This window comes from Arthrobacter sp. Soil_C_60 (assembly GCF_057656375.1).
On record NZ_JBDGKM010000009.1, the window covers coordinates 1 to 54,951 of the forward strand.

The 54,951-nt window shown below is 65.0% G+C and carries 54 protein-coding genes, 2 pseudogenes and 2 riboswitches (1 of these 58 only partly in view); of the genes and pseudogenes, 31 read left to right on the plus strand and 25 right to left on the minus strand.

The window, feature by feature from the left end:
* Nucleotides 1–118: 118 nt before the first annotated feature.
* On the plus strand, nt 119–1,276 hold the full coding sequence (locus AC3A4M_RS16740) for an FAD-dependent monooxygenase (RefSeq protein WP_498737085.1): 1,158 nt from the start codon (nt 119–121) through the stop codon (nt 1,274–1,276).
* 60 nt (nt 1,277–1,336) lie between these two features.
* The gene (locus tag AC3A4M_RS16745) at nt 1,337–2,014 is read left to right on the plus strand and encodes a hypothetical protein (RefSeq protein ID WP_498737087.1); all 678 of its coding nucleotides are present in this window, start codon (nt 1,337–1,339) and stop codon (nt 2,012–2,014) included.
* On the opposite strand, the gene AC3A4M_RS16750 is transcribed toward AC3A4M_RS16745, so the two are convergent.
* Both AC3A4M_RS16750 and purD read right to left on the minus strand, forming a co-directional pair.
* Entirely contained in the window at nt 1,992–2,948 is a 957-nt protein-coding gene (locus AC3A4M_RS16750; protein WP_498737089.1) for a phosphoribosylaminoimidazolesuccinocarboxamide synthase, read from the minus strand. The two genes, AC3A4M_RS16745 and AC3A4M_RS16750, sit on opposite strands and share 23 nt — an antisense overlap.
* Entirely contained in the window at nt 2,945–4,255 is a 1,311-nt protein-coding gene (gene purD, locus AC3A4M_RS16755) for a phosphoribosylamine--glycine ligase (protein ID WP_498737091.1), read from the minus strand. Before purD ends, AC3A4M_RS16750 begins: the two co-directional genes overlap by 4 nt.
* 78 nt (nt 4,256–4,333) lie before the next feature.
* Between purD and AC3A4M_RS16760 the strand changes: the two genes are divergently transcribed.
* The 6 genes from AC3A4M_RS16760 (at nt 4,334) to AC3A4M_RS16785 (ending at nt 9,478) form a co-directional block, all read left to right on the plus strand.
* The gene (locus AC3A4M_RS16760; protein WP_498737093.1) at nt 4,334–5,338 is read left to right on the plus strand and encodes an asparaginase; all 1,005 of its coding nucleotides are present in this window, start codon (nt 4,334–4,336) and stop codon (nt 5,336–5,338) included.
* 22 nt (nt 5,339–5,360) lie between these two features.
* A complete protein-coding gene (locus tag AC3A4M_RS16765) occupies nt 5,361–5,747 on the plus strand; it encodes a sterol carrier family protein (protein ID WP_498737095.1) in 387 nt (128 codons plus the stop codon).
* Nucleotides 5,748–5,756: 9 nt separating this feature from the next.
* Complete coding sequence (locus AC3A4M_RS16770) at nt 5,757–6,113, plus strand: hypothetical protein (protein WP_498737096.1); 357 nt, start codon at nt 5,757–5,759, stop codon at nt 6,111–6,113.
* Nucleotides 6,114–6,267: 154 nt separating this feature from the next.
* Nucleotides 6,268–7,824 (plus strand): amidophosphoribosyltransferase, encoded by a 1,557-nt coding sequence (gene purF, locus AC3A4M_RS16775; RefSeq protein ID WP_498732097.1) that lies wholly within the window; start codon nt 6,268–6,270, stop codon nt 7,822–7,824.
* Complete coding sequence (gene purM / locus AC3A4M_RS16780) at nt 7,821–8,942, plus strand: phosphoribosylformylglycinamidine cyclo-ligase (RefSeq protein ID WP_139004538.1); 1,122 nt, start codon at nt 7,821–7,823, stop codon at nt 8,940–8,942. The genes purF and purM overlap by 4 nt, the downstream gene beginning before the upstream one ends.
* 32 nt (nt 8,943–8,974) lie before the next feature.
* Nucleotides 8,975–9,478: a 2'-5' RNA ligase family protein gene (locus AC3A4M_RS16785; protein WP_498737099.1), complete on the plus strand. Its 504-nt coding sequence runs from the start codon at nt 8,975–8,977 to the stop codon at nt 9,476–9,478.
* Nucleotides 9,479–9,547: 69 nt separating this feature from the next.
* Here AC3A4M_RS16785 and AC3A4M_RS16790 read toward each other — a convergent pair whose 3' ends face one another.
* Complete coding sequence (locus AC3A4M_RS16790) at nt 9,548–9,775, minus strand: DUF3073 domain-containing protein (RefSeq protein ID WP_074701078.1); 228 nt, start codon at nt 9,773–9,775, stop codon at nt 9,548–9,550.
* A 273-nt stretch (nt 9,776–10,048) separates the two neighbouring features.
* Here AC3A4M_RS16790 and AC3A4M_RS16795 point away from each other — a divergent pair, with 273 nt between their 5' ends.
* On the plus strand, nt 10,049–11,278 hold the full coding sequence (locus AC3A4M_RS16795; protein WP_498737101.1) for a septum formation family protein: 1,230 nt from the start codon (nt 10,049–10,051) through the stop codon (nt 11,276–11,278).
* Between the two features lie 95 nt (nt 11,279–11,373).
* On the opposite strand, the gene clpB is transcribed toward AC3A4M_RS16795, so the two are convergent.
* Nucleotides 11,374–13,974: an ATP-dependent chaperone ClpB gene (gene clpB, locus AC3A4M_RS16800; protein WP_498737367.1), complete on the minus strand. Its 2,601-nt coding sequence runs from the start codon at nt 13,972–13,974 to the stop codon at nt 11,374–11,376.
* A 236-nt stretch (nt 13,975–14,210) separates the two neighbouring features.
* On the opposite strand from clpB, the gene AC3A4M_RS16805 reads away from it, so the two are divergent.
* On the plus strand, nt 14,211–14,738 hold the full coding sequence (locus tag AC3A4M_RS16805) for a GNAT family N-acetyltransferase (protein WP_498737102.1): 528 nt from the start codon (nt 14,211–14,213) through the stop codon (nt 14,736–14,738).
* A 13-nt stretch (nt 14,739–14,751) separates the two neighbouring features.
* Nucleotides 14,752–15,354 carry a HutD/Ves family protein gene (locus AC3A4M_RS16810; protein ID WP_498737104.1) on the plus strand — a complete coding sequence of 201 codons (603 nt, stop codon included), beginning with the start codon at nt 14,752–14,754 and terminating at the stop codon, nt 15,352–15,354.
* A 14-nt stretch (nt 15,355–15,368) separates the two neighbouring features.
* On the opposite strand, the gene AC3A4M_RS16815 is transcribed toward AC3A4M_RS16810, so the two are convergent.
* Nucleotides 15,369–15,941 (minus strand): YceI family protein, encoded by a 573-nt coding sequence (locus AC3A4M_RS16815; RefSeq protein ID WP_498737105.1) that lies wholly within the window; start codon nt 15,939–15,941, stop codon nt 15,369–15,371.
* Nucleotides 15,942–16,181: 240 nt separating this feature from the next.
* Here AC3A4M_RS16815 and AC3A4M_RS16820 point away from each other — a divergent pair, with 240 nt between their 5' ends.
* Nucleotides 16,182–16,652, plus strand: a complete 471-nt coding sequence (locus tag AC3A4M_RS16820; protein ID WP_498737107.1) for a pyridoxamine 5'-phosphate oxidase family protein — start codon at nt 16,182–16,184, stop codon at nt 16,650–16,652.
* 5 nt (nt 16,653–16,657) lie between these two features.
* Here AC3A4M_RS16820 and AC3A4M_RS16825 read toward each other — a convergent pair whose 3' ends face one another.
* Nucleotides 16,658–17,107 carry a YccF domain-containing protein gene (locus tag AC3A4M_RS16825; RefSeq protein ID WP_264670126.1) on the minus strand — a complete coding sequence of 150 codons (450 nt, stop codon included), beginning with the start codon at nt 17,105–17,107 and terminating at the stop codon, nt 16,658–16,660.
* Nucleotides 17,108–17,220: 113 nt separating this feature from the next.
* Entirely contained in the window at nt 17,221–18,864 is a 1,644-nt protein-coding gene (locus AC3A4M_RS16830) for a DEAD/DEAH box helicase (protein ID WP_498737109.1), read from the minus strand.
* Nucleotides 18,865–19,116: 252 nt separating this feature from the next.
* Between AC3A4M_RS16830 and trmB the strand changes: the two genes are divergently transcribed.
* A complete protein-coding gene (trmB, locus tag AC3A4M_RS16835) occupies nt 19,117–20,058 on the plus strand; it encodes a tRNA (guanosine(46)-N7)-methyltransferase TrmB (protein ID WP_498737111.1) in 942 nt (313 codons plus the stop codon).
* A gap of 24 nt (nt 20,059–20,082) precedes the next feature.
* On the opposite strand, the gene AC3A4M_RS16840 is transcribed toward trmB, so the two are convergent.
* Nucleotides 20,083–20,742: a zf-HC2 domain-containing protein gene (locus tag AC3A4M_RS16840; protein WP_498737113.1), complete on the minus strand. Its 660-nt coding sequence runs from the start codon at nt 20,740–20,742 to the stop codon at nt 20,083–20,085.
* The gene (locus tag AC3A4M_RS16845; protein ID WP_498737115.1) at nt 20,739–21,230 is read right to left on the minus strand and encodes a sigma-70 family RNA polymerase sigma factor; all 492 of its coding nucleotides are present in this window, start codon (nt 21,228–21,230) and stop codon (nt 20,739–20,741) included. Before AC3A4M_RS16845 ends, AC3A4M_RS16840 begins: the two co-directional genes overlap by 4 nt.
* A gap of 208 nt (nt 21,231–21,438) precedes the next feature.
* On the opposite strand from AC3A4M_RS16845, the gene AC3A4M_RS16850 reads away from it, so the two are divergent.
* The gene (locus AC3A4M_RS16850; protein ID WP_139004525.1) at nt 21,439–21,984 is read left to right on the plus strand and encodes a COG4315 family predicted lipoprotein; all 546 of its coding nucleotides are present in this window, start codon (nt 21,439–21,441) and stop codon (nt 21,982–21,984) included.
* Between the two features lie 336 nt (nt 21,985–22,320).
* Nucleotides 22,321–22,695: a UPF0758 domain-containing protein gene (locus AC3A4M_RS16855; RefSeq protein WP_498737118.1), complete on the plus strand. Its 375-nt coding sequence runs from the start codon at nt 22,321–22,323 to the stop codon at nt 22,693–22,695.
* Here AC3A4M_RS16855 and AC3A4M_RS16860 read toward each other — a convergent pair.
* The 5 genes from AC3A4M_RS16860 to AC3A4M_RS16880 all read right to left on the minus strand — a co-directional run bounded on the left by AC3A4M_RS16860 (nt 22,625) and on the right by AC3A4M_RS16880 (nt 29,085).
* The gene (locus tag AC3A4M_RS16860) at nt 22,625–23,050 is read right to left on the minus strand and encodes a heat shock protein transcriptional repressor HspR (RefSeq protein ID WP_498732114.1); all 426 of its coding nucleotides are present in this window, start codon (nt 23,048–23,050) and stop codon (nt 22,625–22,627) included. The two genes, AC3A4M_RS16855 and AC3A4M_RS16860, sit on opposite strands and share 71 nt — an antisense overlap.
* A gap of 21 nt (nt 23,051–23,071) precedes the next feature.
* A complete protein-coding gene (locus AC3A4M_RS16865) occupies nt 23,072–24,049 on the minus strand; it encodes a DnaJ C-terminal domain-containing protein (RefSeq protein ID WP_498737119.1) in 978 nt (325 codons plus the stop codon).
* Nucleotides 24,050–24,145: 96 nt separating this feature from the next.
* A complete protein-coding gene (locus tag AC3A4M_RS16870; protein WP_498737121.1) occupies nt 24,146–24,817 on the minus strand; it encodes a nucleotide exchange factor GrpE in 672 nt (223 codons plus the stop codon).
* Between the two features lie 2 nt (nt 24,818–24,819).
* Nucleotides 24,820–26,697 (minus strand): molecular chaperone DnaK, encoded by a 1,878-nt coding sequence (gene dnaK / locus AC3A4M_RS16875; protein ID WP_498737122.1) that lies wholly within the window; start codon nt 26,695–26,697, stop codon nt 24,820–24,822.
* Between the two features lie 255 nt (nt 26,698–26,952).
* Nucleotides 26,953–29,085 (minus strand): MMPL family transporter, encoded by a 2,133-nt coding sequence (locus AC3A4M_RS16880; RefSeq protein ID WP_498737123.1) that lies wholly within the window; start codon nt 29,083–29,085, stop codon nt 26,953–26,955.
* Nucleotides 29,086–29,209: 124 nt separating this feature from the next.
* Between AC3A4M_RS16880 and AC3A4M_RS16885 the strand changes: the two genes are divergently transcribed.
* The 9 genes and pseudogenes from AC3A4M_RS16885 to AC3A4M_RS16925 all read left to right on the plus strand — a co-directional run bounded on the left by AC3A4M_RS16885 (nt 29,210) and on the right by AC3A4M_RS16925 (nt 37,575).
* Nucleotides 29,210–29,779 (plus strand): DapH/DapD/GlmU-related protein, encoded by a 570-nt coding sequence (locus tag AC3A4M_RS16885; protein WP_498737124.1) that lies wholly within the window; start codon nt 29,210–29,212, stop codon nt 29,777–29,779.
* Between the two features lie 82 nt (nt 29,780–29,861).
* On the plus strand, nt 29,862–30,668 hold the full coding sequence (locus AC3A4M_RS16890) for a class I SAM-dependent methyltransferase (protein ID WP_498737125.1): 807 nt from the start codon (nt 29,862–29,864) through the stop codon (nt 30,666–30,668).
* 12 nt (nt 30,669–30,680) lie between these two features.
* Nucleotides 30,681–32,261, plus strand: a complete 1,581-nt coding sequence (locus AC3A4M_RS16895) for a phytoene desaturase family protein (RefSeq protein ID WP_498737127.1) — start codon at nt 30,681–30,683, stop codon at nt 32,259–32,261.
* A pseudogene (locus AC3A4M_RS16900) lies at nt 32,177–32,434 on the plus strand (PIN domain-containing protein); the annotation flags it as partial. The gene AC3A4M_RS16895 and the pseudogene AC3A4M_RS16900, both read left to right, overlap by 85 nt.
* A 70-nt stretch (nt 32,435–32,504) precedes the next feature.
* Nucleotides 32,505–33,125 (plus strand): LysE family transporter, encoded by a 621-nt coding sequence (locus tag AC3A4M_RS16905; protein WP_498737128.1) that lies wholly within the window; start codon nt 32,505–32,507, stop codon nt 33,123–33,125.
* Nucleotides 33,126–33,139: 14 nt separating this feature from the next.
* On the plus strand, nt 33,140–33,637 hold the full coding sequence (locus tag AC3A4M_RS16910; RefSeq protein WP_498737130.1) for a low molecular weight protein-tyrosine-phosphatase: 498 nt from the start codon (nt 33,140–33,142) through the stop codon (nt 33,635–33,637).
* Nucleotides 33,609–35,657 carry an aminodeoxychorismate synthase component I gene (gene pabB / locus AC3A4M_RS16915; RefSeq protein WP_498737132.1) on the plus strand — a complete coding sequence of 683 codons (2,049 nt, stop codon included), beginning with the start codon at nt 33,609–33,611 and terminating at the stop codon, nt 35,655–35,657. The genes AC3A4M_RS16910 and pabB overlap by 29 nt, the downstream gene beginning before the upstream one ends.
* A gap of 146 nt (nt 35,658–35,803) precedes the next feature.
* On the plus strand, nt 35,804–36,403 hold the full coding sequence (locus AC3A4M_RS16920; protein WP_498737133.1) for a TetR/AcrR family transcriptional regulator: 600 nt from the start codon (nt 35,804–35,806) through the stop codon (nt 36,401–36,403).
* Entirely contained in the window at nt 36,400–37,575 is a 1,176-nt protein-coding gene (locus tag AC3A4M_RS16925) for an FAD-dependent oxidoreductase (RefSeq protein WP_498737135.1), read from the plus strand. Before AC3A4M_RS16920 ends, AC3A4M_RS16925 begins: the two co-directional genes overlap by 4 nt.
* Before the next feature lie 30 nt (nt 37,576–37,605).
* Here the strand turns inward: AC3A4M_RS16925 and cls are convergent, their stop codons facing one another.
* A complete protein-coding gene (gene cls, locus AC3A4M_RS16930) occupies nt 37,606–39,015 on the minus strand; it encodes a cardiolipin synthase (RefSeq protein ID WP_498737368.1) in 1,410 nt (469 codons plus the stop codon).
* Between the two features lie 155 nt (nt 39,016–39,170).
* On the opposite strand from cls, the gene AC3A4M_RS16935 reads away from it, so the two are divergent.
* The 4 genes from AC3A4M_RS16935 (at nt 39,171) to AC3A4M_RS16950 (ending at nt 42,132) form a co-directional block, all read left to right on the plus strand.
* Nucleotides 39,171–40,043, plus strand: a complete 873-nt coding sequence (locus AC3A4M_RS16935; protein WP_498737137.1) for an aminodeoxychorismate lyase — start codon at nt 39,171–39,173, stop codon at nt 40,041–40,043.
* A gap of 132 nt (nt 40,044–40,175) precedes the next feature.
* A riboswitch (SAM riboswitch) is annotated at nt 40,176–40,290 on the plus strand.
* Between the two features lie 10 nt (nt 40,291–40,300).
* Nucleotides 40,301–40,522 (plus strand): DUF1737 domain-containing protein, encoded by a 222-nt coding sequence (locus tag AC3A4M_RS16940; RefSeq protein WP_498737138.1) that lies wholly within the window; start codon nt 40,301–40,303, stop codon nt 40,520–40,522.
* On the plus strand, nt 40,519–40,884 hold the full coding sequence (locus AC3A4M_RS16945; protein WP_498737139.1) for a rhodanese-like domain-containing protein: 366 nt from the start codon (nt 40,519–40,521) through the stop codon (nt 40,882–40,884). Before AC3A4M_RS16940 ends, AC3A4M_RS16945 begins: the two co-directional genes overlap by 4 nt.
* Nucleotides 40,885–40,887: 3 nt before the next feature.
* Entirely contained in the window at nt 40,888–42,132 is a 1,245-nt protein-coding gene (locus AC3A4M_RS16950) for an O-succinylhomoserine sulfhydrylase (RefSeq protein ID WP_498737140.1), read from the plus strand.
* A 122-nt stretch (nt 42,133–42,254) separates the two neighbouring features.
* Here the strand turns inward: AC3A4M_RS16950 and AC3A4M_RS16955 are convergent, their stop codons facing one another.
* From AC3A4M_RS16955 to AC3A4M_RS16965, 3 genes are read right to left on the minus strand one after another with little or no spacing between them, the layout of a single operon-like run.
* Nucleotides 42,255–43,052: an energy-coupling factor transporter transmembrane component T family protein gene (locus AC3A4M_RS16955; RefSeq protein WP_498737142.1), complete on the minus strand. Its 798-nt coding sequence runs from the start codon at nt 43,050–43,052 to the stop codon at nt 42,255–42,257.
* Nucleotides 43,049–44,611, minus strand: a complete 1,563-nt coding sequence (locus AC3A4M_RS16960) for an ABC transporter ATP-binding protein (protein ID WP_498737144.1) — start codon at nt 44,609–44,611, stop codon at nt 43,049–43,051. Before AC3A4M_RS16960 ends, AC3A4M_RS16955 begins: the two co-directional genes overlap by 4 nt.
* A gap of 3 nt (nt 44,612–44,614) precedes the next feature.
* Nucleotides 44,615–45,229 carry an ECF transporter S component gene (locus AC3A4M_RS16965; RefSeq protein ID WP_498737146.1) on the minus strand — a complete coding sequence of 205 codons (615 nt, stop codon included), beginning with the start codon at nt 45,227–45,229 and terminating at the stop codon, nt 44,615–44,617.
* 52 nt (nt 45,230–45,281) lie between these two features.
* Nucleotides 45,282–45,420: riboswitch (TPP riboswitch) on the minus strand.
* Between the two features lie 111 nt (nt 45,421–45,531).
* Between AC3A4M_RS16965 and AC3A4M_RS16970 the strand changes: the two genes are divergently transcribed.
* Complete coding sequence (locus AC3A4M_RS16970) at nt 45,532–45,792, plus strand: DUF4235 domain-containing protein (RefSeq protein ID WP_139004505.1); 261 nt, start codon at nt 45,532–45,534, stop codon at nt 45,790–45,792.
* Nucleotides 45,793–45,974: 182 nt separating this feature from the next.
* On the opposite strand, the pseudogene mnhG reads toward AC3A4M_RS16970, so the two are convergent.
* From mnhG to AC3A4M_RS17000, 6 genes and pseudogenes are all read right to left on the minus strand, one after another.
* Nucleotides 45,975–46,352: pseudogene (mnhG, locus tag AC3A4M_RS16975) on the minus strand (monovalent cation/H(+) antiporter subunit G); the annotation flags it as partial.
* Nucleotides 46,342–46,611: an MrpF/PhaF family protein gene (locus tag AC3A4M_RS16980; protein ID WP_074703262.1), complete on the minus strand. Its 270-nt coding sequence runs from the start codon at nt 46,609–46,611 to the stop codon at nt 46,342–46,344. The gene AC3A4M_RS16980 and the pseudogene mnhG, both read right to left, overlap by 11 nt.
* Nucleotides 46,612–46,622: 11 nt before the next feature.
* Nucleotides 46,623–47,189, minus strand: coding sequence for a Na+/H+ antiporter subunit E (locus AC3A4M_RS16985; protein ID WP_498737147.1), 567 nt, complete (start codon nt 47,187–47,189; stop codon nt 46,623–46,625).
* Complete coding sequence (locus AC3A4M_RS16990; protein WP_498732141.1) at nt 47,186–48,808, minus strand: Na+/H+ antiporter subunit D; 1,623 nt, start codon at nt 48,806–48,808, stop codon at nt 47,186–47,188. Before AC3A4M_RS16990 ends, AC3A4M_RS16985 begins: the two co-directional genes overlap by 4 nt.
* Complete coding sequence (locus AC3A4M_RS16995; protein WP_498737150.1) at nt 48,805–49,278, minus strand: Na(+)/H(+) antiporter subunit C; 474 nt, start codon at nt 49,276–49,278, stop codon at nt 48,805–48,807. Before AC3A4M_RS16995 ends, AC3A4M_RS16990 begins: the two co-directional genes overlap by 4 nt.
* Nucleotides 49,275–52,277, minus strand: a complete 3,003-nt coding sequence (locus AC3A4M_RS17000; protein WP_498737152.1) for a Na+/H+ antiporter subunit A — start codon at nt 52,275–52,277, stop codon at nt 49,275–49,277. Before AC3A4M_RS17000 ends, AC3A4M_RS16995 begins: the two co-directional genes overlap by 4 nt.
* 206 nt (nt 52,278–52,483) lie before the next feature.
* On the opposite strand from AC3A4M_RS17000, the gene AC3A4M_RS17005 reads away from it, so the two are divergent.
* The gene (locus AC3A4M_RS17005; RefSeq protein WP_498737153.1) at nt 52,484–53,863 is read left to right on the plus strand and encodes an MFS transporter; all 1,380 of its coding nucleotides are present in this window, start codon (nt 52,484–52,486) and stop codon (nt 53,861–53,863) included.
* Here the strand turns inward: AC3A4M_RS17005 and dcd are convergent, their stop codons facing one another.
* Entirely contained in the window at nt 53,864–54,445 is a 582-nt protein-coding gene (gene dcd, locus AC3A4M_RS17010; RefSeq protein WP_498634585.1) for a dCTP deaminase, read from the minus strand.
* Nucleotides 54,446–54,587: 142 nt separating this feature from the next.
* On the opposite strand from dcd, the gene AC3A4M_RS17015 reads away from it, so the two are divergent.
* A protein-coding gene (locus tag AC3A4M_RS17015; protein ID WP_498737155.1) for a M15 family metallopeptidase crosses the window boundary here: on the plus strand, nt 54,588–54,951 show its 5' end (the start). It continues 1,043 nt past the right edge of the window; 364 of the gene's 1,407 nt are visible here — the first part of the coding sequence; its start codon is at nt 54,588–54,590; its stop codon lies beyond the right edge, outside the window.

The following is a 54,951-nucleotide window of genomic DNA, read 5'->3' on the forward strand; positions in this document are numbered from 1 at the left end:
CAGACACACCGCTACGCGGGCATTATCCAATGATTCTTCGATAGCAGCTACGCGGGCATCTTTGATGAGTCAACGCGCCAGCTTGATCTTTCGGCCAAATACACAAAGTATTGGTTGCATGGGTGCAACTGAGCGCAAGGCAATCATCATCGGAGCCGGAATCGGCGGGCTGGCCACGGCCCTGGCCTTGCAGAACACGGACTGGAAGGTCCACGTACTGGAACGCTCCGGCACCCTGTCTCCTTCGGGCACCGGCCTGTCACTCTGGCCCAACGCTCTGGCCGCCTTGGAACGGCTCGGCGTCCTGGACGAGGTGCTGGCGGCCGCCGTTCCGGTCCGCGGCGACGTGCTGGATATGGACGGCAACCCGATCATGCTGCTGGAGCAGCTGGATGTCCGGCGCCGCTACGGTCTGCCTATCCAGATGATCCACCGCGCGGACCTCACCGCCATTCTGGCCAAGCCCCTGGAGATCAACACGGTGCACCTGGGCCTCAACGCCGTCGGCTTCCAACCCGGCTTTCCCCGAAGTACAGTCGAACTCGACAACGGCGGCCGGCAGAGCGCCGAACTGGTGGTCGGCGCGGAGGGGCTCTACTCGGTGGTCCGCCCCGCCTTAATCGGCCGGGATAAACCGCGCAGCTCGGGGACCACGGCCTTCCGCGGCGTGTGCGACGCGGCGGGGCTGGACCTCGACTCCGTCCCGTGGGGCGAAATGTGGGGAGACGGCGGCGTTTTCGGTGCCACTCCTCTCTCCGGGAACCGCATCTACTGGTATGCCACCGCGCCCAACGAAGAGCTGGCAGACGCCGGTCACGACGGGTGGAAGATGACGGCGATCGAGAACTTCGCCCATTGGCACCCGGGCATCGAGTCCGTTCTGGTGAAGACCGAGGAAAGCGCCATCATCGCGCACGAGCTCTTTGACCGGAAGCCGGAGCCGGTCTGGTCCGGGCGGTCGGCCACGTTGGTCGGCGACGCGGCCCATCCCATGCTCCCCTTCCTGGGACAGGGCGCCTGCCAGGCGCTGGAAGACGCCGTCGCACTGGCAGACGCGCTGGCGGGCAAAGATTCCATTGCGGACGGTTTGGTGGAATACGAATCGATCCGGGCGCCGCGCGCCAACGAAATAGTGGAACGCTCACGCACCATGGCGCGCCTGGCCCAGCTGGACTCCGCGCCGCTGCGCAAGGCACGCAATACCACCATGCGGCTGCTGCCCAAGGCACTGCGGCTCCGCCGTCTCGACGCCGTGGTGGGCTACGAGGGGCATTGACTTACGTGCCGGTCCGTACTGCAATGGCTTAAAGGGCTGTGCAGTTAGGAGGTCCCGGCCATGAACCTCACGGATTACGGTCAGCTGCTGCTCGCCGGCCTGGCCGTCGTCGCCATTATCGCGGCGACTACCTGGGCTGCCGGGCGGGGAATCGACCGTCCGGATGACCTGGACAATACCTTCTGGTACGCCTTTGCCGGCCTCTCCTGCGCCCTGACGCTCGTCTTCCTGGCATCGGCCCTCAGTGCCACCGCGGCATCGGTCCTGATGGCCCTGCTGCTGCTGACAGTGGTTCCGGCAGGCCTGCATCTACGCCGCCGGTGGCTTGCGTGCAGCCAGGCCGCGGGTACGAATGCTGCAGCGCCCCTGGCAGCGCACCATGATGCGCTGATCAAACGGTGGCTGCAGTACGAGCTGGATCCAGCCGCCGCGGCCGCTGCCCCGGCCCTGAGCGACGCGGCCAACCCTGCAACCGCTGCCATGCTGCGCGGGATGCGGCGCGCCGAACTGTTGCGGCCTGGCCCAGGGCAGCACGGAACGGGCGGATACAGCCGAGGCAGCGAGGGACTGGCGGCCTATGCCGGAGCCGTTACCGAATTCGGGCGGCTGCTCGCCGCCGCCGAACGGGAGGCAGGAGTGGCGGCTGACGAGGCGGGATACTTAGTTGCCCGCCCCATCAGCGAACCTGGCTCTGCAAGCCGCGTTATGCCTGCGGTCAGGAGAACTGCCGGCCGGTGAGCCGCTCGTACGCCTCAATATAACGGGCCCGGGTCTTCTCCACGATGTCCTCCGGCAGGGCCGGCGGCGGCGTGTCCGACGCCTTGTCCCAGCCGGATTCTTCCGAGGTGAGCCAGTCCCGGACAAACTGCTTGTCGAAGGACGGCTGGGCCTGTCCCGGGGCATAAGTGGCCGCGTCCCAGAAGCGGGACGAATCCGGTGTCAGGACCTCGTCGCCCAGGGTGATTTCCCCGGTTTCCGGATCCATCCCGAACTCCACCTTGGTATCGGCCAGGATGATGCCCCGTTTACGGGCGATCTCCTCGGCGCGGCGGTAGATCTCCAGCGTCTTCTTGCTCAGCTGCGCGGCAATATCGTCGCCCACCATGGACACCACGGCGTCGTACGTAATGTTCTCGTCGTGTTCGCCCACTTCGGCCTTCGCCGAGGGCGAGAAGATGGCGGGCTCCAGGCGGGAACCGTCTACCAGTCCTTCGGGCAGCGGGATGGCGCAGACCGTGCGGGACTCGCGGTACTCCGCCAGGCCGGAGCCGGTGAGGTAGCCGCGGGCGATGCATTCCACCGGGAACATGTCCAGCTTCTTGCAGACCATCGCGCGGCCGGCAACAGCCTCGGGGACATCGGTGGACACTACGTGGTTGGCCACGCCCTCAAGCTGCTCGAACCACCACAGGCTCAGCTGGGTCAGGACCCGTCCCTTGTCCGGAATCGGCGTACTCAGCACATGGTCGTACGCACTGATCCGGTCGCTGGCCACTACCAGCACCGTCTGCGCATCATCCATCGGATCCGGCAGCCGGTGCCGCGCCGCAGATTTGTTGTTGGACTGTGCGGAGGCCTCGGCCGATTGCGCCGGAATATATAGGTCGCGCACCTTGCCGGAGTACACGTGGGTCCAGCCGGGCAGCTCCAGGTGTTCGGGGTTGAAGTTCATGCCAGATCCTTTGCTGCTGTTTCGTTTCGCTGGCCGGGCAGGACGATCTCGCCGTTGGCCGCCTTAAGTCCGATGTCCGTGCGGTGCTGCGAACCGTCCAGATGGATCAGTTCCACAGCGTCGTAGGCTTTTTCCCTCGCCTCCACCAGGTCTTCACCCAGGGCGACGACGGCGAGCACGCGCCCGCCGGCGCTGATCACCTTGCGGTGCTCATCCAGCGCGGTGCCTGCGTGGATTACGTGTACGTCCTCGAGGGCGTTGGCCTTCTTCAAGCCGCGGATCCGGTCACCCGTCCGGGGTTTGCCTGGGTAGTTCTCCGAAGCGACAACCACGGTCACAGCGCTGCGACTGGACCAGTTCAGCTGTTCGGACGGGTCCAGCTCGCCCTTGGCCGCGGCGAGCAGCAGCCCGCCCAGCGGAGTGCGCAGCCGCGCGAGCACCGCCTGGGTCTCGGGGTCACCGAAGCGTGCGTTGAATTCGATCACGCGCAGGCCGCGGCTGGTCACGGCCAGACCGCAGAACAGGACGCCGACAAAGGGCGTGCCGCGGTTGGCCATCTCGGTGATCGTCGGCATCGCCACGCGCGCCATGACCTCGTCAACGAAGCCCCGCGGCAGCCACTCCAGCGGCGTGTAGGCGCCCATGCCGCCCGTGTTCGGGCCTTCGTCGCCGTCGTAAATCCGTTTGAAGTCCTGCGCCGGCACCAGCGGAACGGCCCGCTCGCCGTCGGAAATCACAAAGAGGGAGACCTCCGGGCCATCCAGGTATTCCTCGATCACCACTTCCCCGCCGGCGTCGAAGCAGGACTGTGCGTGGGCCAGCGCCTCGTCGCGGTCCTCGGTGACCACCACGCCCTTGCCCGCGGCCAGTCCATCATCCTTAACCACGTAGGGGGCGCCGAAGGTGTCCAGCGCCGCGGCGGCTTCCTCCGCGTTGACGGCCACCCTGGCCATCGCCGTGGGCACGTTGGCCGCGGCCATGATCTGTTTGGCGAAGGCCTTGGAGCCTTCAAGCCGGGCCGCTTCCTTACTCGGCCCGAAGACCGCGATGCCCGCTTCGCGCAGCGGATCCGCCACGCCCGCCGCCAGCGGGGCCTCCGGTCCGATGACCACCAGATCCGACTCCAGCCGCTGCGCGAGCGCCAGCACTGCTGCCGCGTCGTTGGCGTCAATGTCATAGGTGGGCACTATCTGCGCGATGCCTGCGTTTCCGGGCGCTGCATGCACCTCGGTCACATAGGGGTCGGTCAGCAGGGCTCGGACAATTGCGTGCTCGCGGCCGCCGGGGCCAATCACAAGTACCTTCACAACGTCTAAGCGTACTGGGCAGGAGCGCGCTGCCCGAAGTTGTTTCAGCCACCCCAGCCGCCACCTACACTTAGGGGCATGCCCGAAACCTTTAAAGCTGCCGACGCCGTCGAACTGGCAGTCGTGGAACGCAATGGCTTCATCGAGTCCCGCCACCTGGGCTCGGCCGTCGTGATGGCTGCGGACGGTTCCGTGGTCACCGAACTCGGCGACATCAACGCGCCGATCTTCCCGCGCTCCGCGCTCAAGCCGTTCCAGGCCCTCGCCTCGATGCAGTCCGGCGTCCCGCTGCGCGGCGTCCAGGTCGCCCTGGCATGCGCCAGCCACACCGGCTCGCTGGAACACATGGATGTGGTCAACGGCATGCTGAAGGCCGCCGACCTCACCGACGAAGACCTGCAGTGCCCCGCGGCCTGGCCGCAGGACGAGACGGCGCGAGGCTGGCTGGTGCGCACCGACCGCGGGCGGCAGCGAGTGGCGTTCAACTGCTCCGGCAAGCACGCCGGATTCCTGTGGGCCTGTGCGGAAAACGGCTGGGATACCAAGACGTACCTGGATCCGAACCACCCGCTGCAGCGCCGCGTGATGGAGATTATCGAGGAGTACACCGGCGAGCGGATCTCCCATCTGGCCACGGACGGCTGCGGCGCCCCGGTGCCCGCCGTGTCGCTAACCGGGCTGGCGCGCGCCGTCGGCAAGCTGGCCAAGGCCCCTTCGGACAAGAACGCGGACGCCCGCGCGGCCACGATCGCCACCGCGATGGTGGACTACCCCTGGGCGGTCCAGGGCCACGGCCAGGAAAACACCGTGGTCATGGAGGACCTGGAGATCATCGCCAAGCTCGGCGCCGAAGGCGTAATAGTGATGGGCACCGACACGGGTGTCTCCGTTGCCGTGAAGATTCTCGACGGCGGCGCCCGGGCGGCGTCGTTGGTGGGACTCACGCTGCTGGCTGCCGCCGGCGCCCTCGACGCGGAGAAGGTCGGCCCGGTCCTGGAAAAAGTGGTCAAACCCGTGCTCGGCGGCGGCGAACCGGTGGGCCGGATCCGGCTCGCTGCTCCGGTGATGGCGCTGCTGGACTGACCGGCCGGGGGGCGAAGAAAACATGGGAGTACGACGGCGGATCACGGCTGCCGACGGCCACGCCGCCCTGGGCGCGTGGCTGGGCGGGGCGACGGACCGCAAAACCACCGCTACGTCCGTGCGGTTTTCGCTCGAGGAACTCGCGGAGCGCGCGCCGGGCAACAGCGTGGAAGTGCGGGTACCGCCGTTCGGCGTCACCCAGTGCATCGAGGGCCCGCGGCACACCCGCGGCACACCTCCCAACGTGGTGGAATGCGACGGCGCCACCTGGCTGGCGCTGGTGACGGGCACCGAAAACTGGAGCACCGCCGTCGAAAGTGGAAAAGTCTCCGCCTCGGGGCTGCGGGCTGAACTGGCGGATCTGCTGCCGCTTTTCGCTCCGGACCACGGCGCCACCGGCAGCCGGTAGGCTTGAAGCATGAGTTCCGAGCACGTTCCCGCTGAACCAGCCGAGCCCCGCGAGCCGGCCGGACCAGGTACCCCCAACCGTCGCGAAGTGCGGTTGCGCCGCGCACCCAAATTCGGTCCGTTCATGGGCCTTGGAATTGTCCTCGGTATCATCGTGGCCGCCATCTCCGCCTACACAGGCCCGGAAAACGCGGAGTTCACCCGCAGCTCCATTTTCGGTTTCCTGGCCGTGCTTTTCGGCATCGCCGGCATGCTCCTCGGCGCCCTGGTGGTCCTGATCCTGGACCGGATCAGCATCAAGCGCAGCGAGAAAATGATGGCTGTGGAAACCCCGGAACAGACCGACCCGGAACAAGAAGAGCGCTGAGCCGGATTTAGCAGGCTGCCGGCCGCATCCACGATTCATCCGCAGTGCCGTTGCTCACGCCCACCCCCTCCGGCCCCATGGACGGCGCGCCCGGCTGGTCTTAGTTGCCGTAATCCGTTGCCCGGGTCCGTTATTAGCGTGAGACAATACTGAGGTGGCACGCGGTGACGGAAAACTTTCCCATGATCTTCTCCCCGGCGAAAAGGGACCCCAGGATGCCTGTGGCGTCTTCGGAGTCTGGGCCCCAGGCGAAGAAGTAGCAAAACTTACCTACTACGGACTGTACGCTCTGCAGCACCGCGGACAAGAGTCCGCGGGTATCGCCACGAGCGACGGCAAGCGTATCAATGTCTACAAAGACATGGGGCTGGTGTCCCAGGTCTTCGACGAGACGACGCTGAACACGCTGAACGGCCATATCGCCGTCGGCCATTGCCGCTACTCCACTACGGGCGGCTCAACCTGGGCAAACGCGCAGCCGACGCTCGGCGCAACCGCTACGGGCACCGTAGCGCTGGCGCACAACGGCAACCTGACCAACTCCGCGGACCTCTACGACAAGGTCATCGAGAAATTCGGCAAGCCGGATCGCGGCGAGCTGGCGCAGGGCAACACCACGGACACGGCCCTCGTGACGGCGCTGATGGCGGGCGAGCCCGGCCAAAGCCTCGAAGAGCGCTCCATGGAGCTGCTGCCGAAACTGCGCGGCGCCTTCTGCTTCACCTACATGGACGAAGGAACCCTCTACGCGGCACGGGATGAGTCCGGTGTCCGCCCGCTGGTCCTCGGCCGGCTGGAACGTGGCTGGGTTGTCGCGTCCGAAACCGCTGCCCTCGACATTGTCGGTGCCTCGTTTGTGCGCGAAGTCGAGCCCGGCGAGTTCATCGCCATCGATGAGAACGGCCTGCGCTCACAGCGCTTCGCGGAGAAGAAGCCCGCTGGCTGCGTCTTCGAATACGTCTATCTGGCCCGCCCGGACACCTCCATCAACGGCCGCAGCATCCACGCCGCGCGCGTCGAGATGGGCCGCCGTCTGGCCAAGGAACACCCCGTTGACGCTGACTTGGTCATTCCGACGCCGGAATCAGGCACGCCGGCGGCCATCGGCTATGCCGAGGAATCCGGCATTCCCTACGGACAGGGCCTGGTCAAGAACGCCTACGTCGGCCGGACCTTCATCCAGCCGAGCCAGACCATCCGCCAGCTGGGCATCCGGCTGAAGCTGAACCCGCTCCGCAGCGTGGTGCAGGGCAAGCGCCTGGTCGTCATCGACGACTCGATTGTCCGCGGAAACACCCAGCGGGCGCTGGTTCGCATGCTCCGCGAAGCCGGCGCGGCGGAGGTCCACGTCCGGATCTCCTCGCCGCCCATCAAATGGCCGTGCTTTTACGGCATCGACTTCGCCAGCCGCGCCGAACTGATCGCCAACGGAATCGGTGTGGCCGAAGTCCGCGCCTCGCTGGGCGCCGACTCGCTGGGCTACATCTCCGAAAACGGCATGATCGAAGCCACCGAGCAGCCGCGCGAGAAGCTGTGCACCGCCTGCTTCACCGGCGAGTACCCGATCGAGCTGCCGGATGCCAGCCGCCGCGGCAAGAACCTGCTGGAACGGCCGAATGCCGACGAACAGGAGCATGGCTCCTGCGACCCGGGCCCGGACTCGGATTTGGAAAACCTCCTGACTGACGATGACAAGAAAGAGCGAGTATGACCTCCCCTGACCTGGGCGCCAGCCAGATCACCTATGCCAGCGCCGGCGTTGACGTTGAAGCCGGCGACAAAGCCGTTGAGCTGATGAAGGGTGCTATCAAGGCCACCCACAACTCCAACGTCATCGGTGGGGTCGGCGGGTTCGCCGGGCTCTACGATGTCTCCGCGCTCCTGAAGTACCGCAAGCCTCTGCTGGCCACCTCCACTGACGGCGTCGGCACCAAGGTCGCCATCGCGCAGGCCATGGACATCCATGACACGATCGGTTTCGACCTGGTCGGCATGGTCGTCGACGACATCGTCGTAGTCGGAGCCGAGCCGCTGTTCATGACGGACTACATCGCCTGCGGCAAGGTTGTCCCCGAGCGCATCGCCGACATCGTCCGCGGCATCGCGGCGGCCTGCGAGGTCGCCGGTACCGCACTGGTCGGCGGCGAAACGGCCGAGCACCCTGGCCTGCTTGGTGAACACGAGTACGACGTCGCGGGCGCAGCCACCGGCGTGGTGGAAGCCGACAACCTGCTGGGCCCGGACCGGGTCAAGGACGGGGACGTGGTCATCGCCATGGCTTCCTCGGGCATCCATTCCAATGGCTATTCGCTGGTCCGCCGCGTGATCAACCACGCCGGCTGGGCCCTCGACCGCCAGGTCTCCGAACTCGGCCGGACGCTTGGCGAAGAGCTTCTCGAACCGACCAAGGTCTACGCAGCGGACTGCCTCGATCTGGCACGGTACGAGGCGGCCGGCGTACACGGCTTCAGCCACGTGACCGGCGGCGGTCTCGCTGCGAATCTGGCGCGCGTGCTCCCGCAGGGTCTGATGGCCACCGTGGACCGTTCCACCTGGGAACTGCCCGCCATCTTCAAGCTTGTCGCCCAACTCGGCAATGTCCCGCAGGCAGACCTGGAACGCACCCTGAACCTCGGGGTAGGCATGGTTGCCATCGTGGACGCTGCCGGCGCCGATGCCGCACTGGCACGGCTGAACGAGCGCGGTATGACCGCGTGGGCCATGGGCACCGTCGGTGCTGTTGATGGTTCGCTGTCCGGGCCGGACTTCGTCCAGGGTGCCAAGGGTGTCGACGGCGGAGCCGTGCACCTTGTCGGCAACTACGCATAGCCTCACCGTGCCCCGGGTGCCAGACTGGGCACATGGGAGCATTCGTCGTCGTTGTTTTTGTGCAGCCGGTTGCTGCCGGTCTCACGTTCGAGCGTTCACAATGGCCGCTGCATATAACCTTGGCGCGCTTTGACACCAAAGAAAGCGCCGACGTCGTCATGGGCCGCCTCGGTCCGGCGCTGACCCGACACCTGGGCTTCCGAGTGCGGGTCGGCGGGGACGACTATTTCGGCCGCAACGGCACAGTGCACGTCTCGCTGGTGGAACCGGTGCCCCGCCTGCAGCGCCTGCATGAGGAATGCCTTGCTGCTATTGGCCCCGATGCTCATGTCCTGAGCCCGCACCATACTGGCAAACATTTCCGGCCACATGTCAGCCATACCGTGGGCCGGCTTCAGCCCGGCGACGAGATCTCGGTGCGGCAGGGGGCACTGGTGGACATGCGCCCGGACTCGGACAGCCGGTTCCGCAGGGTCCTCGGCGTGTGGGATGGCAATGCGGAGGCAGATGTCAGCCTGCCGTTAAACGCCTCTTAGCGGCGTGCCAGGCACACCGCTAAGAGATGAGATTCAATGCTGAAAGTGCCGGCAACTGCCCGGCGATGCTCAGCCGATGCGGCGAGTTTCCTCGTCCTCATCGTCGAATTGATCTGCGTACTTGTCCTCATACGCCGAATAGTCCGGCTCAGCCGGTTCCTCCGGATACCGGCTGGAGGCACTACTCTTAGACGCTGCCAGCTCACGCTGTAGCGCCGTGTAGTCAGTGTTCGGGGTGAAGTACTTCATCTCCCGAGCCTGCTTGGTTGCTTTTGCCTTTTGACGGCCGCGCCCCATGGCGTGACCCCCTTTATCGCCTCGATCCGGAGGTGGTCGCTCGGGCGACGAGCGAGGCCCCGGAATGTTTGATCAATTCTGTCGTATATCTAGGGTACATGCTTTCTTCGGGTCCTGTTGCCGCAGCACAAGCACCGAACTTCGCAAAATCCGGTCTGTCACAGCCCGGTCCGGTCGCGATATCCTGCATTGGCGCCTGATAGTTGGCTAAAGTCGGGAGTAAAGGACATTTCCGCAAAGCGCGGGGCAGGTATCAGGAAGGCAATTTTCCCCATGAGCGAACAAGGCAAAAAGCCAGACGACGCCGCCCCGGCGGCCGAACCGGAGGCTGATGCCGTGCCCGTCGCAGAGCCGGAGCTGGAGACGAACCCCGAAGAGTTGAAATTTTCGGAGCCCAAGCTCGACCAGGCCCGGATCGGCAACGATGCCGCGCAAGAAGCCGAGCTTGATGCCGTTGCCGCCGAAACCGAGGCTGCGGCCAAAGAAGCCGAAGCGGCCGGTCAGCAACTCGGCCGCGGCCAAAGCACAGATGTTCCGGCGACTGCGGCAGGCACCGCACCTGCCGGCGCGGCGGCCGGCGATACCGCGGCTGCGTCCGGCGACGAAACCAATGCGGGACTCAGCCTGGAGGCGGCGTTGCCAGAGCCGCAATGGGCTGCGGAGGCCACCGATGACAGACAGTGGGACCGGATCTTCGACGCGGTCCAGGTTTCTGCCGCGGCGGAACACGTAGAGCGCGGCGCCCCTGCCTCCGAGGTGGCAGCCGCCGATGCCGGCCCGCCTGTCCGGACAGAAGGCAAGGCCGAGCCGCAGCCCCGCGCAACCACTCCCCCGCCCGCCGAAGATCCCGGCACCGTACCGCCGTCGCAATGGACTCCGGGACCGCAGAATTCCGACGGTGAGACAGCCCCGAACACGTGGTATTCGGTCGGCCAGCCGCCTTCCGGAAGGAAACCGGCAGCAGCCGCTGGTCCCGCAGACAGGCCCCGAGGCAAAGCCTTGCTGTTCATTGCCCTCGGCATTGTCGCCGCCATTGTGATTATCGTGGTGATCATCATCAGCCTCCTCAACAGGGGCGGCGAACCAACAGGCACCGCCACGAGTTCCTCGCCGGCCGTTGCGGACTCGCCCGGCGCGGACGGGATCATCGCGGAGGACGTTTCCCCATTCGATTTCGAAGAGGGCCAGTGCTTCATCGACTTCGAAGCGGCCACCCAGAATGCCACCGTCGTCAGCTGCGAGACCCCGCATGCTGCCCAGCTCGTCGGCACGTACTTCTATGAGGAGACCGACGAATTCCCGGGCAAGGACCAACTCAACGTACAGGCCGAGGAGTTCTGTTCAGCCATCGAGCTGAACGCCAATGCCGACGAGTACGAGAACCTGCGCAACTCCTATGGCATGCCGTCAGAAGGCACTTGGCAGGAAGGTGACCGCCGCATCGACTGCTTTGTCATCTCCGACGAAGGCAACAACATCTCGGCGTCCCTCATCGGCGAATAAGTACAACGGCGCCGGCGCCGAAGACAACTCCAAAGAAGCAGCAGAGCCTGCCCCATAACCGGGGGCAGGCTCTGCTGCTTTGCGTAGGGCGGGTGCTACTTCGCCCGGACGGTCAGGCCTTCGGCGCCGTCATCGAGAGAGACCTCGGCGACGTCCACCAGAACCGTGTCACCATCCGAGATCTCACCGGAGAGCAATCCGCGGGCCAACCGGTCGCCGATCTCCCGCTGCACCAGGCGGCGCAGTGGACGGGCACCGTACGCCGGATCAAAGCCAGTCAACGCGAGCCACTCACGGGCGGCGTCTGTCACCTCCAGCGTGAGCCGGCGCTCATTGAGCCGGGCCGCGAGCGACTGTACCTGCAGATCCACGATGCGGGACAGCTCTTCGATGCTCAGCGGATCAAACATGATCACGTCATCCAGCCGGTTCAGGAATTCCGGCTTAAAGCTCGCGTTGACCACCTTCATGACTGCTTCGCGCTTCTGCCCATCGTCCAGCATCGGGTCAACCAGGAACTGGGAACCTAGGTTGGAGGTCAGCACCAGGATCACGTTGCGGAAGTCCACCGTGCGGCCTTGCCCGTCGGTGAGCCGTCCGTCGTCGAGCACCTGGAGCAGGATGTCGAACACTTCCGGATGTGCCTTCTCGACCTCGTCCAGCAGCACGACCGAGTACGGCCGGCGGCGAACCGCTTCGGTCAACTGGCCGCCTTCTTCGTAACCGACATAGCCCGGAGGGGCACCCACCAGGCGGGACACGGAATGCTTCTCCGAGTACTCACTCATGTCGATCCGGACCATCGCGCGCTCGTCGTCGAACAGGAAGTCCGCCAGCGCCTTGGCCAACTCGGTCTTACCTACACCCGTGGGCCCAAGGAACAGGAAGGATCCCGTGGGCCGGTCCGGATCGCTGATCCCGGCCCGCGCCCGCCGGACAGCGTCGGACACAGACGCTACCGCCTTGGACTGGCCGATCAGGCGGCCCCCGATGAACTGTTCCATCTGCAGCAGCTTCTGCGACTCCCCCTGCAGCATGCGCCCGGCAGGAATTCCGGTCCACGCCGAAATGACCTCGGCGATGTCGTCGGCACCAACCTCCTCAGACACCATGAGTTCAGGTGCTTCCGTCTGGGTTTCGGCCGCTTGTGCCGCATCCAGATCCTTCTGCAGAGCAGGGATTTCGCCATAGAGGATACGGGAGGCCTCGGCCAGGTCGCCGTCGCGCTGGGCCTTGTCCGCCAGGCTGCGCAGCTCATCGAGTTTGGCCTTCAGATCACCCACCCGGTTCAAGCCGGCCTTCTCCGCTTCCCAGCGGGCATTGAGGGCAGCCAACTGCTCCTTCTTATCAGCCATGTCAGCGCGCAAAGCCTCGAGCCGCTCCTGCGATGCCACATCCGTTTCGTCGGCGAGGGCCAGTTCCTCCATGGTCAGCCGGTCAACGGCACGGCGGAGCTGGTCGATCTCCTCGGGAGCCGAATCGATTTCCATCCGCAGCCGGGAGGCGGCTTCGTCAACGAGATCAATCGCCTTGTCCGGCAGCTGCCGGCCAGCGATGTAGCGGTTGGACAAGGTAGCCGCGGCGACCAAAGCCGAGTCGGCAATGGAAACTTTATGGTGCGCTTCGTAGCGTTCCTTCAGACCGCGCAGAATGCCGATGGTGTCATCCACGCTGGGCTCCCCTACATACACCTGCTGGAAACGGCGCTCCAAGGCAGGATCCTTCTCCACGTTCTCACGGTATTCATCCAGCGTGGTGGCGCCGATCAGCCGCAGCTCACCGCGGGCCAGCATCGGTTTGAGCATGTTGCCCGCATCCATGGATCCTTCGGAGGCGCCGGCGCCGACAACGGTGTGGAGTTCGTCGATAAAGGTAACGATCTGTCCGTCCGAGTTCTTGATTTCCTCCAGCACGGCTTTGAGCCGTTCCTCGAACTCACCGCGGTATTTGGCGCCGGCCACCATGGAGCCGAGGTCGAGGCTGATCAGGGTCTTGCCCCGCAGGGACTCCGGGACATCCCCGGCAACCATGCGCTGCGCCAACCCCTCCACAACAGCGGTCTTGCCGACGCCTGGCTCACCGATCAGTACGGGATTGTTCTTGGTCCGGCGGGAGAGAACCTGGACAACGCGCCGGATCTCGGAGTCGCGCCCGATGACCGGATCCAGCTTGCCGGAGCGTGCGATGGCGGTCAGATCTACACCAAATTTCTCCAGCGCTTGAAAGGTGTTTTCCGGATCCGCACTGTCCACCCTGCGGTCACCGCGCACGCCGGGCAACGCCGCCCGCAGAGCTTCATGTGAAGCGCCGGCGTCCCGCAGGATTTTCCCGGTGGCAGCCGAGTCAGCCGCCAGCCCCAGCAGCAGGTGTTCGGTGGATACGTAGGAGTCACCGAGCTTCTCGGCCTCCTGCTGAGCCACATTGATGACCTGCAGAATGGCGCGCGAGTACTGCGCCTGGGCCACCGAAGACCCGGACGATGCGGGCAGGGCCTTGATGGCCGAACTGGCCTGAACACTGACCGTATTCGGATCAGAACCCGTGGCTTTCAAAAGTGCGACGGCGACACCTTCGCGCTGGTCCATCAGCGCCTTGAGCAGGTGCGCCGGCTCGATCTGGGGGTTACCCGCCGTCGAGGCGTTCATGGCAGCGGAGGAGAGAGCCTCCTGGCTCTTGGTAGTGAATTTGGCGTCCAACACGAGCTCCCTTCCATCGGCTGTTGTGCATGACTTCAACGCAACTAAGTTGAGTGTACTACGCTCAACTTTGGAAGTAAAGTTATCCACACCCTTCCGGCGCCGGCCACTCCTATCGTGGCATCGCAAAACAGGTACGTGAAGAGAACTTGCTGGATAGCGAGTACGGCACCTCGCGTGACGCGACTACGCTGGTGTCATGGCAGCAATTCCGGGATGGCCACGGCAGGCAGGCGATGGAAACAACACTGCAGACTGAGCGCCTGATCCTCAACCGGCCGCGGGGTGAGGACGTAGACGCCATGTTCCGGATCCTCTCCGACCGGCGGACTACCCGGCACAATCCCGGCGACGCGCTGGGCTGGCGCGAAGAAGCAGAGGGCCTGTTCGCGCATTGGGAGGACCAGTGGGACCGTCACGGCGTGGGCTACTTTGCCATCCGGTTGCCTGACCGGACTGACCCGATCGGTTTTGCCGGCGTCAAACATGTTCTGCTCGACGACCGGCCCGTCCTTAATCTGTACTACCGGCTGGATCACCGCTCGTGGGGAAAGGGTTACGGGACGGAAGCAGTCCGCGCCGTCGTCGTGCATATAAACGAACTGTTGGAGTTGCCGCCCATCATGGCCCGGGTCAAGCCTCGCAATATCGCCTCCGCAAAAATTGTTGCGGGTCTGGGTTTCATACGGGCACCCGGCTTGGATTTGTCGGCCGATGACGAGCATGAGGACGTCTATGTGCTGAACTGGGACCGACAACTCTGACCGATAGGAAATCATGCGCATCATTGAATTCGCGTCGTTGAAGGTGGAGCCCTGGCGCAATGGCGGCGGCGTTACGCGTGAGATTGCGCTGGGTGGCACAGCAACGGAACCGGCGTGGCGGCTGAGCATCGCCGACGTCACGGCGGCCGGCGCCTTCTCCGCATTCCCCGGGATGGAGCGTACCTTCACCGTGATCGAGGGGGACGTTGTTGAGCTGACGGTCGACGGCGTTCCACGCAGGCTGGAGCGGTTCCGCCCTTATAGGTTCGACGGCGGCAGCACCACCTCATGTGCGCTTCCCACCGGCGCCTGCCGTGCCCTGAACGTCATGACACGCAAGGATTCCTTCGGTGCCGGCGTCCTCATTGCAGAGTTATCCAAGAAGCAGCCGCTGCCCGTCCAGCCGGACCAGTTTCTTGTGCTGCTGCAGGGACAGGCTCAGGTTCTGGATGGAACCGTTGCTCAGGCCCTGTCGCCCTTCGACACCGTCGCCGGCAGCGCTCCGCAGGATCAAGCAACCACTGGGGTACCGGGCGAGCCGCAAGACGATGTTCCACGCCTGCCCGAAATCAGCGGCCGAGGTTTCGCCGCCCTGGTGTCGGTCTTCACCCTGTAGCGTGGCCAAGCAACCTATCCGCCGTCGTCCGCACTGTTTTCAACTTTTACCGCGGAGACCTCGAATTCGAGCACAATCCGGTCGGACACAAGCACCCCGCCGGAGTCCATCGCGGTGTTCCATTTAACGCCGAAATCCTGACGGTTGATCCGGCGCGTGCCTTCGAAACCGGCGCGCAGTTGCCCGCCCGGGTCCCGTTCGACGCCGACGAACTCGATGGGAATGGAAATCTGCTTGGTCATGCCGCGGATGGTGAGGTCCCCGTTGACGATGAAATTGCGCTCGTCCACCTGGTCGATCTGTGTGCTGACGAAAGTGATCTCCGGGTAATTCGGTGCGTCGAAAAAGTCGTTGGTCCGCAGATGTCCGTCCCGCTGTTCGCTGCGCGTATCAATGCTGGCTACTTTGATGGTGAGCTTGACGGACGAATTGGACGGATTTTCCACATCCGCATGGATGACCCCGTCAAACTCGTTGAACGCACCCCGTACTTTGGTGACCATAGCGTGCCGGGTGGAAAATCCGATTCGGGTATGCGCCGGATCAAACCGCCATTCTCCGGACAAGTCGGCCGTGAGCTCAGACATTGCTGCCTCCTGAATATAGGGCACAGGCACTGCCTCCCCAGGCAGATGGATGTGTCCGGCCCATGAGTAAATAGCCTGAACGGCTATGCAGGTAATTCCAGCACATCCACAGGGAGATTGCACCTGTTTTCCACGATGAATGATGCTTCCGAGGGCACTGCTGCTGCACCCTGCGAAGGCTGGCAAGGTGGCGCTGACCGGGGCTATCTTCCTGACCTCCAGCTCAAATAGACTGTGGTCATGACGGCACTAGAGGCATCTCAGGGCATTGAGAACCTTTCCTCCAGCCAGTGCTGGGAAATGTTCCGCAGTACCGATTTCGGCCGGCTCGCAGTGGTTGTGGAAGGGCATCCGGAGATTTTTCCCATCAACTACGTCGTCGATCATGGCTCCATCGTTTTCCGGACCGCGCGGGGCACGAAACTGGATGGTGCGCTCTCCGACGTCAACGTCGCGTTTGAGACGGACGGCTACAACACGGCAACCAATATGGCCTGGAGCGTGGTCCTCAAGGGCCCCGCCGAGCGCCTGAGCAGCATTGAAGACGTCTTGGCCTCGTCCATGCTGCCCCTGTTTCCCTGGCAGGGCGGCGAGAAGAACAACTTTGTCCGGGTTGTCCCCTCGGACATCACCGGTCGGCGCTTCCGAGTGCAGTCCGTCGCTCGCCGCATTCCCGGGGTTAGCGATGTACGCCGGCTCAACGTCGAATAATCGCTCTAGCGTCCGTACCCCGGGTACTGCCGGTCGTAACCGATGACCGGGTACTGCTTGTCATAGCCGATGAACGGACGGTCCGTGGGCACAATTTCCTTGCCCAGCGGCGTCAGGGATACCGGAATCATTTTCAGGTTGGCGATCGCCATGGGTATGCCGATGATCGTCACCGCCTGCGCGATGGCCGTAGCCACGTGCCCGATGGCGATCCAGATCCCGGCCACCAGGATCCAGATGATGTTGCCGAGCGTCGACATGACATAGGTGCGGCCGCCTTTGTCCACCACCTTCCTGCCGAACGGCCACAGCGCGTACCCCGCAATCCGGAAGGACGCGATGCCGAAGGGAATGGTGATGATCAGCGCGCAGCAAATGATGCCGGCCAGGAAATACCCCGCCGCCAACCAGATGCCGCCCAGCAGCAGCCAGATGATATTCAGTATTGCCCTCATACACCCATTCTGGCCGCTGCGACCAATATGCGCCATCAGGTAAGGCCCTGACCAACCCTCATATGGAGTCGGTCAGGGCCTTGGCCAGCGGGCTCGTTGAGCCCCGGGCAGAACTAGCGGCTGCGGCGGGCGTTGCTGGCCGGCGCCGAGGCGCGGCGGTTACCGCGGCGCGGGGCGGACGACGAGGGCGCCTGACCGACGCCGCGTCCCTCCCCACGTGCGTTGGATGACTGCTGTCCGCCAGCAGACCCTGCCGTACGCTGCCCGGTGGCCCGCTGTCCTGTGGCAGGACGGCGCGAACGGCCGGGCTGAGCTACATCGGCGTCAGCACGACGGCCACCCGGGGCAGCGGTATTGCGCGCTGCGGGTCCGCGGCCGGCACCGTCTGCCGCAGTTGCGCGGCTTGTTCCACCAGCGGATGCACCGGCAGTGCGGCCGCGGCCACCCTGGGACCGGGCAGCGCGCTTGCGCTGGGCATTGGCTCCGGTGGACTTGCCCTGCTTAGGGGCAGCACCACGGTGGGCAGCCTTGGCATCCATTGCCGCACGGCGGGCTACCGGGTCTACCGGGGCCGCGACGTCCCCGACAAGTTTGGCCACCAGCGGAGAGGAAGCGGTCACGGATTCAAAGGCTACGTCAACGCCGGCAGCCTTCATCAGCTTGCCGACTTCGAGCTTCTGGTCCGGGATCACGATGGTGACAACCGTGCCGTCGGTGCCCGCACGAGCGGTACGGCCGGAACGGTGCAGGTAAGCCTTGTGTTCCGTGGGCGGGTCAACATGCACGACGAGTTCGATCTCATCGACATGCACGCCGCGGGCGGCCACATCGGTGGCCACCAGGACGCGGACGTCGCCCGAGGAGAACTCGGCCAGGTTCCGGTCGCGGGCATTCTGCGAAAGGTTTCCGTGCAGATCCACCGCGGGAATGCCTGAATCGGTCAGGGTCTTGGCCAGCTTGCGCGCGTGGTGCTTAGTGCGGGTGAACAGAATACGGCGGCCGGCGCCGGACGCCAGCGCCTTCACGAGCTGCTTCTTCACGGTCTGGTCCGGTGAGACCAGCACATGGTGTTCCATAGTGCTTACGGCGGCCTGCGGATTGTCCACGGAGTGGGTCAGCGGGTTGGACAGGTAGCGCTTGACGAGTTTGTCCACGCCGTTGTCCAAGGTGGCGGAAAACAACATGCGCTGGCCCTGGCTGGGAGTGGTATCGAGCAGACGCTGGACCACGGGAAGGAAGCCCAGGTCCGCCATGTGGTCCGCTTCGTCGAGGACGGTGATTTCCACCGACTCCAGCGTGAGGATCTTCTGCTTCATCAGGTCCTCGAGACGCCCGGGGCAGGCAACCACAATGTCGACGCCGGCGCGCAGCGCCTTTTCCTGCCGCTGCTGCGAGACGCCGCCGTAGATCACCGTGGTGTTCAGGCCCATTTCGCGGGCCAGCGGCTCGATGGTCGCGTTGATCTGCGTAGCCAGCTCGCGGGTGGGAGCGAGCACCAAGCCCAGCGGGCGGCCCGGCTTACGGCGGTAGGCTGCTTCCTGCTCGGCCAGCCGGGAAACCAGCGGCAGGGCAAAGGCGAGCGTCTTTCCGGATCCGGTGCGGCCGCGGCCCAGGACGTCGCGTCCGGCCAGCGTGTCCGGGAGGGTTTCCACCTGGATCGGGAACGGTTCGGTGATGCCGCTGCCGGTCAACGAGGTGACGAGCGGCGAGGGAACTCCGAGCTGCTTAAAAGAGCGCACGGCAGTAGAGGTAGTCATGAGAGTAATCAGGTACTTTCGGTCAGTGTCCCCGGCACCGGCATGGCCCAGGGTTTCGCCGAAGAAAATCATCAGACAGAGTCAACCGCTCGGCTTCTTACCTGTTGGTCAGGACTTCTGGAGAAGCGATGGAACTGCGGGAGAAATGTGAAAGCGTTCATCGACGCAGGGAACGTACACCAATGCACGCTCCAAGTAGGTCAAGTTTACCAGCCCCACGGCATCGTCCCGACCACGGCTATTCTGAAGGAGATGACTCACGAGACCAGTTCTTCCCACACACCTTCTTCCGGCGGCACCGGCAACGCTGACGGCGACACCGAAACCGCGCATGCAGCGGAGCCATTCCTGACCCGTACGGTCAGCTTTGTCCGCCGCGGCAACCGGCTGCAGGGACGCCGGCAGCAGGCCTGGAACGACTATGCGGAAAAGTACGTGATCGACGTTCCCCGGGACAAAACCGACACGTCCGTGCATCCGGACTTCGTCCTCAACGCGGACGCCGCTTTCGAACGCGAAGCACCGCTCGTCGTCGAAATCGGTTCCGGCCTGGGCGAAGCCGTCTGCCATGCCGCCGAGCAGGACCCCGCCCGCAACTTCCTGGCGCTGGAGGTTTACAAGCCCGGCCTGGCGCAAACGCTGCTGCGCGTGGGGCAAAAGGGTTTGCGCAACGTCCGGGTGGTCCAAGCCAACGCGCCGGAGGTGCTCGCCACCATGCTCCCGGCCGGTTCGGTCAGCGAATTGTGGGTCTTTTTCCCGGACCCGTGGCACAAGACGCGCCACCACAAGCGCCGACTCGTGCAGGAAAGCTTTGCCGGTTTGGCGGCGCGCGTGTTGGAACCCGGGGGCTTGTGGCGGCTGGCCACGGACTGGTCTTCCTATGCCATCCAGATGCGCGACGTGGGCGAGGCCTCGGAGGACTTTGACAATGTCCATGCCGGCGAACGTTCAGGCGCGGACAGTCCGCTGACCAAAGTCTGGGAAAGCGGCGTCGAAAAAGTGGTCGGCGGTGCCCCGGTCCGCGAGGGCAAACTGCCGGTCAGCACCGGCAACGCTAGCGAGGGTGAAGGCATGGACGACATCGGCGGCTGGGCGCCACGTTTCGAGGGCCGGGCGCTGACCAGCTTCGAGCAGAAGGCGCATGAGGCAGGCCGGGAGATTTTCGATCTGACGTACCGCCGCAGGCAGCCGTAGCCGCTGGCCGCAGGCCCCGGGCCTTCAGTCCCGCGTGACTACCGAGGCGACCGGGACGGCGGCGTCATTCTTGATCTCGACCCTGACGATCTCTTCAGTTCCGACGTCGGTAGCTGCCGTGAGCCGGGCTCGGCCTGCGGGCGTTGCCTTCCACGTGGCCACCTGGCGGGCCTTGCCCGTGGAGTCGGTGACCCAGAGGGACAATACACCGCTGTCGGGCAGCTGTTCGCCGTCCACAGCCAGCTCGGTGCCCCACCGCTTGTACACCAGGTCCAGATCCACCTGCAGGCCGCGGGAGGAAGCCATCGTATAGCTGTCCATCTCCTGCTCCGGCGCCGTGACCATCGGTCCGACAACCGCACCGATGATCAGCGATGCCGCGGCGACGGCGGCAACCAAGCCAGCCACCCGGCGTCGTGCTTTGCGACGGCGCACCGCCAGTTCGTTCAGCAACCGCTTGGTATTCTGCTGGATTTCTTCAATGGGCGGTTCCGCCAACTCCAGCGCTTCGTCCCGCGGCACGGCGTCAAGCATGCCTGGAAGGCTCTCCAGTTCCGCGGCCTCCTGGCGGCAGACCGGGCAATCGTTGAGATGAGCTTCGAAGGCCCTGGCCTCATCCCGCCGGAGACCACCGAGGATGTAAAGCCCGAGCAGTTCGCGCAACTGCTCATGGTCGGCCTTCATCGCTTGACTCCCATTTCATCGAGCACGGACCGTAGAGCCTTCACACCGTAAAAGGCACGCGACTTGACCGTCCCCAGCGGCACGTGAAGTTCCTCGGCCGCCTCGGCGGCGGTGAGCCGCTGGTAATGCAACGCCAAAATGACGTTCCTGTGGTCCACGCTGAGCCTTGTCAGGGCTTCCTCCATAATCACTTTGAGCAAGAGCCGGTCCACTTGGTCGGCCGTTGCCAACTCTTCTTCCGGCATGTTTGTTTCCTGGGCCCTGCTGCTGCGGCGCCGGTGATTGTCGATAATGACGTGCCGCGCGGTCCGGTACAGGTAACCGCGCATGTTCTCGACCTCCGGGCCCAGTTTCCAGACGCGCAGGATCGTCTCCTGCACTACGTCTTCGGCCTGGTCCGGGTCTGAAGTGGCGGCCAGCACGAACCGCCTAAGTGCCGCCGCATGGTCGCGGTACAACTGCGCGACCGCTTCTTCTTCCATCGACATCGACGTTCCTCCTGACCGGACAGCCCGGGTTCCGGAGCCCTCCGCAATCAGGAAGACGTGCCCAACAACGGAATGGTTCACCGGTAGGGAAGAAGAACATCCCCCAGGCGTTGAACCATTTTCGCCCGGCACTACGTCTTTGCCAATAGCGGCCTGCAACGGGCGGGCCGGGACCGAGCGCAGCCCGGTTGATCGTTAGGAATTCCTCATGAAAATCAAACTCAGTGGTGCTGCTGCCCTTATGACCGCAGCCCTTCTCGGCCTCACAGGATGCGGAGGCGGCGACGAATCAGGCACGGAAGCCCCGCCGCCGGCCGAGGAAACGACCGCCATGCCCGAGACCACCGAATCGGCACCGGGCGGGGCAAGTGCCCCGGCCTCCGGTGAAGCCGGTGCGATGGCTGGTTCCCAGCTCATGACTGCCGAAACCGATCTCGGTGAGATTGTGGTCGATGGCGAGGGAATGACCGTCTACTACTTCACCAAGGACGAAAAGGATTCCGGTGTCAGCAACTGCACCGGCGACTGCCTGGTCGCGTGGCCGCCTGTCCTGACGGAAGGCGATGCCCCGGAAGTTGAAGGCATCACGGCGGAAGTCGGAACTATTGACACCCCTGATGGCAAGAAGCAGGTGACCATTGACGGCATGCCGATCTACTACTGGCAGAATGACAAGGCCCCGGGAGACGTCGACGGCCAGGGCGTCAACGACGTCTGGTATGTAGTGGCCCCGGATGGCGAAATGATCCGCTGAAAGAACGCAGATTAGTCTTGGTTCCCGATTGAAACCAAGACGTGGCAGGGCATGATCGATACAACCGAGGCCCTGCTCCTTCGTCAGACAGGCGGAGGGTCCGACGCGTGGGTGGACGAGGCCAACAGGGCCGGAGTATCCACCCGGGCGGGACTCTCCGCCTGTCTGACGTCCCAGGACATGACTGGTTACAGCGCCATGACTGCAGTGAACGCGCTGCCGGGTGGTTCATTACGGCCGGGCCCCATCTCCACAGGGGCCCTTACACACCTGCCCTGTCCACATGGCTTCGGCGCGGCCTTCGGATCAGGCGTGCCTGCGCCTAGCGTCGACCGTATGAGCACAACCGAAAAGAACCATCTCGCAATTGCGCAGATGCAGGCGGAAGACCGGCCCAGGGAGCGCATGGCCCGGATGGGCATCCGCAGGCTGAGGGACGCGGAGGTGCTGGCGCTGGTCATCGGATCCGGGACGCGGGATGCCAGCAGTCTGGAACTGGCGCAGTCGGTCCTCAAAAGGCTCGGCGGTCCGGCCGGGCTGCAGCTCGCCGACCCCGGGGAACTTCAGGAAGTGCCCGGTGTCGGCGCTGCTCTGGCCGCACGGATCGCCGGCGCCATGGAGTTATCGCGGCGGGCAGCTCTCAGGAGTGCGGGCGCCAGACCACCAAGGCCTGGCTCCGTGGCCGCGGACGCTTCCCGCGGGCCAGAGTAACAACGTCTCCGGCCAGCCCGGCGGCGAATACCCGGCTCGCTTCCGTTCCACTCTGCCGCCGCGTGCTTTCGAGCTCGGCGGTCAGTTCCTGCACCCGGGAGCGCAGCGCGTTCACCTGGTTCTCCAGCTCCAGGATCCGCTTGATGCCCTCAAGCGACACGCCTTCCTGCGACAACCGCTGGACCTCCCGCAGGGTGTCCACGTCGCGTTGCGAATAGCGACGCTGGCGGCCACGCTGCCGGGACGGTGAGACCAGGCCCAGCCTGTCGTACTGGCGCAGGGTTTGCGGATGCATCTCCGCGAGCTCTGCAGCTACGGAGATCACAAAGATAGGCGCGTTGCGGTCAATACCCATTGCTCTCTCCATATCTGTCGGCTAAAGCCTGGCTTTGGCTGCCAGGTTCGCGCGGGGATTCGCATCCCCTGTGGCCGCGGCGAATGCCTTGACGGCTTCTTCCGCTTCCTTGTTCAGGTTTTGTGGAACAACGACGTCGATGGTTACCAGCAGATCCCCGGTCGCCTTGGCCGTCTTCACACCGCGTCCCTTGACCCGCAGGGTCCGTCCCGAAGGCGTGCCGGCCGGCACCTTCACTTTCACCGCTTCGCCGTTCATGGTGGGAACTTCAATCTGCGCCCCCAACGCCGCCTCGTCGAAGGTCACCGGGACATGGATCCGAAGGTTGTCAGCGTCGCGCGTGTAGAAGCTATGCGGCTGGACATTCACGGTCACCATCAGGTCGCCGTTGCCGGCCGGACCGGGCTGGCCTTTGCCGCGGACGCGGACTTTTTGACCGTCCTTAATACCGGCGGGAATACGGACGTCAATGACTTCACCGGAAGGCTCACGCAGCCCGATGGTGGTTCCCTTGATGGAACCGGCAAAGGAAATGCTGGTGGAGGCGGTCCGGTCCGCACCCTTGCGCGGGGGCGCCTGCGGCGGCTGGAACCCGCCCCCGAATCCGCCGCCGAACAGGTCGGCGAACTCGGGCGGAATATTCCCGTTGCCGAATCCGCCGGCGGAACGGCTGCGGGTACCCTGGCCGAACATATTGCCGAAGATGTCCTCAAACCCGCCGCCGCCCGGCGCGCCCGCTCCGCCAGCGGTAAAGCGGGCTCCGCTGCCCATCGCCCGGATGGCGTCGTACTGCTGGCGCTCCTCTGGATCGGAGAGCACCGAATATGCTTCGGAGACGTCCTTGAACATCTTTTCAGCCGTGGCGTCAGAGGAGTTCGTGTCCGGATGGTACTTCCGGGCAAGCTTGCGGTATGCCTTCTTGATGTCGGCATCCGACGCGTCCTTGGAGACACCAAGGATCTTGTAGAAGTCCTTCTCGACCCAATCCTGGCTAGCCATTCAGGCGCCTCCTTTCGTGTAGTTCAAAGTCTATGGTGGCCCGAGAGCCGATGAGAGCCGGGGACGTCCCTACGACGTCCCCGGCCTCGTTCGGAGCTACTCGGCCGGTACAGCCACAATCACCTGGGCAGCACGCAGGACGCGCTCCCCGGATTTGTACCCGGTCCGCAGGATCTGGCTGACCGAATCAACCTGGACATCCGCGCTTTGCTGCTGCATCAGCGCTTCGTGGATATTCGGATCGAACTCCACGTCCGTCTCGGAGATCGGTTCCAGGCCGTAGACCTTCAGGACGTTTTCCAGCTTGGCCGCGATTGCGGCGAAGGGTCCGTCCTCGAGGTCGCCATGCTGGCGTGCGGCATCGATGTCGTCAAGTACCGGAAGCAGTGAGTTGAGAACGCCGATGATGGCCATCTGGCCGGCCACCGCGCGGTCCCGTTCCACCCGCTTGCGGTAATTGACATACTCCGCTTGAAGACGCAGCAGGTCATTCCTCAGCTCTGCTGCTTGTTCCGAGTCCGCGCCCTGGGCTACCGACTCCCCCGCGGGAACGTCGGTGCTGTTCAGGATTGCCTCGGCCTGGGACAGAGCGTCACCCTCAACATCCTCGGTCGCGGGAGCCTCCGCGGCGGCAGCCTCCTCGGCTGCCTCCGCATCGGCAGGTGCTTCCTGGCCACGGACCTTGCCCGTCTCCGGGTCAATCTTACGGTTGTCGCGGAAGCTCACCGGCTCTGACTCGTGCTCGTGCTCGTTACCGTGGTGGGGCATAGTTACTTCTTCTCTTCTTCCTCGTCGACAACCTCGGCGTCGACGATGTCCTCGTCAGCGTTGGCAGAGCCCTGTCCGGCGGTGCCGTCTGCTCCCGGTGCACCCTCGCCGGCTGCGCCGGAGGCCTGGGCCTGCGAGTAGATGGCCTCGCCGAGCTTCGTCTGGGAAGCCTGCAGCTTCTCGAACGCGGACTTCACCTCGTCGTCGTTGTCCTGCTTCTCCAGTGCGGATTTCAGGGCATCAACGTCGGCCTTGACCTCGGTCTTGACCGCTTCGGGCAGCTTGTCGTCATTGTCGGCGAGCAGCTTGTCCACGGAGTAGGCCAGCTGCTCGGCGGAATTGCGGACATCGGCGGCCTCGCGGCGCTTCTTGTCCTCGGCTGCGTGCTCCTCGGCCTCGCGGACCATGCGGTCGATGTCATCCTTGGACAGTGCGGTACCGCCCGTGATGGTCATGGACTGCTCGGCGCCGGTGCCCTTGTCCTTGGCGGAAACGTGCACAATGCCATTGGCGTCGATGTCGAAGGTGACCTCGACCTGGGGCACGCCGCGCGGAGCCGGCGCGATGCCGGTCAGCTCGAAGGTGCCCAGCGGCTTGTTGTCCCGCGTGAACTCGCGCTCGCCCTGGAAGACCTGGATGGCCACCGACGGCTGGTTATCGTCCGCCGTCGTGAAGGTCTCGCTCCGTTTGGTCGGGATCGCGGTGTTGCGCTCGATCAGGTGCGTCATGATGCCGCCCTTGGTCTCGATGCCGAGGGACAGCGGGGTGACATCGATGAGCAGCACGTCCTTGCGCTCACCCTTCAGCACGCCGGCCTGCAGGGCAGCACCCACGGCGACGACCTCGTCCGGGTTTACGCCCTTGTTCGGCTCCTTGCCACCGGCCATTTCCTTGACCAGGTCGACCACGGCGGGCATGCGGGTGGAACCGCCGACCAGAACGATGTGGTCAATGTCGGAAACCTTGATGCCGGCTTCCTTGATGACGTCGTGGAACGGCTTCTTGGTCCGGTCCAGCAGGTCCTTGGTCAGTTCCTGGAACTTGGCACGGCTGAGGTGCTCGTCCAGGTGGACCGGACCCTCCGGGGTCACCGAGAGGTACTGCAGCGAGATATTGGTGGAGGAAGCCGAGGACAGTTCCTTCTTGGCCTGCTCGGCAGCTTCCTTCAGACGCTGCAGGGCAATCTTGTCCTTGGACAGGTCCGCACCCTTGGACTTGGCCTGCTGGAGCAGGAAGTCCACAACGCGCTGGTCCCAGTCGTCGCCGCCGAGGCGGTTGTCACCCGACGTGGAACGGACCTGGATGGTGGAGAAATCATCTTCGTCCTTGCCAACTTCCAGCAGCGAGACGTCGAAGGTACCGCCGCCGAGGTCGAAGACCAAGATGAGTTCATCTTCCTTGCCCTTGTCGAGGCCGTAGGCCAGTGCGGCAGCCGTCGGCTCGTTGACAATACGCAGGACGTTCAGGCCCGCAATTTCGCCGGCTTCCTTGGTGGACTGGCGCTCGGCATCGTTGAAGTATGCCGGAACGGTGATCACAGCGTCGGTGACCTTCTCACCCAGATAGGACTCGGCGTCGTGCTTGAGCTTCTGCAGCACGCGGGCGGAGATTTCCTGTGCGGTGTAGTTCTTGCCGTCGACCTCGACCTTCCAGTCCGTGCCCATGTGGCGCTTGACCGAAGCGATGGTGCGCTCGATGTTGTTGACGGCCTGGCGCTTGGCGATTTCGCCGACGAGGACCTCGCCGGACTTGGAGAATGCCACGACCGACGGGGTGGTGCGGCCACCCTCGGCGTTGGCGATAACGGTGGGCTCGCCACCTTCCAGCACGGAAACCACGGAGTTGGTGGTACCGAGGTCAATACCTACTGCACGAGACATACGCTTGTCCTTTCTTGATGAACCGAAGACCGGCCCGAAATAGTGGTCCCGCCGCCGGCTGGACCCCTGAGGACCGAACCGGCGGAGCCCTGGCATTGCAGGGCCTGAACCATATTGAGCGTTCTGCACTCAAGTTTACTCAGACTCGAAACGATGTCAATTCAACTTGAGCCAAGTCGACTCAAGTTTGACGCAGAGGGTCAAGCCGGCGAGTTCGCGACGAAGACCGCCAGCGCGCGGTTTGCGGCCTGAAACTCAGGCATTGACATCCACCGGATGCACCGCGGATTCAGCGCTCGGCGAAGTCCGAGAGAGCTTGCTCGGCCACCAGATGCGCCGCCCCAGATCGTACGAGAGCGCGGGTACGAGCAGCGAGCGCACCAGCACGGCATCCAGCAGGACCCCGAAGGCCACGATGAAGGCCAGTTGCCCCAGGAACAGGATGGGGATGACGCCCAGCGCGGCGAAAGTGGCTGCCAGGACAATGCCGGCCGAGGTGATGACTCCGCCGGTGGCTCCCAGCCCGCGCAGGATTCCCGGGCGCGTGCCGATTTTCAGGGATTCTTCGCGCACGCGGGTCATGAGGAAAATGTTGTAGTCCACGCCGAGAGCCACCAGGAAGACAAAGCCATAGAGGGGCACGGAAGGATCGGCGCCGGGGAAACGGAAGATATGGTTGAACACCAGCGCAGCGACGCCGAGTGCCGTCAGATAGGACAGGGCAACACTCAGGATCAGCAGCACCGGCGCCACCACGGCGCGCAGGAGCAGCATCAGGATCGCCAGGATGACCAGCAGCACGATGGGCGTGATCTTGAGCAGGTCGGCCTGGGCGGTCATGTTGGTATCCAGTGCGACGGCGCTGACGCCGCCTACCAGCGCGGTTTCATCCACGGCGTCCAGTTCCGCACGGAGATAGGCGACAACGTTCTCCGCGCCTTCCGAATCGGCGGCCTTCTCCAGCGTGGCGTTGATCATAACGCGCCCGTCCAGCTCAAGAACTTCGCCGTCTTCGCTGAAGAAATCGGCTTCAGCCACGCCGTCATGTTCCCGCACGGCGTTGAGCACATCGTGACGCACCGAGCTCTCGGCCACGATCACGGCCGGAGAGCCCGATCCGGCGTCGAAATGGCGGGCCAGCGCCTCCTGCCCGTCCGCCGAATCCGTCTGCACCATCACGAGTTCGGACTGCGGAACGCCGTGCGCCTGCAGCTGCAGGACGCCCAGGGATCCCGCCACGAGGACCAGCAGCGAGACGAGCCAGGTGGCGCGCGGACGTTTGGCAATGAGTCTGGCTACCAGGCGCCAGGTACCACGCAGACCCTCCGCGCCAGCCGGCACCTTTCCGGTTTCCGCACGGTGTGCGTGCTGTCCGGGACGCGGAACAATGGGCCAAAAGGCAGCGCGGCCGAAGATCAGCAGCAGGGCCGGCAGCAGGGAGAGCGCGGCAAGGACGGAGAAAACAATCCCGATGGCGGCGATGGGGCCGAGGCTGCGGTTGGAATTGAGGTCCGAAAACAACAGGCACAGCAGTGCCAGGACCACCGTGGCGCCGGACGCTGCAATCGGCTCCAGCGAGCCCCGGTACGCCGTCTTCATCGCAGCCCACTTGGAGCCCCGCTCCCCCAGCGCTTCGCGGAAACGGGAAACCAACAGGAGCGCATAATCCGTCGCGGCGCCGATCACCAGGATGAACAGGATGCCTTGGCTCTGCCCGCTCAGCTGGATCCAACCCATCAGCGCGAACCAATAAATCACCAGGATGGCGGCACATAGTGCGAAGACGGAAGTCAGCAGGACCAGGAAGGGCAGCAGCAGCGCCCGGTAGACAATCAGGAGAATCACAAAGACCGCCAGCAGCGCCACTCCGAGCAGCAAGCCGTCGATCCCGGCGAAGGCCTCAACCAGATCGGCGATGAATCCTGCCGGTCCGGTGACGTAAGCGGTGGCCTCCGCAGGCAGTTCAGCCTGGAGCACTGTCCGCAGTTCCTCAACCGCATCCCCCGCGTCCCCCGCGATCGGGACGACGAACTCGATCGCTTCGAAATTTTCTGCCGGAATCGGGCCGGCAACCTGGCTCTCCGACCCCGCGGTCACGCCTGCCGCCTCGGCAAGCTTGTCAGCCAGCGGGACATAGCTCCGCAGCTCCTGAGGCTCGATCGCCTCGTCGAACTCAATAACGACGACGGCGGGCACGGCGTCGGAATCGAGGAACTTTTCCTGCCACTCGCCGGCCTCTGTGGACTCAGCGCTTTGCGGCAGGAACCCGGCCTGGTCATTGGTTGAGACGTCCGAAAGCTTGCCGAATGTAGGCCCGCCAGCGCCCGCCGCAGCGAGCCACACGAGGACGATCAACACAGGGAACAAGGTTCTAAGCCAGCGCTTCATGCGTTCCTTTGAGGGGAGAAAAAGCTCTCTCCACTATAAACTATTTCCATGATCGAGATAGTTGATTCTTCCCTATCTCGATCACCAGCGGAGCTTGCGGCCGAGCTTTGATAGAAAGGAGGGCATGGAACTCAACGACCTCCTTGAGGCACTGAACGCGGGACGGACCATCACCGGGGATTCGCCGTTCCATCAGGTGATGCACCAGACCAGCCAGGATGCCCTGCGCATCACCGGTGAACTCAACGGCAGCTACCAGGAGCCGGCACACGTACGGGAACTGTTGGCCCAGCTGACCGGCAAGCCAGTTCACGAATCTGTGACGGTTTTCCCTCCCCTCTACTCCGACTTCGGGAAGAACATCACCCTCGGCGAGCGGATCTTCATCAATTCCGGGTGTAAGTTCCAGGACCAGGGCGGTGTGGCCATCGGGGACGACTGCCTGATCGGGCACAACACGGTGTTTGCCACGCTCAACCACGACCTCGCGCCGAGCCACCGCGCAGACATGCACCCGGCCCCCATTGTCATCGGCCGCAATGTTTGGATCGGCTCCAACGCCACCATTCTGCCGGGCGTCACCATCGGTGATGATGCCGTCGTAGCGGCCGCATCCGTGGTTACGAAAGACGTACCGGCAAAGTCCATTGTTGTGGGCTCGCCTGCACGCGTGGTGCGCTCAGTTCCCGGCTGAACCGCGGGACCGGCGACACCTTGCGCAACAGAACGGGCACGTCGCTGTCTCGAGGAGGCCGATTCAGAGTAGTCTGCCCACTATGAAGGATGAGGTGTACTCCCACGGCCACCACCAGAGCGTTGTCAACGCACACGCAGTCCGCACTGCCGAGGACTGCGCAGCCTACCTGCTGCCCCATCTCAAGCCCGGCCTGAAACTGCTCGACGTCGGCTGCGGCCCGGGCAGTATCACCGCGGACCTGGCCGAGCTGGTGGCCCCGGGCGAGGTCATCGGGCTTGACCGCTCGGATGATGTGCTCACACAGGCTGCCGAGCTGGCGGCGCTGCGGGGGCTGGAGAACGTCACCTTCGTCAGCGGCAACATCTACGACCTTGATTACGACGACGACACGTTCGATGTGGTCCACGCCCATCAAGTCCTCCAGCACCTGACGGATCCGGTTGCCGCCCTGTACGAGATGCGCCGCGTCACCAAACCCGGCGGCCTCGTGGCCGTGCGGGACGCGGACTTCCACGGCATGAGCTGGTTCCCGCAGCTGCCCGAGCTGGATGACTGGATGGACACCTATCAGCAGATCGCGCGCGGCAACCACGCGGAGCCGAACGCCGGCAGGCACCTGATTTCCTGGGCCATGGCCGCCGGGTTCCGCGACATCACGCCGTCCTCGTCCAACTGGCTGTACGCTACGGACGAGCAGCGAGCCTGGCAGGGCAACGTCTGGTCGGAGCGCGTGCTGCATTCGGCCTACGCGGAACAAGCGCTCGATCGCGGCATCACCGACCAGGCAGGTTTGGACCGCATTGCGCAGGGCTGGCGCGAATGGGCGATGGCCGCGGACGGCTGGTTCCTGATTCCCAACGGCGAAATCCTGGCCCGTAAACCGTAAGGGGGCAGCCACGTGGCCGGGCAGTCCTTGCAGCACGAGCATTTCGACGTCGTGATCGTCGGCGGCGGCCACAACGGACTGGTCGCCGCAGCCTACCTGGCCAAGGCAGGCCGGTCCGTGCTGGTCCTTGAGCGCCAGGACCATCTGGGCGGCGCGGCCGTGTCCAAGGAGGTCTTCGCTGGCACCGGTGCCCTCCTCTCGCGCTATTCCTATCTGGTTAGCCTGTTTCCGCGGCAGATCATCCAGGATCTGGGTCTGGACCTGCAGCTGATCCGCCGCCGTTACTCCTCCTACACCCCCGTGCCGGATACGGACCGCGGACTACTGGTGGACAACCAGGACGGTCAGGCCACACGGGAGTCTTTTGAGTCCGTAGGGGCCGCTGTGGATTTTTCCGCTTTCGGCAACTTCTACCGCCGCACCGGGCAGTTGGCACGGACTTTGTGGCCCACGGTGACGCAACCGCTGCGCCGCCGGAGCGAGATCCGGCGGCTCGTTGCGGACAACCAGCTCTGGTCGGATGTCTTTGAACGTCCCATCGGCGAGGTTATCGAACGCACTTTTTCTTCCGACCTGGTACGCGGCACTGTACTGACCGACGCGCTGATCAGCACCTTCGCCGGCGCGCACGACGCGAACCTGCAGCAAAACAAGTGCTTCCTCTACCACGTCATCGGCGGCGGCACCGGCGACTGGGACGTTCCGCGCGGAGGTATGGGTGCGGTCTCCGGAGCCTTGGAGCAAGCGGCGCGTGCCGCCGGGGCGCAGTTCCGCACGTCGTGCGAAGTCACGTCCGTCAGTCCCGAGGCAGTGGTGAGGTACGACGGCGGCGGGCGGACCGGCGTCGTCGTCTCCGGTAACTTTGTGCTCGCCAACGTTGCGCCGGCGGTGCTGCACCGGCTGCTTGGCGAAGAGCCGGACGCTCCGGGCACCGTACCTGAAGGTGCGCAGGCCAAGGTCAACCTGCTGCTGGCCCGGCTGCCAAAGCTGCTCGCCCCGCAGCTTGCACCGGAGGCGGCGTTCGGCGGGACCTTCCACATCAATGAGCTGTATTCGCAGCTCGAGGCTGCCCGCGCGGCGGCCGCCGCAGGTAGCGTCCCCGACCCGCTGCCGGCCGAAATCTACTGCCACACGCTCTCGGATCCGTCCATCCTGCCGGAGCAGCTGCGCGCTTCCGGCGCACACACCCTGACCGTGTTCACTCTGCAGACCCCGCACCGGCTGCTTACCGCGGGGAACAGCAGAATGCGCCAGCAGTTACAGGACGCGGTCCTGGCCTCGCTCAACTCCGTCCTCGCCGAACCGATCGAGGACTGCCTGCTCCGCGACGCCGACGGCCGGCTGTGCATCGAAACCAAGACCACCATGGATCTGGAAGCCACCTTGAACATGCCCGGTGGCAACATCTTCCACGGGCCCTTATCCTGGCCTTTCGCCGAAGACGATGACCCGCTGGAAACCCCTGCCCGCCGCTGGGGCGTGGGCACTGCTCATTCCCGCATTCTGCTCTGTGGTGCCGGCGCCCGCAGGGGCGGCGGCGTCAGCGGGCTCGGCGGCCACAACGCGGCCATGGCCGTACTCGAAGAGGGCTAAGGTCCAGCTACTACCGCAGACACGTTCTTGAACTGGTGAGCGAGGAAATTCCGCTCAGCGGCCTGCATGCGTTGGAAGCAGCACAGCTCGAAAGGCCTCATCGTGACCCGTTCGACCGGATGATCGCGGCACAGGCCATCGTGGAGGGATTCACGGTCATCACCGCGGATACGGCGTTGCACGATTTCGAGCTGCTTTTAGACAGTATGGTGAAGCGGTGCCTGCGGCGCGTAATATCATCTGGTGCAGATTTCCCTGTGGCTGGCGCTGGTAGGCGCCGGCACCGTCATCAGTTTCACCCCGGGCGCGGGTGCCATCAACACCATGAGCAATGCCCTCAACGCAGGCTTCCGCCGTTCCCTGTGGGGCATCCTCGGGCAGCAGGCGGCACTGATCATCCACATCCTCATTGTGGCCCTCGGCGTTGGCCTGCTGGTGGCCAGTTCCCCAACAGCTTTCTACGTCATCAAGTATGCGGGCGCGGCCTACCTCGTCTACCTGGGCATCCGGCAGCTGCTGGCCAAACCCTCGGCCAGCCAGGAACTCATCCAGGCCCAACGAAACGAGCCCGCATGGTCGATGTTCCGGCGCGGCCTGTGGGTCAATCTGCTCAATCCGAAGGCCATCGTGTTCTTTCTGGCCTTCATGCCCGGCTTCATCCGTCCCGAGCAGCCGCTGGCCCCGCAGTACGTTGTCCTGGCCGGCACCATTGTCATCATCGACATCCTGGTCATGTGGTTCTTCTTTGCCGCAGCGGCGCGCTCCTTCCACCGGTTCACCAGAACCGAACGCGGCCAGCGGATGCTCGGTTACGTTTTTGGTGTCCTGTTCATCGGTGTCGGCCTGCTGCTGGCGTTCTTCTAGTTAGACTCTTGGCTATGTACCGGATAATTACTGTCTGCACAGGCAATATCTGCCGCTCCCCTATGGCCCAGTACATCCTGACCAAGGCCTTCGAAGATGCCGGCCTGTCCGACGAGGTGTCCGTCGACTCGGCAGGCACTACCGGGTGGGAGACCGGCCGTCCCATCGATGAACGCGCCGCCGCCCGTCTCAAACAAGCCGACCTGCTCACCGCCGACCATCGTGCCCGGCAATTCGAGCCTGCCTGGTACGCAGACCGGGATCTGATCCTGGCCCTGGACGTGGACCACTATGAACAGCTGCGTGGCGACGCTCCGGACGATGGCGCCCGGAACAAGGTCCGCATGCTCCGCTCCTTTGATCCCAAAGTCGCGGACCACGGTCCCGCCGAACAGGGAATCTACGACCCGTGGTTCGGCGACGAAGCCGACTTCGATGTCAGCTGGAACCTGATCAGTGCAGCGGTGCCGGGCATTGTGGAACATGTCAGGGCGCAGCTTGCCACCCACTGACAAACCGGTCATCATCGCCGTGGACGGACGCTCCGGGGCGGGGAAGACCACTTTGGCGGTGGAACTGGCCGCCCTCCTGCGGGAGCACCACACCGTTTCGCTGTTCCATCTGGAAGACATCTATCCGGGCTGGCACGGCCTGGCCGACGGGCAGCAGCGCTACCTGGAAACGGTGCTGCAGCCGCTTGCCCGCGGCGAGCGCGCAACCTGGACGGCATGGGACTGGGAGCAGAACGACGACGGCGAGCGCCGCTCCACGGAACCTGCCGAGATCGTGGTGGTGGAAGGAGTTGGTGCCGCCCACGCCACCGCTCGCGAATTCACCGATGTCGTTATCTGGATCCAGGCCGAAGCGGTGGACCGCCGGGTCCGGGCTATTGCCCGCGACGGTGCCGGCTACGAGCCGTTCTGGGATGTGTGGGCGGCGCAGGAAGAAGCCTGGCTCGACGGCGACGACGTTCCCCGCGCCGCGGACCTGCTGGTCCACGGGCAAACCGGTGCCACGGTGGCCGCCGGTGTGCTGAAGGCCCTGGCCTCGCTCCCGCAACTGGACGCGCTGCTCTCGGTGGAGCGTTCCCATGGTGTTGCCCCGCAACTGCTGACCGAGCGGATTGATGCCCTGCCCGACGGGGCCGCGCTCTTCCGCGCCCTCTATGCCGCTTCGGACCGCGCGGTCTGGCTGGACAGCTCCAATGCCGGGGCCACTGCAGTGCCGGACCGCAACGAATACAGCATCATGGCCGACGACGCCGGGACCTTCGGCCGCTCTGCCGAACATCGCTCGGGCATCACTTCGGTTGCCGACGGGGCTGTCACCACCCGCATCCGCTCGCCCTTCTTCCGCTGGCTGGATGGAGTGTGGGGCACTCCCGCTGTTACCGGCCCGGTGGAGGTTCCCGGCGGATTCGCCTTGGGCTGGCTGGGGTACATGGGCTATGAGCTCAAGCGCGAGTGCGGTGGCAGCGACGTAGCGGCCGCCACTCCCGATGCGGCCTTGATCTTTGCCGGCCGCGGCATCGTGCTTGACCACGCCCGCCGGTGCACCTATCTTCTGGCCTTGGCCAGCGACGCATCCAGAGACGAAGTCCGTGAGTGGTTGGTCCGGACCCGGACCGCCATCGAATCGGTGGCGGAGGCTGGCCCCGAAGCCGCTGGCTCTGTTCAGGCGGCATCCGGTGGCCCGGCCTTCAAAGTGCGGGACAACAAGGACCAGTACCTGCTCAAGGTCCGCCAGGCGCAGGCGGAAATCCACGACGGCAACTCCTACGAAATCTGCCTGACCACGGAGCTGTCCGCCACCGCTGCCGCAGGGACGGATCCGCTGGAAACATACCTGTCCCTGCGCCGTCGTAATCCCGCGCCGTTCGCCAACTACCTGCGCTTCGGCAGTTTGACCGTCGCAAGTACCTCGCCGGAGAGGTTCATGAGTTTGGCCGCCGATGGTGCCCTGCGCGCCGAACCGATCAAGGGTACCCGGCGTCGAGTCGCGGATCCGGCGGCGGACGCGGCTCTGAAGGCCGAGCTGGCAACCAGCATCAAGGACCGTGCCGAAAACATCATGATCGTGGACCTGCTGCGCAATGACCTAAGCCATTTTGCTGTGCCCGGTTCGCTGCGGGTCAGCCGCTTATGCGCGATCGAAAGCTACGCCACGGTGCATCAGATGGTTTCAACGATTGATGCGAGCCTGCGTCCGGACGCGTCCCGTGCAGAGGCCATTGCTGCGGCCTTCCCCGCTGGTTCAATGACCGGAGCCCCGAAAATCAGCACGATGGACATCCTGGACCGGTTGGAGTCCGGCGCACGCGGCGTCTATTCGGGGGCGGTGGGTTACTTCTCGCTCAACGGTGCCGCTGACCTGTCCGTGGTGATCCGGACCCTGGTCCGGCAGGGAGACCAGCTGACGCTGGGCGTCGGCGGTGCCATCACTGCCGATTCCGATCCGGAAGCCGAATGGGACGAGGTCCGGGCCAAGGCCTTCGGCGTGCTCTCGGCACTCGGCAGCATTTTTCCCGACTAAAGCCGGCACACCGCTCCGCCGCTCCAGTCGTCCGTTCCCTGCTGCAGGTAAAAACCTGCTGCAGGGCTGTTTTTTGGACAGGGGTGCGTGGTAGACCGGAAATCGAAAGATTTGGACGGACGTCCAAAAGATTCGAGGTCACTGCTATGACAACCCACCATGCCAAAACGGCCAAGGGCACCCGGACCCGGGACCGGATGCTGGAGTCCGCCGTCGTTTTGATCCCGCAGCTGGGCTGGTCCGCGGTCACGGCCCGGACTCTCGCCGGGCACGCCGGCGTGCGGCCGGGCATTATCCACTACCATTTCGATTCCCTGGAAGCCCTGCTCGCCGAAGCGGCCGTGGGCGCCGTTCGTGAGGCGCTTGAATATCCGAGCCGCCAACTGGAGTCCGGCATCGGTCTTGACGAAGGGCTGTGCATGTTCCTCGCCGCGCTGGACGAGTTCGCGCCGGACGAACCCGTCAATCTGCTGTTCGTCGAAACATTCCTGGCGGCAGCGCGCGGCGGGGTGCTGCGGGGCGAACTGGCGCACGTGCTCCTGGATTTCCGCACCCGCACGGCCCGCTGGCTGGAGCGAGTGGGTTTCGACGGCGATGCCGACGCAACGGCCGCCGTTCTGGCCGCTGCGGTCGATGGGCTGATGCTGCACCGGGCGCTTGACCCCGGGCTCACTGCCGGCGTCGCGTTCCCGGTACTGCGCAGGACCTTGGGCCCCACTGCCGCAAAAGAAGGAACTACACGATGAAAGCCATTATCTGCGGTGCCGGTATCACCGGTTTGTCCGCCGCCAATTTCCTCAGCGCCAAAGGCTGGGATGTCACCCTCGTGGAACGGTCGGCCGGGCCGCGGCCAGAAGGCTACATGATCGATTTCTTCGGCTCCGGCTGGCAGGCGGCAACCCACATGGGCGTTATCGGCAGAACCCGTGAACTGGGATACGACGTCAACCGGATCGACTACGTGGACGCCCGCGGCCGAAGCACGGCCCATCTGGGCTATGAGAGCTTTACCAAGGTGGTCGGCGACCGGCTGCGCAGCATACTGCGCCCCGAGCTGGAACAGGCCATCCGCGAAGTGCTGCCGGACTCGGTGGAACTGCTCTATTCCACCACGATCAGCTCGATCCATGACCCGTCCGCCGCAGCGGCCGTGTCCGGCGGGAAGGTGGACGTGGAACTCTCGGACGGCCGGCGACTCACCGCCGACCTGCTGATCGGGGCCGATGGGATCCACTCGGACATCCGCGGCATGGTCTTCGGGCCCGAGTCCGACTACTTCAAATTCCTGGGGTTCCACGTCGGCGCATATTCCTTCCGCGACAACCGGGTAAAGGACATTCTGGCCAACCGGTACGTCAGTACGGACACCTGCAGCCAGGCCATGTTCTTCTACCGGCTGCGGGACGGCAGTATTTCGGCGCTGGGCGTCCACCGCACCGACAAGCAGCAGCGCCCGTGCGATATCCAGCAGGAAGTCCGCGAGCGCTACCGGTTCCTGGGCTGGCTGTGTCCGCTGGCGTTGGAGCATTGTCCCGAATCCTTCTACTACGACCAGGTGGCGCAGATCCGGATGCCCCGCTGGCACCGCGGCAGGGTAGTCCTGCTGGGAGATGCCGCCGCGGCAGTCTCGCTGCTGGCCGGCCAGGGCGCGTCGCTGGGCATGGCCGGCGCCTACGTGCTCGCCGACGAACTGGCCAAACATGATCAGGTGCCGGATGCCCTCGCCGCCTTCGAGGCACGGTGGCGCCCGCACGTCGCCGAGCAGCAGAAGGCCGGGGTGTCCGCCGCCAAGTGGTTCGTTCCAGCAGACCGCCGCGCCCTGCTGATGCGGCGGCTCTCGATGCGGCTGATCAAGGTACCGGGCGTCAGCAGGCTGGTCAGCGGCGCCGTCGTCGGTAAAATCGGGGCCGCGATCTGAGCATCCCGCCGGGCTCCGGTGGTGCCGGACCTACTGAAGGGTCGCCGTCAGACGGGCCACGTTGTCGACGTAGCGCTCCCACCGGGTGCGCTGGCCCCACTCGTCCAGGGTGATCTCCCGGGAAACCTCGCGGTAGCTTTGCTGGATTTCGCGCATCTTGCCGACGATGTCGCCGCCGAGATGCATGACCGACACTTCCAGGTTCAACGAGAAGGAGCGCATGTCCATATTGCTGGAACCCAGGACGCCGACCTCGTCGTCCACGGTGAAGTGCTTCGCGTGCAGCACCAGCGGCTTCGGATACAGGTAGATGCGCACACCGGCTTCCAGCAGAGCCTGGTAATAGGAACGCTGGGCATGGTGGACCAGGAACTGATCCCCCTGTTCCGAGACGAAAAGTTCGACGTCGACACCGCGCTGCGCCGCCGTCGTAATCGCATAGAGCAGCGAATCATCCGGCACGAAGTACGGGCTGCAGATGGACAGCCGCTCCACTGCCGCGTAGATCAAGGTGTTGAACAAGCGCAGGTTGTTCTCCGTGGCGAAGCCCGGGCCGCTGGGAACCACCTGGCACGTCGTGGGGCCCGGCTCGCGGACCGGTGCCGGCGTGAACAGCTCGCTGCCGAGGGTGTCGTCCGTTTCGCTGGACCAGTCGGTAGCGAACACCACGTTGAGCGCGGTGACGATGGGACCTTCATAGCGGGCCATCAGCTCCACCCACTGCCGGCCGGTGCGCTCGCTGGAGGCGCGGTGGTAGCCAGGCTCGATCAGGTTCTGCGACCCGGTGAAGGCCACCCGTCCGTCCACTACGAGGATTTTGCGGTGGTTGCGCAGATCGATACGGCGCCATTGGCCCCGCACGGGCAGCAGCGGGAGCATGCGTTGCCACTCGATCCCGCTGCCCTGCAGCCAGCGTCGGAACTTCCGGTAGCCCTTGATCCGCATGGTGCCGAGATGGTCGAAGAGCAGTCGGACCCGGACACCGCGGGCCGCGGCCTCCTGCAGGGCCACGAAGAGCTCGTCGGTGACCTCGTCCTTGGCCATGATGTAGAACTGGATGTTGACGAATTCCTCCGCCTTGCGGACGGCGGCGGACATCGCGGCGATGGACCCCTCGTAGTCCGGATAGAGCTCCACGTGGTTGCTGTCCACCATCGGGAAAGAGCCGAGCGAGCGGTTCAGTTCGGCGGCCGAATGGACCCAGGCGGGTGCTTCGCGTTCGCTGCGCGGTTCTTCCATGTCCTGCGTAGCAGCCCAGACTTTCCGGTTGATCTCGGTCTGTTTGGCGATCCTGCGGTCCGAAAGCCGGAAACTGCCGAACATGAAGAACAGGGCCAGGCCGACCAGCGGAATGAAGAAGATGGCCAGCAGCCAAGCCATGGCGGTGGTGGGGCGGCGGTTGCCCGGCACAATGCCCAGCGCAGCGATCCGGATTCCCATGTCCAGTATCGAAGCCACCACGACAACCCAGTCCGGGAACGTGCCCAGACCCGCAAGCGACCACAACACGGCAGCGAACTCCTCCCTTTCCCGCCGGTCCACGGCGCTGTCCTTGTACAGCCTAATGTGCCCGCGCGGCAATCTATGCTGATCCCATGACAGTTTTGGTGTTTCTCGACCCTGCCCTGGAGAACGGGCGCATCGCCGACGCCACAAAGCCGCAGCTGATGGCGACCGATCTGGGCGCCACCCGCGGCGACGGCATTTTCGAATCCCTCCTGGCGGTGGACGGTATTCCCCGCAAGGTGCAGGCGCACCTGGACCGGCTCGCGTCCTCGGCCCGCATCATGGACCTGGACATCCCGCCGGCCGATGCCTGGGAGCGGGCCATCGCCACCGCCGTCGCCGAACATGCTCCCGTCGAAGAACTGGTGCTCAAACTGCTGGTCACGCGCGGCGAGGAGGGCGCGGGCCGCCCCACCGCGTGGGTGCAGGCCTCACTTCCCGGCTCCACCGGCAGGGACCAGCGGCAGGAGGGCCTCGACGTGCTGCTGCTGGACCGCGGCTACGACAGCAACATCGCCGAGCGCGCACCGTGGCTGCTGCTGGGCGCCAAGACCCTCTCCTACGCCGTGAACATGGCCGCCCTGCGCTACGCCAAGGCCAACGGCGCGGACGATGTCATCTTCACCTCCACCGACGGCCTGGTGCTGGAGGGCCCCACCTCTACCGTGCTGATGGCGACCGTGCGCGACGGCGTCCGGAAGCTCACCACGCCGCTGCTCGAAAACGGCATCCTGCCCGGCACCTCCCAGGGCGCCCTGTTCAACGCGGCCGCGGATGCCGGCTGGCAGTTGGGCTATGGGCCGCTGGAACCGCACCATCTGCTGGCGGCCGACGCGGTGTGGCTGGTCTCCAGCATCCGGCTGCTGGCACCGGTCAAGTCCATCGACGGCCAGGCCATCCCGGTGTCGCACGAGATGACGGAGGAACTGACGGCGCTGCTGGCCAAGGGCAGCCGGGACTAGGCCAAACGTTTCCGCGGCGGCGAGGGCTGCGGCCTTCCGTCGTCGTAAACCTACGTAACGGTTACCAATGATGACGACGGCGGCGCCCCGGCTTGGGTGCCGGGGACGGCGCCGTGCTACTTTCTTGAGCAGAGTAACGAGGTCCAGCGTCAAGCCCTGACTGTGCTGGCCGGCAACCCTCTTCACGGCGGGGTGCCTCAGGTGACTACTCGGCAGTGTTCATTTGGTTCATTTGCAAGCGTGATCAGGAGTACCCCATGCCCCCGTTGGAACAACCCGTCCAGTCCCCCGTTGACAATGCGGCGGGCAGCCCCCTGCCCTACCGGTTGCTGACCGGGCCGGACGACAGGTCCTTCTGCGCCCGGGTCAGCGCGGCGTTGGCGGAGGGCTACGAACTCTACGGCAACCCCTCGATTGCCTTCGACGGCGAACGCGTCATCGCCGCCCAGGCCGTGGTGCTGAAGGGACAGAGCGCATGAGCTACGCCGGAGACCTCACCGTGGAAGAAGCCGTGGAGAAGCTGCGCGGCGGTGCCGTCCTCGTGGACGTCCGCACCGAGACCGAATGGCAGCAGGTGGGCGTGCCCGTGACGAACGACGACGGCGCTCCCGCGCGCTTCATCGAGTGGAACCGGATTGACGGCAGCCGCAATGCCGGGTTCCTCAACGAACTGCAATCGCTGCGCGGCAAGGAGCTGCTCCTGATCTGCCGTTCGGGGCGGCGCTCCATCGATGCCGCTATCAGCGCCACCGCCGCCGGGCATACCGCGTACAACGTGCTGGGCGGCTTCGAGGCCGCCGGCGGCTGGCAGCAGAGCGATCTGCCTTGGAAGCGGGGCTAGCCGGTGGCGCCCCCGCAGTCTGCCGGCCCGGGGCCGGACCTGGCGGAACTGCTCGCCGGCTGGGACCCGCAGACGCGGGCAGTCCGCGGCGGTCTTGACCGCACGGGCTTCCAGGAAACCTCAGAGGCCTTGTTCCTGACGTCCGGCTACGTTTTCGATTCCGCCGAGGCAGCCGAAGCCTCTTTCAACGGCGAGGTGGATCGCTTCGTCTATTCCCGCTACGGCAACCCCACGGTCGCCGCCTTCCAGGAACGGCTCCGGCTGCTCGAGGGAGCCGAGGCCTGCTTCGCCACGGCCAGCGGCATGAGCGCCGTCTTCACCGCCCTGGGCGCCCTGCTCGCCGCCGGCGACCGGGTGGTGGCCGCGCGGAGCCTGTTCGGTTCCTGCTTCGTCATTCTCAACGAGATCCTGCCGCGCTGGGGCGTGGAGACGGTCTTCGTGGACGGGCATGACCTCGCCCAGTGGGAGCAGGCCCTCGCCACCCCTGCCGCTGCGGTCTTCTTCGAGTCGCCGTCCAACCCGCTGCAGGAGCTGGTGGACATCCGTGCGGTGGTGGACCTGGCGCACGCCGCCGGGGCGCAGGTGGTGGTGGACAATGTATTCGCCACCCCGCTGCTGCAGCAGGCAACGGAACTCGGTGCCGACGTCGTTGTTTATTCGGGTACCAAACACATGGACGGGCAGGGCCGCGTTCTTGGCGGCGCCGTGCTGGGCCGCGCGGATTTCATTAACGGCCCGGTCAAGCAGCTGATGCGCCACACCGGTCCCGCGCTGAGCCCGTTCAACGCCTGGACGCTGCTCAAGGGGCTGGAGACGATGTCCCTGCGCGTAAACTATTCCACCGCATCCGCCCTGGAGATCGCCCGCTGGCTGCAGACACAGCCGGCGGTGCGGCGCGTGGTCTACCCGTTCCTCGAATCGCATCCGCAGTACGAACTGGCGCGCCGCCAGATGAGCGGCGGCGGAACCGTGGTCACGTTTGAACTTGAGCCGGGTGCTGCGAACGGTTCGGATGCCAAGGCAGCCGCGTTCCGGCTGCTGAACTCGCTGACCACCGTGGATATCTCGAACAACCTCGGTGACGCCAAGTCCCTGATCACCCATCCGGCCACCACCACGCACCGCGCGATGGGACCGGACGGACGGGCCGCGATCGGGCTCGGCGACGGTTTTGTCCGGCTGTCCGTGGGGCTGGAAGCCACCGAGGACCTGCTCAAGGACCTGGACCGGGCACTGGCTGGCCCGTAGATCCAGGGAGTCGACGAAGGCCCGCACCTTGTTGCGCCCAGCCGCAATCGAGGAGACAGCTGCGGCCCTTCCCAGAGCTGAAAAGGGCCGCAGCTGACCAGTGGATCGCGGAGGAGCCCGGGTTAGCCGAAGATGAAGTTCCAGGTCCCGGCGGAGACGGCGGCGGTAACAGCCGCCGCCGAGACCAGGGCACCGCCCAGGAAGACCCAAATATCCACCCTGCTGAACGTCGATTCCCGCGCCCAGGTGCGCTGTGCCCCGCCGAAACCGCGGGCCTCCATCGCCACCGCCAGGCGGGTGGCGCGCCGGATCGCCTGGACAATGAGACCGAAGGCCTGGCCGAGGAACGCCGCGAATTTGGCCAGCGGTTTGTTCTCGGCGCCGACTCCGCGGGCACGGCGGGCCAGTCCCAGGGTCCGCCATTCCTCGACCAGCAGGCCCACCAGCCGGAGGCCGGCCAGGGCCCCGAGCACAAACCGGTACGGCAGCTTCAGCTTCTGCGCCAGCGCATCGGCCAGATCCGTGGGGTCGGTGGTCAGCAGCAGGAAGATTCCGGGCAGTGCCACCGCCAGGGACCGCAGCCCGATGGCGACGCCGGAGTTGATGGAATCCTCGGTGAACAGCAGCGGGCCCGCTTCGAAGACCACCGCACCGGTTTTCTCCGCCAGCAGCGCCGTTCCGTAGGCGCCGACCGCGGCCGCCACCACCAGCGGCCAGCCGCGCCTGAACAACGCCCAGGCGCTGATGCCCAGCACGGGCAGCAGCAGCAGTTCCGCAGCCAGCACCACGCCGGCGCTCACCCAGTCCACGCTGAGCATCACCACCACGGTGACCATGGCAACGGCGGCAAGCTTCGAGAGCGGATTGGCGCGGGTGAAGGGCGAGGCAGTCAGCCGCGGGGTCATGATGTCCAGGCTCATGCCGCCCTCCCGCTCGCGGCCCGCGCCTGCAGCTGCGCCGTTCCCTCGGCCACGCGCAGGACGTTGCCGCCGAGCGCAGCGGTGAAGTCGCCGTCGTGGGTCACGGACACCACGGCGTGGCCTTCGGCGATCAGGCCGCCGAGCAGCGAGACCAGCTCGGCCCAGGTGTTCGCGTCCTGCCCGAACGTCGGTTCGTCCAGCACCAGGATGTCAGGGCTGGTGGCCAGCATGGTCGCCACGGACAGCCTGCGCTTCTCCCCGCCGGAAAGGGTAAAGGGATTGGCCTGCAGGAGTTTGGTCAGCCGCAGCCGCTCCGCAATGGCATCAACGCGGCGTCGCACCTCGTCCTCCGGAAGCCGGGCGACCCGCCGGGGACCGAATTCGAGTTCGTCGATCACCCGGTGGGTCAGGAACTGGTGTTCGGGTTCCTGGAAGACGGTGCCGATCCGGGTGACCAGCTCGGCGGATTTCCACTTGTGCACGGTGCCGGCCGCGCCCCGCTGGAGCTCCGGCGCGGCCTCAAGCCTGCCGCCCGCGGGGGTCAGCAGCCCGGCCAGGGTCAGCGCCAAGGTCGACTTACCGGCGCCGTTGGGGCCGGTAATACTCAACGCCTCGCCCGCCGCCAGTTCCAGCGAGACCTTATTGACTACCGGCCCGGCCCGCCGGGTCCGGGCAATGGACAGCTCCGCCGCCCGGAGCAGGCCCGTACCCTGCGTGTTGTGGCCGCCGCCGCTGCCGTGGCCACCGCCGGTGGCCCCGGGCGTGTGCAGTTGAGGAGTGTAACCGGGAACCCAGACACCGGCTTCGATCAGGCGTTCCCTGGTACTTGCGGCATTGAGCACCTCCGTCGGCGGACCGTCGGCGAGAACTCCGCCGCCGGCAGCCAGTACGATGACCCGGTCCACCACGTCCGCCCAGACGGCCACGCGGTGTTCCACCACAATCAGGGTGGCGCCGGTGCGCTCAAGCACTCCGACCACCGCGTCCCGGACCTCCAGCACCCCGTCCGGATCCAGGTTTGCCGTGGGCTCGTCCAGCAACAGGACACCGGGCCGCATGGCCAGGACCGATGCCAGCGCAAGCCGCTGTTTCTGCCCGCCGGAGAGCGCCGTAGTGGCATGGCCCAGCGGGACCTCGAGGCCCACATCGGCGAGGCTTTCGCGCACGCGCGCCCAGATTTCGTCCCGAGGCAGGGCCATGTTCTCTGCGCCGAAGGCGACTTCGTCCCCCACGCGCGCCATGACCACCTGGGACTCCGGGTCCTGGAGCACTAGTCCCGTCCGGCCGCGGGACTGGACGGGGTGCCTGCCGTCGACGGTCAGGCGGCCCGCTTCGTCGCCTTCGCCGTCGTCGCCCAGTACCCCTGCAATGGCATGCAGCAGCGTGGATTTGCCGGCACCGGAGGCACCGAGCAGCAGCACGCGCTCCCCCGGTTCGATCCCGAAGCTCACGTCGCTGACCGCCGGATCCTTGCGGCCGGCATGGCGCCAGCCGTATCCCTCTGCGGTGACAGCGGCCGGGCGGCCGCGCTCCGCCGTCGTACTTTGAGTGTTTACCATGGCCTATACGTCAGCCGTCCGGCCGGCGGCAAAGGATGAGAGCGCGCCCGTCTTGGCCAGTCCCCTCATCGCCAGCCAGGGCAGCAGTCCGGCGATGACCACGCCGGAAATGGCGGCGAACAGCGTGTACCAGAGCTTCCAGTCGGTTGCCCATTCCACGTTCCACATAAAGTTCTCACCGATGGCCAGCGCCAGGCCGGCGCCCAGCCCGGCCAGCAGCGACACGCCGAGGTTGAACTTTTTGTAGAGGAAGAGCAGGAAGACCAGTTCCGCCCCCACGCCCTGGATCAGGCCGGACAGAAGCACCGTGAGGCCGAACTGCGTGCCCAGCAGGCTCGACACCGCGGCCGCGAGGACCTCGCAGTAGATCGCCGCGCCGGGCTTGCGGATGAGCAGCCCGCCCAGGACCCCGGCCGTGAGCCAGCCGCCGGCGTAGAGCCCGCCGGCCGGCGGGAAGGCCGCGGTCAGCACCGCAATGCCGGAATAGCCGGCGGACCAGGCCCAGAAGATGACCCCGATGGCCACGCCGATCACGGACGCGACCACAATATCGACAACGCGCCAGGTGTAACGGGGTTTGCGCGCAGATGCGTGCGCGGAAGGTGTAACGGTGTTCATGGAAAATCCTCCTGGGGTTCAGGAGGGGAGGGCAACCCGGCCTTTCCGGGCACACCCTGAGATCTCGACTCCCTTCGCCGGTACTAACCGGAGCAGGTTCGAGGGTCTGCGGCTGTCCGCACTCTCAGCGTCCCGACCCGGTACGGCTGCTTGCCGTGGTTACCGTGACGGACGCTCCCCTGTCGTCATGTGTGCTTTTTCAAGCGTCTTCCAGTGTACTACTGACGACGGCGGGTGGCAGCCGACCCGGAAAACGCTAGGCTGGGTGGCAGATGACGTTCTCCAACGAAGGGCAGTGGCAAATGAGTACGGTTTTGAAACTTCTGGGTACGTTGGTGAGCATTGCGGCTGGCCTGGCCGGCGCCAAGCTCATCGACATCCTGTGGAAGGCCGTTACCGGGGAGGACTCCCCTAAGCATGACGACGACATGGAAAACAGCCTGCGCGCCACCCTCGCTTTTGCCGCGATTTCCGGTACGGTCAGCGCCATCATCCGCGTGCTGTCCCAGCGCGGAACCATGCAGGCAGTCAACCGCTTCAACCGGACCCGGGACATGGTCTAGCCCCTGGGCAAGTTTCAGGATTCGCGGCGGCGTTTGGCGGAAGCCTTCGCCGCCGCTTCCTTTGGCTCCTTGCTACGCAGCGCGCCCTTCAGCTTTCCTACAGGCTTTTCCTCAATGTTCCCGCCGACGTCCAGTTCTGCCGCCAACTCGGGATCGGCAGCCAGGGCCGCCTCTTCCGCGGCATCCGCCTTCCGGCGTTCGGCTTCTTCCGCCGCGGCTTTCTGGACCACGGCATCCAGGTCGTCCACGCTCAGTGTTTCCCGGTGCAGGTGCTTGGTGCGGTAGCCGGCACGGCCTACCATATGCGCCGAGACCGGAACCGTCAGCAGCTGGAACAGCCAGGCGATAATCAGCACCGGTACCGCTGCCCAGCTGCGGAGCTGGAGGGCCAGACCGATCAGCAGCAGCAGCAGCCCGAAAACCTGGGGCTTGGTGCCTGCGTGCATCCGCGAGAGCAGGTCCGGAAACCGGAGCAGCCCGATAGCGGCGGCCAGGGACATCAGCGCCCCGAGGACCAGGCAGAGTCCGGCAACAATTTCCAGCACAAGATCAGTGTTCATGGGTCCGCCTATCGATGACGAAGCGGGCTACCGTGACCGAACCGATGAAGCCAATCAGGGAAATGATGATCACCAAGGTCAGATTGGCCTGATGCTTCCGGACGGCCATGTCCGCTATCAAGCCCGCGCAGACGATGGCCAGCAAAACGTCGATAGCGATCACACGGTCCAGGATCGAGGGACCTTTGACAATCCGGGAGATCGCGACGGCGGCGGAGAAGGCCAGGACGACAGTGACGATCACCAGCACAACTTCCATGAATGGACTGTTCAACTGGTTCCTCCGTTCCGTCGGTTTGCTGCCTCCGCTTTGACCATCGCGACTTCCTCTTTACTGCCGATGGCCCGGATCAGCCCGGCCTCGATCCTGCGGACCTGTTCGCGGAACCGGTCCGCCTTGTCCGGGTCCGGAATGTCCAGCACGTGCAGGTACAGCGTCGACGTGGACCGGTCCACGTCCACCACGAGGCTCCCGGGAATCAGCGAAATTGTATGGCCGGTGGCGGTGACCAGCAGGTCCGAATGGCTGCGCAGTTGGACGGCCACCACCCCGTTCATCGTGCGCGGGCCACGGGTGAGAGCAATCCAGAAGACCTCGAAGCTGGCCTTGGCCACGTTCACCAGGAACGATGCCACGAACAGGGCCGCCGCCCACAGATTCAGCCGTCCGGCCAGTTCTACCGGCGGCAGGTAGAAGATATTGACGACGGCGAGGGCGATGAGCAGTCCGAAAATCAGGTTGCCGGCGCTGAAGTCCTGCCAGAGGGCTCCCCAGAGGATGACCAGCCAGACCAGCAGCGGTATTTCGACGAGCAGCGGAATCCGGGAACGCGTCATTGCTCAACCCCCTGCGCCGCGCCGGGGCCAAGAACGGCCTCGATGTAGGGGGTGCGCTCAAGCATGGCCCGGGCGCCCTGGTCGCTCAGCTGGAACAGCGGGCCGGCGAAGACGGTCAGTGCCACCCCGAGTGCCACCAGGCCCATGGTGGCCCCGACCATGCTCTTGGGCAGCAGGTGGATGGTCCCCCTGCCGGAGAACCGGCCGGTGGGCTTGTCCGTCACGTACTTGGAAGTGCGCAGCGTGGAACCGTCCGGCTTGCTGGCCAGCAGCACGGGGTCCGGGTGCTCGGCGTCCTCCGGAGTCCGCCAGAAGGCCCTGTTCCAGACGCGGGCCATGGCCATCAGGGTCAGCAGGGAGGTGACGACGCTGCCGATGACCAGCGTGTACGACACCGGGGTGGCCAGATCGACGCCGCCCTGCAGCAGGCCGAGCTTGCCCAGGAATCCGGAGAAGGGCGGGATGCCCGCCAGGTTCATGGCTGGCACAAAGTACAGGATCGCCAGCAGCGGCGAGAGTTTCGCCATCCCGCCCAGCCGGTCCATGTTGGAGGTGCCGCCGCGGCGTTCGATCAGACCCGCCACCAGGAACAGGCTGGTCTGGACGGTAATGTGGTGGGCCACGTAGTACATCGTCGATCCCAGACCCACCACGGAACTCATCGCCAGGCCGAAAACCATGTAGCCGATGTGGCTGACCAGCGTGAATGAGAGCATACGTTTGATGTCGATCTGGGCCAGTGCACCGAGGATGCCGACCACCATGGTCAGCAGCGCAACGATCATCAGGAAGGTGTTGATGCGGTCCCCCGGGAAGAGCAGCGTCTCGGTGCGGATCAGGGCGTAGACACCCACCTTGGTCAGCAGGCCGGCGAACACTGCGGTGACCGGGGCGGGCGCCGTGGGATAGGAGTCGGGCAGCCAGAATGACAGCGGGAACACTGCGGCCTTGATGCCGAACGCGACCACTAGCATCAGGTGCAGAATCATTTGCGTGGAATCATCCAGTTCGCCCAGCTTCACGGCCAGGTCGGCCATGTTGATGGTGCCGGTCGCCGCGTAGATCATCGCAATGGATAGCAGGAACAGCATCGAGGAAATAACGCTGACCACCACATACGTCACGCCGGCCCGGACCCGTGGCCCTGTCCCGCCCATGGTCATCAGGACATAACTGGCCGTCAGCAGAATCTCGAAACCTACGTAGAGGTTGAACAGGTCCCCGGTGAGGAAAGCGTTGGACACCCCCGCCACAAGGATCAGATAGGTGGGATGGAAAATCGAGATGGGACCGTCCTCGTCCCCATCTGCCATGCCCTGGCCGGACGCGTAGACCAGCACCGCCAGGCTCACGGCCGAGGAGATCACGAGCATCAGTGATGAAAGCTCGTCCACCACCAGGGAAATCCCGAACGGAGGAACCCAGCCGCCAAGGAACACGGCCTGTACGCCTTGGGTCCAGGCCGACCACAGCATGAGCAGTTCGACGGACAGGGTCAGGGCGAGCGTGCCGATGGCCACGGTCCGCTGCGCAACCGGCCGGCGGATCAGGATGAACGCAAAAGCAGCGCCCAGGAAGGGAAGGACAACGGCCAGCGGGGCCAGGCTAGCGGCGTTCATTCTTGTCCCCGAACTCTGGTCTTCGGTGCTGCCGGCCGTTCATCGGCGTCCTCCGGCGTGACGAATTCGGTCGTCTCTACCGGGATAGCGGTATCGTCTTCGGCGTCGAAGCTGGGCTGGTTGGCCACGCGACGGTCTTCAATATCGTCCTGCACTTCGTCCTGCCGGCCCAGCACCCAGGACCGGTAGATGATGCCCAGCATGAACGCGGTCACCGCGAAGGAAATCACGATGGAGGTCAGGATCAGGGCCTGCGGCAGCGGGTCGTTGTATTCCCCGGCAGGAATATTGGCGTCGTACAGCGGCGCGAGACCAGCGGCGCCGCCGGTGGTCAGCAGCAGGATGTTGGCCCCGTTGGCCAGCATCATCAGGCCGAGCATGACCCGGGTCAGGCTTCGCTCGAGAATCAGATAGACGCCCACCGCCACGAGAACTCCCATGACTACGAGCAGCGTGATGTTCACCGTCATCGTGCTACTCCTTCCTCGATGGCGTCCGGCGCCGGCTGCGGCACGCCCTCATCCGGTTTTGGTGCCTTCTCCTGGCTGCGCTCATCTACTTCCGCACCGAAACTGCGCAGAACATCGAGCACCAGGCCCACCACCACGAGATAAACGCCGATGTCGAAGAACGTTGACGTGACGAATTTGTGGTCACCGAATACCGGGAGACTGAAATGGATGATGGCGCTTTGGAAAACCTCTCCGCCGAAGAACAGCGGTGCCATGGCTGTCAAGGAAGCGATCCCCAGCCCGGCGCCGAGCAGGAAGCCGGCGCTGACAGGCGTGGCCTCGGCCAGTTCCACGCGTCCGCCCGCCAAGTACCTGACCGCCAAGGCGATGCCCGCCAGCAGCCCGCCGGCGAAGCCCCCGCCGGGCAGATTGTGTCCCGCCAGCAGCAGATAGATGGAGAAGATCACCAACGAATGGAACAGCAGTCTGGTGATGACCTCGAAGATAATGGAGCGCCGCTCAGGGGCGAGAGTCCGTCCGGCAACCAGCCAGGCATCTCTGGCCGAGGTGGCGAATCGCCGGGCAGTGACCAGCGCGGCGGCATCCCGGCCGGTGTGCTCGGGCAGTTCTGTCAGACGGTCCACGGATCCCGTGGCGACGGTTGACGCGCGCATACGCTTGTCTCCGCGGCTGCGGACAAAGATCAGGCTGGCCACACCCGTTGCAGCGACTGCCAGCACGGAGATCTCACCGTAAGTGTCCCACGCGCGGATATCCACCAAGGTGACGTTGACAACGTTGGCTCCGCCGCCGCCGTCGTACGCTAACTGCGGGTATTCCAGCGAGACCGGCAGCTGGGTGCGCGCAGCCATGGACGTCATGGCAATGACCACCATGGCCAGGCCGAACGCCGCCCCGATCGCAGCCCGCAGCCATTTGAAACTGCTGGGGGTGCGCAGCCAGAGGCGCGCCGGCAGGGAGCGCAGGGCAAGCACAATCGCGACCAGCACAATGGTCTCCACGAGCATCTGGGTCAACGCCAGGTCCGGCGCGCCCTGCAGCGCAAAGATCAGCGCGATGCCATAACCGGCGACAGAGACCATCAGCACGGCCATGAACCTCTTGTTGGCCCTGATGGCGAGAATGGCCGCCACGATGATGCCTAGACCCGCGATCAGCTGCGCGGGAGAGTCGAAAGCGATCCAGCTGTCAGGCCATGGCGTGTCCATCAGGAACACGGCGCTCAGCGGTGTGATCACCGAAACGCTCAGGATGACCACGAGGTAGAAAATCAGCGAACCGCGCTGGGTGCGGCCGGTGACCCAGACGGCCACCTCATCGAGCACGCCGATGATCCCGCGGTAGGCGCGTTCACCGGTCAGCCCACCGGAGAAACGGTCCTGGAACGCGGTGACCCGGTTCCTGAACAGGAACAACAGCGCGCCGACTGCCAGCGTCAGTACCGTCAGTCCGAGCGCCGGGGTCACGCCGTGCCACAGAGCCAGGTGCCCGTCGGGCTCGCCGTCCGAGGGGAACAGTGAAAGATAGGGGGCGATAATCGAATCCAGCGGGGCAGGCCAGAGACCGAACACCACGGTGGCCGCCGTCAGCAGCATCGGGGATGCGATAAAAGCTCCCGGAATGCGCTTGAACGGCGTCTTCTTCACATTGGGCTTGTAGGCGAACCCACCCCAGACAAACCGTGCGCTGTAGGCAAAGGTCAGCATGGAACCGACGACAACGCCGGCCAGCAGGACGGGACCGGTCCAGCCGCCTTCGGAAGCGTGGTGGACGAACGTTTCGTAAACCGATTCCTTGGCCACGAAGCCCAGCAGCGGCGGTACCCCTGCCATCGAGGCCGCACCGATCAACGAGACGGTAAAAAGGACCGGCGCCGCGCGGTAAATGCCCGAAAGCTGGCGGATGTCGCGGGTACCGGACTGATGGTCAATGATGCCGACGACCAGGAAGAGCGTCGCCTTGAAGAAGCCATGGGCCAGCAGCAGTCCCAGTCCTGCCAGCGCACCGTCACGGCTGCCCAGCCCCACCACCATGGTGAGGAAGCCCAACTGGCTGACCGTCCCGTAGGCCAGGATGAGCTTCAGGTCGAACTGCTTCAGCGCCAACCAGCCGCCGACCAGCATGGTCGCCAGGCCCAGGACCATCACGGTCCCCTCCCAGTACCGGGTATCCGAGAAGCCCGGCGCGAAGCGTGCCACCAGGTAAATGCCGGCCTTGACCATGGCTGCGGCATGGAGATAGGCACTGACCGGTGTGGGTGCGGCCATGGCGGCAGGCAGCCAGAAGTGGAACGGCACCAGGGCCGACTTGCTGATAGCGCCCACCAGGATCAGCAGGATGGCGACGTCGATCAACATGCCGTGCTGGATCAGTTCCGGGGCTATAGCCATGATTTCCGAAATGCGGTAAGTGCCCGCCGTCTGCCCCACCACAATCAGGCCGACGAGCATGGTCAGGCCGCCGAAGGTCGTCACAATCAGGGCCTGCAGGGCGGAACGCCGCGCCGCCAACCGGTGCCGCGCGTACCCGATCAACAGGTAGGACAGAACGGTGGTCAGTTCCCAGAAGACGTAGAGCATGAGCAGGTCATCGGTGATGACCAGGCCGAACATGGCGCCGGCGAAGGCAAGCAGCTGCGCACCGAACGGACCGATGTTGGGATCATCGGCCTTGAAGTAGCGTGCGCAGTAGAAGAGGACTAGGGCCCCGACACCGAGAATGAGGATTGCCAGCACGGCGGACAGGGTGTCCATCCGGAAGGCCAGCTCGAGCCTTAGCTCGGGAATCCACGGGATGATTACCGACGGCGGCGCATTGGGCCCGCCGGAGAGTACAGTTTGGTCCGAGCCCGTGTACTGGTCGAAAGTGGCCAGCAGCCAGATGAAGCAACCGGCCGGCACGGCGGCCAGAATGTAGAAGGTTGAACGACCGAGTTTCCTGAAGATCCAAGGCGCGATGAAGGCCACCACGAAGAGCAGGGTGAGCACAACAAGCACTATATTCTCCGGGGCTTCCTTCTGGGATTGGCGGTATAAAGGCGCAAAAGCCTGATTCCATTCTACCCATGGCATACGTCCGGCCCCGACGGCGCCCGTCACAATCACCCTCAGGAACGCCCCGCCATTCGTTGTTTTACCGCGGATTCATCCACTGGTCAGCGGCTTAAGCTGTTCACGAAGGGCGAAGAAGCTAGCATTCGGTTATGAGCCACTGGTCAGGAAATCCGGCACCATCCACGAATGCCGGCTCTCCCGCGGAAGGGAGAATCAACAAGAAGCACGTGCTCGCGTGGGCCTCTTGGGACTGGGGCTCCGCCGCCATCAACGCGATCATGACGACGTTCGTCTTCACGGTCTATCTGGTGAGCGACCCCTTCGGCGGCGAAGACTATGCCTCGCCGATCCTCGGGTACGGCCTGGCCGTGTCCGGCGTTGCCATCGCGCTCCTGGCCCCGATCACCGGCCAGCGCTCGGACTCCGGCGGACGGCGGAGGTACTGGCTGGGCGTCAACACTATGGCCGTCGTCGCGCTGACGGCGCTGTGCTTCTTCGTCTACCCCTCCCCCGGGTTCCTCTTCGTCGGCGTCGCGCTGATCGCACTGGCCAACATTTTCTTCGAGTTCGCCAACGTCAACTACTACGCGATGCTCGGGCAGATCTCCACGCCGTCCACCGTGGGCAAGGTCAGTGGCTTCGGCTGGGCCATGGGCTATGTCGGCGGCATCGTGGCCCTGGCGCTGGTGCTGATGGGCTTCGTCCTCCCCGAGACCGGCTGGTTCGGAGCCACCGCCGAAAACGGGCTGAATATCCGGCTGGTCGCGGTGTTCTCGGCCGTCTGGTTCCTGATCTTTGCGCTGCCGGTGCTTTTTGCCGTGCCGGAAATTCCTCCACAGCCCAAGGCCGCCCGGCTGGGCTTCTTCGCCTCCTACGGGCTGTTGTTCCGCCGGATCAAGGCCATTTACCGGACCAGTCCGCACACCATCTTCTTCCTGCTGGCCAGCGCGGTCTTCCGGGACGGGCTGGCAGCCGTCTTCACCTTCGGCGGTGTGATTGCCGCCGGCACCTTTGGCTTCACCCTGACGGAAGTCATCTTCTTTGCCATCGCGGGGAACGTCGTCGCCGCCCTTGGCGCAGTTGCCGGAGGGATCCTCGATGACCGGATCGGACCGAAGAAGATCATCGTCGGTTCCCTGGTCGGACTGATCGTCGCCGGCGCTGCGGTCCTTGTGCTCGGTGCCAACACGTACAGCATCTTCGGCGCAACCCTAACCGGAGATACCACTTTCTGGATCTTCGGGCTGATGCTGTGCCTCTTTGTCGGCCCCGCCCAGTCCTCCAGCCGCGCCTATCTGGCACGGCTGGCGCCCAGAGGCGAGGAGGGAGAGTTCTTCGGTCTGTACGCGACCACCGGCCGGGCCGTCAGTTTCCTGGCACCCACGCTCTTCGGCCTGAGCATCACCATCTTCGGGTCCCAGCGCTTCGGCATCCTGGGCATCCTCATCGTGCTGCTGGCGGGCCTGCTGGCACTGCTGCCGGTCAAGGAGCCGCGCGAGGTCCCGACGGCCCAAACGCCGTCGGCCTGACTAGCGCTCTATGGTGGTGCGGTGGAAGTTGAGGTAGCTGCGCGAAGCCGTCGGGCCCCGCTGGCCCTGGTACCGGTTGCCGTACTGGCCGGACCCATAGGCGTGTTCGGCCGGTGAGGTCAGGCGGAAGAAGCACAGCTGGCCGATCTTCGAGCCCGGCCAGAGCTTGATCGGCAACGTGGCCATGTTGGACAGCTCCAGCGTCACGTGGCCGGAGAAACCCGGATCGATGAAGCCCGCCGTGGAGTGTGTGAGCAGGCCCAGCCGGCCCAGCGACGATTTGCCTTCCAGCCGGGCGGCGATGTCCTCGGGCAGGGTCACCGTTTCATAAGTGGATCCCAGCACGAACTCGCCGGGGTGCAAAATGAACGGCTCATCGGGGTCCACCTCAACAAGGCGCGTCAGATCCGGCTGCTCCAACTGCGGGTCGATGTGCGCATATTTATGGTTGTCGAACAGCCGGAAGAACCGGTCAATCCGCACGTCCACGCTGGAGGGCTGGATCATTTCGGGCAGAAACGGGTCCAGGACAATACGCTCGGCATCGAGTTCGGCTCGGATATCGCGGTCTGAGATCAGCACCATCTAAAAATAACGCATGGCCTGCGGGAGCCTTCAATTCCCGACGGCGGCTCCACCAGCCGCTCCTCTGTTCCCCGAGGCGGCGCAGTGGAAACATAGAGGGTACGGCCGCGCTGGGCGCCAGTTCATTGACAGGGGAATCATGGAAGCCGGAAGCACTTCGCAACGCCCACGGTTCGCGCTGCTGGTCGTCATGGCCACCGCCGCGGCGCTGCTTTTCACGCTCGTGACGGCCGCTCCCGCCTCAGCCGCCGAACCTGTCCGGGACCCGGCCAACATCAAGGTTCTGGTCAACAAGGCCCACCCGTTGAGCCCCCTCAAGTACACCCCGAAGCTGGCGCGGTGGAAGAGCACTGGCTACCGGATGCGGCCGGATGTCAGCACCAAACTCACCAGCCTTTTTGCCGGCGCCGACGGCGCAGGCCATGCGATCGCCGTCGTCAGTGCCTACCGTTCCTATGCTGAACAGCGTGACCTCTACAACTACTACGTGAGAATCTACGGCA

What these genes read in the sequence shown, in the direction of transcription:
- AC3A4M_RS16740 (WP_498737085.1), top strand. Translation starts at nt 119, where the DNA reads ATGGGTGCAACTGAGCGCAAGGCAATCATCATCGGAGCCGGAATCGGC.
- AC3A4M_RS16745 (WP_498737087.1), top strand. Translation starts at nt 1,337, where the DNA reads ATGAACCTCACGGATTACGGTCAGCTGCTGCTCGCCGGCCTGGCCGTC.
- AC3A4M_RS16750 (WP_498737089.1), bottom strand. Translation starts at nt 2,948, where the DNA reads ATGAACTTCAACCCCGAACACCTGGAGCTGCCCGGCTGGACCCACGTG.
- AC3A4M_RS16760 (WP_498737093.1), top strand. Translation starts at nt 4,334, where the DNA reads ATGCCCGAAACCTTTAAAGCTGCCGACGCCGTCGAACTGGCAGTCGTG.
- AC3A4M_RS16765 (WP_498737095.1), top strand. Translation starts at nt 5,361, where the DNA reads ATGGGAGTACGACGGCGGATCACGGCTGCCGACGGCCACGCCGCCCTG.
- AC3A4M_RS16770 (WP_498737096.1), top strand. Translation starts at nt 5,757, where the DNA reads ATGAGTTCCGAGCACGTTCCCGCTGAACCAGCCGAGCCCCGCGAGCCG.
- purM (WP_139004538.1), top strand. Translation starts at nt 7,821, where the DNA reads ATGACCTCCCCTGACCTGGGCGCCAGCCAGATCACCTATGCCAGCGCC.
- AC3A4M_RS16785 (WP_498737099.1), top strand. Translation starts at nt 8,975, where the DNA reads ATGGGAGCATTCGTCGTCGTTGTTTTTGTGCAGCCGGTTGCTGCCGGT.
- AC3A4M_RS16790 (WP_074701078.1), bottom strand. Translation starts at nt 9,775, where the DNA reads ATGGGGCGCGGCCGTCAAAAGGCAAAAGCAACCAAGCAGGCTCGGGAG.
- AC3A4M_RS16795 (WP_498737101.1), top strand. Translation starts at nt 10,049, where the DNA reads ATGAGCGAACAAGGCAAAAAGCCAGACGACGCCGCCCCGGCGGCCGAA.
- AC3A4M_RS16805 (WP_498737102.1), top strand. Translation starts at nt 14,211, where the DNA reads ATGGAAACAACACTGCAGACTGAGCGCCTGATCCTCAACCGGCCGCGG.
- AC3A4M_RS16810 (WP_498737104.1), top strand. Translation starts at nt 14,752, where the DNA reads ATGCGCATCATTGAATTCGCGTCGTTGAAGGTGGAGCCCTGGCGCAAT.
- AC3A4M_RS16815 (WP_498737105.1), bottom strand. Translation starts at nt 15,941, where the DNA reads ATGTCTGAGCTCACGGCCGACTTGTCCGGAGAATGGCGGTTTGATCCG.
- AC3A4M_RS16820 (WP_498737107.1), top strand. Translation starts at nt 16,182, where the DNA reads ATGACGGCACTAGAGGCATCTCAGGGCATTGAGAACCTTTCCTCCAGC.
- AC3A4M_RS16825 (WP_264670126.1), bottom strand. Translation starts at nt 17,107, where the DNA reads ATGAGGGCAATACTGAATATCATCTGGCTGCTGCTGGGCGGCATCTGG.
- AC3A4M_RS16830 (WP_498737109.1), bottom strand. Translation starts at nt 18,864, where the DNA reads ATGACTACCTCTACTGCCGTGCGCTCTTTTAAGCAGCTCGGAGTTCCC.
- trmB (WP_498737111.1), top strand. Translation starts at nt 19,117, where the DNA reads ATGACTCACGAGACCAGTTCTTCCCACACACCTTCTTCCGGCGGCACC.
- AC3A4M_RS16840 (WP_498737113.1), bottom strand. Translation starts at nt 20,742, where the DNA reads ATGAAGGCCGACCATGAGCAGTTGCGCGAACTGCTCGGGCTTTACATC.
- AC3A4M_RS16845 (WP_498737115.1), bottom strand. Translation starts at nt 21,230, where the DNA reads ATGTCGATGGAAGAAGAAGCGGTCGCGCAGTTGTACCGCGACCATGCG.
- AC3A4M_RS16850 (WP_139004525.1), top strand. Translation starts at nt 21,439, where the DNA reads ATGAAAATCAAACTCAGTGGTGCTGCTGCCCTTATGACCGCAGCCCTT.
- AC3A4M_RS16855 (WP_498737118.1), top strand. Translation starts at nt 22,321, where the DNA reads ATGAGCACAACCGAAAAGAACCATCTCGCAATTGCGCAGATGCAGGCG.
- AC3A4M_RS16860 (WP_498732114.1), bottom strand. Translation starts at nt 23,050, where the DNA reads ATGGGTATTGACCGCAACGCGCCTATCTTTGTGATCTCCGTAGCTGCA.
- AC3A4M_RS16865 (WP_498737119.1), bottom strand. Translation starts at nt 24,049, where the DNA reads ATGGCTAGCCAGGATTGGGTCGAGAAGGACTTCTACAAGATCCTTGGT.
- AC3A4M_RS16870 (WP_498737121.1), bottom strand. Translation starts at nt 24,817, where the DNA reads ATGCCCCACCACGGTAACGAGCACGAGCACGAGTCAGAGCCGGTGAGC.
- dnaK (WP_498737122.1), bottom strand. Translation starts at nt 26,697, where the DNA reads ATGTCTCGTGCAGTAGGTATTGACCTCGGTACCACCAACTCCGTGGTT.
- AC3A4M_RS16880 (WP_498737123.1), bottom strand. Translation starts at nt 29,085, where the DNA reads ATGAAGCGCTGGCTTAGAACCTTGTTCCCTGTGTTGATCGTCCTCGTG.
- AC3A4M_RS16885 (WP_498737124.1), top strand. Translation starts at nt 29,210, where the DNA reads ATGGAACTCAACGACCTCCTTGAGGCACTGAACGCGGGACGGACCATC.
- AC3A4M_RS16890 (WP_498737125.1), top strand. Translation starts at nt 29,862, where the DNA reads ATGAAGGATGAGGTGTACTCCCACGGCCACCACCAGAGCGTTGTCAAC.
- AC3A4M_RS16910 (WP_498737130.1), top strand. Translation starts at nt 33,140, where the DNA reads ATGTACCGGATAATTACTGTCTGCACAGGCAATATCTGCCGCTCCCCT.
- pabB (WP_498737132.1), top strand. Translation starts at nt 33,609, where the DNA reads ATGTCAGGGCGCAGCTTGCCACCCACTGACAAACCGGTCATCATCGCC.
- AC3A4M_RS16920 (WP_498737133.1), top strand. Translation starts at nt 35,804, where the DNA reads ATGACAACCCACCATGCCAAAACGGCCAAGGGCACCCGGACCCGGGAC.
- AC3A4M_RS16925 (WP_498737135.1), top strand. Translation starts at nt 36,400, where the DNA reads ATGAAAGCCATTATCTGCGGTGCCGGTATCACCGGTTTGTCCGCCGCC.
- cls (WP_498737368.1), bottom strand. Translation starts at nt 39,015, where the DNA reads ATGGGAATCCGGATCGCTGCGCTGGGCATTGTGCCGGGCAACCGCCGC.
- AC3A4M_RS16935 (WP_498737137.1), top strand. Translation starts at nt 39,171, where the DNA reads ATGACAGTTTTGGTGTTTCTCGACCCTGCCCTGGAGAACGGGCGCATC.
- AC3A4M_RS16940 (WP_498737138.1), top strand. Translation starts at nt 40,301, where the DNA reads ATGCCCCCGTTGGAACAACCCGTCCAGTCCCCCGTTGACAATGCGGCG.
- AC3A4M_RS16945 (WP_498737139.1), top strand. Translation starts at nt 40,519, where the DNA reads ATGAGCTACGCCGGAGACCTCACCGTGGAAGAAGCCGTGGAGAAGCTG.
- AC3A4M_RS16955 (WP_498737142.1), bottom strand. Translation starts at nt 43,052, where the DNA reads ATGAGCCTGGACATCATGACCCCGCGGCTGACTGCCTCGCCCTTCACC.
- AC3A4M_RS16960 (WP_498737144.1), bottom strand. Translation starts at nt 44,611, where the DNA reads ATGGTAAACACTCAAAGTACGACGGCGGAGCGCGGCCGCCCGGCCGCT.
- AC3A4M_RS16965 (WP_498737146.1), bottom strand. Translation starts at nt 45,229, where the DNA reads ATGAACACCGTTACACCTTCCGCGCACGCATCTGCGCGCAAACCCCGT.
- AC3A4M_RS16970 (WP_139004505.1), top strand. Translation starts at nt 45,532, where the DNA reads ATGAGTACGGTTTTGAAACTTCTGGGTACGTTGGTGAGCATTGCGGCT.
- AC3A4M_RS16980 (WP_074703262.1), bottom strand. Translation starts at nt 46,611, where the DNA reads ATGGAAGTTGTGCTGGTGATCGTCACTGTCGTCCTGGCCTTCTCCGCC.
- AC3A4M_RS16985 (WP_498737147.1), bottom strand. Translation starts at nt 47,189, where the DNA reads ATGACGCGTTCCCGGATTCCGCTGCTCGTCGAAATACCGCTGCTGGTC.
- AC3A4M_RS16990 (WP_498732141.1), bottom strand. Translation starts at nt 48,808, where the DNA reads ATGAACGCCGCTAGCCTGGCCCCGCTGGCCGTTGTCCTTCCCTTCCTG.
- AC3A4M_RS16995 (WP_498737150.1), bottom strand. Translation starts at nt 49,278, where the DNA reads ATGACGGTGAACATCACGCTGCTCGTAGTCATGGGAGTTCTCGTGGCG.
- AC3A4M_RS17005 (WP_498737153.1), top strand. Translation starts at nt 52,484, where the DNA reads ATGAGCCACTGGTCAGGAAATCCGGCACCATCCACGAATGCCGGCTCT.